48 protein-coding genes, 1 pseudogene and 2 riboswitches are annotated in these 57,671 nt (G+C 38.5%); of the genes and pseudogenes, 16 read left to right on the plus strand and 33 right to left on the minus strand.

What is annotated here, in order from left to right; translation table 11 throughout:
• Nucleotides 1-161: 161 nt before the first annotated feature.
• From FCJ93_RS02985 to FCJ93_RS03025, 9 genes are all read right to left on the minus strand, one after another.
• The gene (locus FCJ93_RS02985) at nucleotides 162-941 is read right to left on the minus strand and encodes a Cof-type HAD-IIB family hydrolase (protein ID WP_095309572.1); all 780 of its coding nucleotides are present in this window, start codon (nucleotides 939-941) and stop codon (nucleotides 162-164) included.
• A 124-nt stretch (nucleotides 942-1,065) separates the two neighbouring features.
• The gene (locus FCJ93_RS02990; RefSeq protein ID WP_095309540.1) at nucleotides 1,066-2,733 is read right to left on the minus strand and encodes a ribonuclease J; all 1,668 of its coding nucleotides are present in this window, start codon (nucleotides 2,731-2,733) and stop codon (nucleotides 1,066-1,068) included.
• A 370-nt stretch (nucleotides 2,734-3,103) separates the two neighbouring features.
• On the minus strand, nucleotides 3,104-4,021 hold the full coding sequence (locus FCJ93_RS02995) for a sugar phosphate isomerase/epimerase family protein (protein ID WP_095309542.1): 918 nt from the start codon (nucleotides 4,019-4,021) through the stop codon (nucleotides 3,104-3,106).
• Nucleotides 3,999-5,129, minus strand: a complete 1,131-nt coding sequence (locus FCJ93_RS03000) for a Gfo/Idh/MocA family protein (RefSeq protein WP_137742885.1) — start codon at nucleotides 5,127-5,129, stop codon at nucleotides 3,999-4,001. Before FCJ93_RS03000 ends, FCJ93_RS02995 begins: the two co-directional genes overlap by 23 nt.
• Nucleotides 5,130-5,144: 15 nt before the next feature.
• Nucleotides 5,145-5,639 (minus strand): RbsD/FucU domain-containing protein, encoded by a 495-nt coding sequence (locus tag FCJ93_RS03005; protein WP_137742886.1) that lies wholly within the window; start codon nucleotides 5,637-5,639, stop codon nucleotides 5,145-5,147.
• Nucleotides 5,629-6,561 (minus strand): ribokinase, encoded by a 933-nt coding sequence (locus FCJ93_RS03010; RefSeq protein ID WP_137742887.1) that lies wholly within the window; start codon nucleotides 6,559-6,561, stop codon nucleotides 5,629-5,631. Before FCJ93_RS03010 ends, FCJ93_RS03005 begins: the two co-directional genes overlap by 11 nt.
• 54 nt (nucleotides 6,562-6,615) lie before the next feature.
• Nucleotides 6,616-7,314, minus strand: coding sequence for a deoxyribose-phosphate aldolase (gene deoC / locus FCJ93_RS03015; RefSeq protein ID WP_095309550.1), 699 nt, complete (start codon nucleotides 7,312-7,314; stop codon nucleotides 6,616-6,618).
• A gap of 132 nt (nucleotides 7,315-7,446) precedes the next feature.
• Entirely contained in the window at nucleotides 7,447-9,645 is a 2,199-nt protein-coding gene (locus tag FCJ93_RS03020; protein WP_137742888.1) for an extracellular solute-binding protein, read from the minus strand.
• A 110-nt stretch (nucleotides 9,646-9,755) separates the two neighbouring features.
• Nucleotides 9,756-10,949: a class I SAM-dependent rRNA methyltransferase gene (locus FCJ93_RS03025; protein WP_137742889.1), complete on the minus strand. Its 1,194-nt coding sequence runs from the start codon at nucleotides 10,947-10,949 to the stop codon at nucleotides 9,756-9,758.
• A 581-nt stretch (nucleotides 10,950-11,530) separates the two neighbouring features.
• On the opposite strand from FCJ93_RS03025, the gene murQ reads away from it, so the two are divergent.
• The 4 genes from murQ to FCJ93_RS03045 all read left to right on the plus strand — a co-directional run bounded on the left by murQ (nucleotide 11,531) and on the right by FCJ93_RS03045 (nucleotide 15,780).
• Nucleotides 11,531-12,433 carry an N-acetylmuramic acid 6-phosphate etherase gene (gene murQ / locus FCJ93_RS03030; RefSeq protein WP_095309556.1) on the plus strand — a complete coding sequence of 301 codons (903 nt, stop codon included), beginning with the start codon at nucleotides 11,531-11,533 and terminating at the stop codon, nucleotides 12,431-12,433.
• Between the two features lie 27 nt (nucleotides 12,434-12,460).
• Nucleotides 12,461-13,324, plus strand: coding sequence for a MurR/RpiR family transcriptional regulator (locus FCJ93_RS03035; RefSeq protein ID WP_095309558.1), 864 nt, complete (start codon nucleotides 12,461-12,463; stop codon nucleotides 13,322-13,324).
• A gap of 93 nt (nucleotides 13,325-13,417) precedes the next feature.
• On the plus strand, nucleotides 13,418-14,776 hold the full coding sequence (locus FCJ93_RS03040; protein WP_095309560.1) for a PTS transporter subunit EIIC: 1,359 nt from the start codon (nucleotides 13,418-13,420) through the stop codon (nucleotides 14,774-14,776).
• The gene (locus FCJ93_RS03045) at nucleotides 14,773-15,780 is read left to right on the plus strand and encodes a MupG family TIM beta-alpha barrel fold protein (protein ID WP_137742890.1); all 1,008 of its coding nucleotides are present in this window, start codon (nucleotides 14,773-14,775) and stop codon (nucleotides 15,778-15,780) included. The genes FCJ93_RS03040 and FCJ93_RS03045 overlap by 4 nt, the downstream gene beginning before the upstream one ends.
• Nucleotides 15,781-15,896: 116 nt before the next feature.
• Here FCJ93_RS03045 and rlmD read toward each other — a convergent pair whose 3' ends face one another.
• The 11 genes from rlmD to FCJ93_RS03100 all read right to left on the minus strand — a co-directional run bounded on the left by rlmD (nucleotide 15,897) and on the right by FCJ93_RS03100 (nucleotide 31,658).
• Nucleotides 15,897-17,288, minus strand: coding sequence for a 23S rRNA (uracil(1939)-C(5))-methyltransferase RlmD (gene rlmD, locus FCJ93_RS03050; RefSeq protein WP_095309564.1), 1,392 nt, complete (start codon nucleotides 17,286-17,288; stop codon nucleotides 15,897-15,899).
• A gap of 410 nt (nucleotides 17,289-17,698) precedes the next feature.
• A complete protein-coding gene (locus tag FCJ93_RS03055) occupies nucleotides 17,699-18,706 on the minus strand; it encodes a trypsin-like serine peptidase (RefSeq protein WP_170211195.1) in 1,008 nt (335 codons plus the stop codon).
• Between the two features lie 85 nt (nucleotides 18,707-18,791).
• Complete coding sequence (locus tag FCJ93_RS03060) at nucleotides 18,792-19,187, minus strand: DUF3221 domain-containing protein (RefSeq protein WP_170211196.1); 396 nt, start codon at nucleotides 19,185-19,187, stop codon at nucleotides 18,792-18,794.
• A 1,136-nt stretch (nucleotides 19,188-20,323) separates the two neighbouring features.
• Nucleotides 20,324-22,255 carry a TIGR03986 family type III CRISPR-associated RAMP protein gene (locus tag FCJ93_RS03065; protein WP_170211197.1) on the minus strand — a complete coding sequence of 644 codons (1,932 nt, stop codon included), beginning with the start codon at nucleotides 22,253-22,255 and terminating at the stop codon, nucleotides 20,324-20,326.
• Entirely contained in the window at nucleotides 22,239-22,808 is a 570-nt protein-coding gene (gene csx19 / locus FCJ93_RS03070; protein ID WP_095316561.1) for a type III-D CRISPR-associated protein Csx19, read from the minus strand. Before csx19 ends, FCJ93_RS03065 begins: the two co-directional genes overlap by 17 nt.
• Nucleotides 22,805-24,199 (minus strand): RAMP superfamily CRISPR-associated protein, encoded by a 1,395-nt coding sequence (locus FCJ93_RS03075; RefSeq protein WP_137742894.1) that lies wholly within the window; start codon nucleotides 24,197-24,199, stop codon nucleotides 22,805-22,807. The genes csx19 and FCJ93_RS03075 overlap by 4 nt, the downstream gene beginning before the upstream one ends.
• A complete protein-coding gene (locus tag FCJ93_RS03080; protein WP_137742895.1) occupies nucleotides 24,183-26,264 on the minus strand; it encodes an RAMP superfamily CRISPR-associated protein in 2,082 nt (693 codons plus the stop codon). The genes FCJ93_RS03075 and FCJ93_RS03080 overlap by 17 nt, the downstream gene beginning before the upstream one ends.
• A complete protein-coding gene (locus FCJ93_RS03085; protein ID WP_137742896.1) occupies nucleotides 26,261-27,751 on the minus strand; it encodes a Cas10/Cmr2 second palm domain-containing protein in 1,491 nt (496 codons plus the stop codon). Before FCJ93_RS03085 ends, FCJ93_RS03080 begins: the two co-directional genes overlap by 4 nt.
• Nucleotides 27,738-28,616, minus strand: coding sequence for a DUF6602 domain-containing protein (locus tag FCJ93_RS03090; protein ID WP_137742897.1), 879 nt, complete (start codon nucleotides 28,614-28,616; stop codon nucleotides 27,738-27,740). Before FCJ93_RS03090 ends, FCJ93_RS03085 begins: the two co-directional genes overlap by 14 nt.
• Nucleotides 28,609-29,535 (minus strand): CRISPR system precrRNA processing endoribonuclease RAMP protein Cas6, encoded by a 927-nt coding sequence (gene cas6, locus FCJ93_RS03095; protein ID WP_137742898.1) that lies wholly within the window; start codon nucleotides 29,533-29,535, stop codon nucleotides 28,609-28,611. Before cas6 ends, FCJ93_RS03090 begins: the two co-directional genes overlap by 8 nt.
• 1,178 nt (nucleotides 29,536-30,713) lie before the next feature.
• A complete protein-coding gene (locus tag FCJ93_RS03100; RefSeq protein ID WP_095309601.1) occupies nucleotides 30,714-31,658 on the minus strand; it encodes a Gfo/Idh/MocA family protein in 945 nt (314 codons plus the stop codon).
• A gap of 241 nt (nucleotides 31,659-31,899) precedes the next feature.
• On the opposite strand from FCJ93_RS03100, the gene FCJ93_RS03105 reads away from it, so the two are divergent.
• Both FCJ93_RS03105 and FCJ93_RS03110 read left to right on the plus strand, forming a co-directional pair.
• A complete protein-coding gene (locus FCJ93_RS03105; RefSeq protein WP_137742899.1) occupies nucleotides 31,900-32,676 on the plus strand; it encodes an alpha/beta fold hydrolase in 777 nt (258 codons plus the stop codon).
• A gap of 358 nt (nucleotides 32,677-33,034) precedes the next feature.
• Entirely contained in the window at nucleotides 33,035-33,658 is a 624-nt protein-coding gene (locus tag FCJ93_RS03110) for a hypothetical protein (RefSeq protein WP_137742900.1), read from the plus strand.
• Nucleotides 33,659-33,802: 144 nt separating this feature from the next.
• On the opposite strand, the gene FCJ93_RS03115 is transcribed toward FCJ93_RS03110, so the two are convergent.
• The 4 genes from FCJ93_RS03115 to FCJ93_RS03130 form a co-directional block, all read right to left on the minus strand.
• A complete protein-coding gene (locus tag FCJ93_RS03115) occupies nucleotides 33,803-34,498 on the minus strand; it encodes a Type 1 glutamine amidotransferase-like domain-containing protein (RefSeq protein ID WP_095309605.1) in 696 nt (231 codons plus the stop codon).
• A 17-nt stretch (nucleotides 34,499-34,515) separates the two neighbouring features.
• On the minus strand, nucleotides 34,516-34,935 hold the full coding sequence (gene fosM / locus FCJ93_RS03120; protein WP_137742901.1) for a FosM family fosfomycin resistance protein: 420 nt from the start codon (nucleotides 34,933-34,935) through the stop codon (nucleotides 34,516-34,518).
• A 23-nt stretch (nucleotides 34,936-34,958) separates the two neighbouring features.
• Nucleotides 34,959-36,134 (minus strand): glycerate kinase family protein, encoded by a 1,176-nt coding sequence (locus FCJ93_RS03125; RefSeq protein WP_137742902.1) that lies wholly within the window; start codon nucleotides 36,132-36,134, stop codon nucleotides 34,959-34,961.
• Nucleotides 36,135-36,213: 79 nt separating this feature from the next.
• Nucleotides 36,214-36,837: an NUDIX hydrolase gene (locus FCJ93_RS03130; RefSeq protein ID WP_095309610.1), complete on the minus strand. Its 624-nt coding sequence runs from the start codon at nucleotides 36,835-36,837 to the stop codon at nucleotides 36,214-36,216.
• 135 nt (nucleotides 36,838-36,972) lie between these two features.
• On the opposite strand from FCJ93_RS03130, the gene FCJ93_RS03135 reads away from it, so the two are divergent.
• Complete coding sequence (locus FCJ93_RS03135) at nucleotides 36,973-37,803, plus strand: arylamine N-acetyltransferase (protein ID WP_137742903.1); 831 nt, start codon at nucleotides 36,973-36,975, stop codon at nucleotides 37,801-37,803.
• 38 nt (nucleotides 37,804-37,841) lie between these two features.
• On the opposite strand, the gene FCJ93_RS03140 is transcribed toward FCJ93_RS03135, so the two are convergent.
• From FCJ93_RS03140 to FCJ93_RS03180, 9 genes and pseudogenes are all read right to left on the minus strand, one after another.
• A complete protein-coding gene (locus FCJ93_RS03140) occupies nucleotides 37,842-38,273 on the minus strand; it encodes a hypothetical protein (RefSeq protein ID WP_137742904.1) in 432 nt (143 codons plus the stop codon).
• Between the two features lie 39 nt (nucleotides 38,274-38,312).
• Nucleotides 38,313-38,933: pseudogene (locus FCJ93_RS03145) on the minus strand (TerD family protein); the annotation flags it as partial.
• Nucleotides 38,934-39,309: 376 nt separating this feature from the next.
• On the minus strand, nucleotides 39,310-39,573 hold the full coding sequence (locus tag FCJ93_RS03150; RefSeq protein ID WP_137742906.1) for a phosphocarrier protein HPr: 264 nt from the start codon (nucleotides 39,571-39,573) through the stop codon (nucleotides 39,310-39,312).
• 60 nt (nucleotides 39,574-39,633) lie between these two features.
• Entirely contained in the window at nucleotides 39,634-41,073 is a 1,440-nt protein-coding gene (locus FCJ93_RS03155; RefSeq protein ID WP_137742907.1) for a glycoside hydrolase family 1 protein, read from the minus strand.
• Nucleotides 41,074-41,174: 101 nt separating this feature from the next.
• Nucleotides 41,175-42,617 (minus strand): glycoside hydrolase family 1 protein, encoded by a 1,443-nt coding sequence (locus FCJ93_RS03160; protein WP_211344081.1) that lies wholly within the window; start codon nucleotides 42,615-42,617, stop codon nucleotides 41,175-41,177.
• The gene (locus tag FCJ93_RS03165) at nucleotides 42,614-42,973 is read right to left on the minus strand and encodes a PTS lactose/cellobiose transporter subunit IIA (protein WP_095309621.1); all 360 of its coding nucleotides are present in this window, start codon (nucleotides 42,971-42,973) and stop codon (nucleotides 42,614-42,616) included. The genes FCJ93_RS03160 and FCJ93_RS03165 overlap by 4 nt, the downstream gene beginning before the upstream one ends.
• A 31-nt stretch (nucleotides 42,974-43,004) precedes the next feature.
• Nucleotides 43,005-44,246, minus strand: coding sequence for a PTS sugar transporter subunit IIC (locus tag FCJ93_RS03170; RefSeq protein WP_095309622.1), 1,242 nt, complete (start codon nucleotides 44,244-44,246; stop codon nucleotides 43,005-43,007).
• Between the two features lie 11 nt (nucleotides 44,247-44,257).
• The gene (locus tag FCJ93_RS03175) at nucleotides 44,258-44,563 is read right to left on the minus strand and encodes a PTS sugar transporter subunit IIB (protein WP_095309624.1); all 306 of its coding nucleotides are present in this window, start codon (nucleotides 44,561-44,563) and stop codon (nucleotides 44,258-44,260) included.
• A gap of 139 nt (nucleotides 44,564-44,702) precedes the next feature.
• Nucleotides 44,703-45,308: a YczE/YyaS/YitT family protein gene (locus FCJ93_RS03180; RefSeq protein ID WP_137742908.1), complete on the minus strand. Its 606-nt coding sequence runs from the start codon at nucleotides 45,306-45,308 to the stop codon at nucleotides 44,703-44,705.
• Between the two features lie 170 nt (nucleotides 45,309-45,478).
• Here FCJ93_RS03180 and FCJ93_RS03185 point away from each other — a divergent pair, with 170 nt between their 5' ends.
• The 9 genes from FCJ93_RS03185 (at nucleotide 45,479) to FCJ93_RS03225 (ending at nucleotide 57,304) form a co-directional block, all read left to right on the plus strand.
• A complete protein-coding gene (locus FCJ93_RS03185) occupies nucleotides 45,479-47,374 on the plus strand; it encodes a BglG family transcription antiterminator (protein ID WP_137742909.1) in 1,896 nt (631 codons plus the stop codon).
• Nucleotides 47,375-47,568: 194 nt separating this feature from the next.
• Nucleotides 47,569-47,673: riboswitch (SAM riboswitch) on the plus strand.
• A gap of 173 nt (nucleotides 47,674-47,846) precedes the next feature.
• Nucleotides 47,847-47,948: riboswitch (SAM riboswitch) on the plus strand.
• 154 nt (nucleotides 47,949-48,102) lie between these two features.
• Complete coding sequence (locus FCJ93_RS03190) at nucleotides 48,103-49,134, plus strand: methionine ABC transporter ATP-binding protein (protein WP_095309629.1); 1,032 nt, start codon at nucleotides 48,103-48,105, stop codon at nucleotides 49,132-49,134.
• Nucleotides 49,124-49,774 (plus strand): methionine ABC transporter permease, encoded by a 651-nt coding sequence (locus FCJ93_RS03195; RefSeq protein ID WP_095309631.1) that lies wholly within the window; start codon nucleotides 49,124-49,126, stop codon nucleotides 49,772-49,774. Before FCJ93_RS03190 ends, FCJ93_RS03195 begins: the two co-directional genes overlap by 11 nt.
• A 17-nt stretch (nucleotides 49,775-49,791) precedes the next feature.
• The gene (locus tag FCJ93_RS03200; protein WP_137742910.1) at nucleotides 49,792-50,622 is read left to right on the plus strand and encodes a MetQ/NlpA family ABC transporter substrate-binding protein; all 831 of its coding nucleotides are present in this window, start codon (nucleotides 49,792-49,794) and stop codon (nucleotides 50,620-50,622) included.
• Nucleotides 50,623-50,649: 27 nt separating this feature from the next.
• Nucleotides 50,650-51,864 (plus strand): M20 family metallopeptidase, encoded by a 1,215-nt coding sequence (locus FCJ93_RS03205; RefSeq protein WP_137742911.1) that lies wholly within the window; start codon nucleotides 50,650-50,652, stop codon nucleotides 51,862-51,864.
• Nucleotides 51,865-52,918: 1,054 nt separating this feature from the next.
• The gene (locus FCJ93_RS03210) at nucleotides 52,919-54,022 is read left to right on the plus strand and encodes an amino acid ABC transporter substrate-binding protein (protein WP_137742912.1); all 1,104 of its coding nucleotides are present in this window, start codon (nucleotides 52,919-52,921) and stop codon (nucleotides 54,020-54,022) included.
• Between the two features lie 109 nt (nucleotides 54,023-54,131).
• Nucleotides 54,132-55,298 (plus strand): amino acid ABC transporter permease, encoded by a 1,167-nt coding sequence (locus FCJ93_RS03215; RefSeq protein ID WP_137742913.1) that lies wholly within the window; start codon nucleotides 54,132-54,134, stop codon nucleotides 55,296-55,298.
• A gap of 19 nt (nucleotides 55,299-55,317) precedes the next feature.
• Nucleotides 55,318-56,511, plus strand: a complete 1,194-nt coding sequence (locus tag FCJ93_RS03220; RefSeq protein WP_235879416.1) for an amino acid ABC transporter permease — start codon at nucleotides 55,318-55,320, stop codon at nucleotides 56,509-56,511.
• A gap of 13 nt (nucleotides 56,512-56,524) precedes the next feature.
• The gene (locus FCJ93_RS03225) at nucleotides 56,525-57,304 is read left to right on the plus strand and encodes an amino acid ABC transporter ATP-binding protein (RefSeq protein WP_137742914.1); all 780 of its coding nucleotides are present in this window, start codon (nucleotides 56,525-56,527) and stop codon (nucleotides 57,302-57,304) included.
• Nucleotides 57,305-57,671: the final 367 nt, after the last annotated feature.

Here is a 57,671-nt window from a genome sequence, read left to right on the forward strand (position 1 = left end):
ATTTTATCAGAAGAGGTCCTTATTTTTATACAAAAATGAATCAAAGCCAGTGAAATTTTACGTGTCGTAAAATTTCACTGGCTTTTTCATTTTAGAGATGGGTTTTGTCCCACCCTCTTTTTAACATTGGGCACATATTAAAAATTCACGAAAAAGGACGTTTATAATAATCCAACCATTTTGAGACCGTGGAGAATTCCGTCTTCCTCCACTGATTTTGTAACATACTTAGCAACCGCCTTGACTTCTTCTTCACCATTCCCCATCGCCACACCATGATGGATCATCGAAAGCATTTCGATATCGTTTAAGCCATCGCCAAAGGCATATTGTCGCTCCTTCGGAATGCCGAGCTTCTCCACGATTTTCTCGATCCCTCTCCATTTGGAACCACCTTTTGGAACAACATCGCAAGAAACGGGGTGCCAGCGAATAAAATCAAAATCTTGAAATACCTCTTCATATTGTTTTTCTTCGCCTTCTGGACAGAATAAAAGGGTTTGGAAAATATCCCGCTCCTCGTAATAGTGAGGATCATGGGCAGGGAAATGGTCAATCTTTAACGATTTTATGCTTTCCTTAATATAAGAATGTTCTGGTACATTGGCCCTCATATCTTCATGATCCATATAGACAACCGGATGGTCATTTACAAGTGCTGTTTCTGTTAATTTTAACAGTGCAGGTATAGAAAGTGGGTTCGTATCCAATACTTCCCCATTCAACACCACATATTGTCCGTTATAGCTTACATACGTATTGATGTCCAATTCCTTTCGCAATTCTTCGTACATGAACGGCGCTCGTCCTGTCGCAATTGCCACTTCGTGTCCTTGCTCCTTCAGGGTAAACACCGCCTCTTTTGTCGATGCCGGCAGTTTCTTATCGTGGTTTAAAAGTGTTCCATCAATATCAAAAAAAATAACGCTTCTTTCCATCATTTTCAATACCAACTTTCTTTGCTGTACTTTCTGTTTATACCCCATTTCCATTATGTTATCCCATTACGTTACAGCTTTGCAATGATAAAAGGTTCGCTCTAGGCGAAAAAGACAAGCAAAACAGTTAAATTTCAATAATGATCGGCAGTACCATCGGTCTTCTTTTTGTTCTGGCGTATAGGAAATCGCTTATTGTTTTTTTAATCGTTTGCTTCACAGTACTCCATTGATTTTTTCCCGATTTCTTTAAATCCTTTAACGTTTTTTCTATCAGTCGCTTCATTTCATTTAATAATTCCTCAGAATCCCTTACATAGACGAAGCCCCTCGTAATCGTATCTGGTCCAGAAAGAAGCTTCTTATCCCCTTTGCTCATCGTTAAAACAATAACGAGCATGCCATCTTCGGATAATTGCTTCCGATCTCTTAAAACAATATCTCCTACATCTCCAACCCCCACTCCGTCTACGTATGTATCTCCAGCATGTATTCTTCTTGTTTGACGAGCGAGTGAATGCTCGATATCGACTACTTCTCCATTTTTTAAAATAAAGGTAGCGCCTTGAGCAACGCCAACTGATTCCGCTAATAATCGGTGTTGATGAAGCATACGATATTCTCCATGAATTGGAATAAAATATTTCGGTTTCATTAACGTAAGCATTAGTTTCAAATCCTCTTGATATCCATGGCCGGATACGTGCATTCCCTTGCCAGAGCCATAAATAACATGTGCCCCTAAAGCAAACAAATTATCCACGATTTTTGATACAGCTTTCTCGTTCCCGGGGATCGGCCCTGCTGCTAAAATAACCGTATCTCCAGCTAATACCTCGACTCCTCTGAAGTTTCCCGTTGATAAGCGCGACAACGCTGCTAATGGCTCCCCTTGGCTGCCTGTGCATAATATAGCTACCTGTTCTGGCGGAAATTCATTTATTTCATTTGGCTCGATGAGCATTCCTTCCGGCACATGCAAGTACCCTCTTTCAATCGCTACCTCAACAACATTGATCATACTCCTCCCAAGTAAAACAAGCTTTCGATTCGTTCGCCTTGCAGCATCAACCACTTGCTGAACACGATTAATATTAGAGGCAAAAGTTGAAAGAATCACCTTTTGCTCCGCCTTAATAAACGCCTCCATCACCTGCTCCCCGACCATTTTCTCTGACGGCGTACCGCCTGATCGTTCAGCATTTGTACTCTCTGAAAGCAACAGCAAGACTCCTTCCGCACCGATCCTTGCCATCTTGTGAATATCTGAATATTGCTCATTAACCGGAGTTAAATCAAATTTAAAATCACCGGTATGAACAATATTACCTTGAGAGGTACGGAATAGAACACCTAAGCAATCGGGAATACTGTGGTTTACTTTAAAAAATTCAACAATGAACTCACCAATGGTTAACTTTGCATCAGAGTCGATCTCGATTAGCTTTGTTTCCCTTAAAAGTTTGTGTTCCTCCAATTTTAATTCAATTAATCCAAGTGTAAAACGGGTTGCGAATACAGGAATATTAATCTTTTTTAAAAGATAGGGAATTCCGCCAATATGATCCTCATGACCGTGCGTCACAATCAGCGCCTTGACGTTATCTTTATTTTCCTCTAAAAAAGCAACATCTGGAATAATCAAATCAATGCCCAATAAACTTTCATCAGGAAATTTATTTCCACAGTCGATCACAATAATGTCATCTGAATATTGTATACAGTACATATTTTTCCCTACTTCATTTAATCCGCCTAAGGCAAAAATTGATAATGTTTCATCCCTGCTGCTCATAAAAAATCCCACCTTTTTAAACGTATAGGGATAGTATTTGAGAATTGTATAGCTTTATATTCTCTGAATTGATCCATTCAGTCATTTTAAAAGATCGATTTTTCCTAAAAAGTGTGGGGAAACAACCGGAAAGAAAATTGTTCTTGCGATGAACATTCTAGAAAGCCTGTCTTTAAACTCATCGCCGTACAAACGTTAAAGAGCCTGTACTTTCGATAAAGACAACCTCTAAATTGAAAAAATCCAACTCCCAATGTTAGTTAAGCTTGCGCAAGGCTAGATTCACTTATGAAATCCAAAACAAAAAGGAACCTGCTTTTAGTGAGGTTCCTCCACTACATTCATTTAGCGATCTATTTCATCCTTCTTCTTATACGCCTACCTTTAAAAGCTTATTGTCCAAAAATTCTTTTGCGCGTGGAATGTCATCCTCATCTAAATGCTCAATAATAATAGGAATATTTGGATGCTTTTTTGCCAACAATTTCAAGTATAAATCGTAGTTTAAAACGCCTAGCCCCACAGCCGGAAGCTCAACATCCCCTGCTCCACGGAAAGTATGGGATTCAACCGCATCGATGGCCGCATGCTTCTCGCTCTTGTCTTCGGCCAATTTAATATCCTTGGCATGTGCGATTTTAATTTTGTCTTCTAACGCATTAAAGATCCGATATAATTCATGATCCACATCATTTATATTTTCTCCGTTAAAGAAATTGGTTGGATCCATTAATAGTCCTAATCCTGGATGATCGACATCTCTGAACAGCCTGAGTACTTGATCGACGCTGCCGATTATATTATTAACGTAGTTTTCAACTAAAAACACCGCGTTATGTTCATGAGCAAACTCTGCTAGATCTCTTATAACGGCAGTGATCTCACGCACGGCCTCTTCCGTACTATTTTTCTCATGATAGACCCAGTCGCTTTCCGTATTGTAAGTGCCTGTTTCACTTATAACGTAAGGTGTACCCAAATCACGGGCAAATTTTAATAACGTTTTAACATAAGCAATATTTTTTTCTCTCTTTTCTAAATCCGGACTGACGAGATTCGTGTAAGCGGAAATAGCAACTATTTGGATATTCGCCTTGCGAAATGCGTCACGAATTTTATGTGCTTTTTCAACTGTAAGCTTTTCAGGTAATGTATAAGGGTCTTCTAAGTCCATATCTTTAAAACTCAAATCCAATTGCACAGAAGTAAAGCCTGCTTCCTTAATCCTCTTTATACTTTCCTCCAATGTATAAGGATAGTATCCATTAAAAATTCCGACTGAAATCATTTTCGTAGACCTCCTTTAAAGTTTCAGAAAATAACACGGTCCTCTCCTCTTCGATGGAAAGATAACAAGCTTCGATCGCTGCCATCGTATGCAAGTTGTCACGGCCGCTTATTTCAGGTTCAGTATCATTCTCCACCGCCCGCAGCAGCTGCGTCATCGTTCCTAAAAAAGCATCCGGAAACCATACTTCATCCCATGTAGGTTCAATCCATTGGTTAGGATGTTTACGAGTCGTAAATTTAATCGTGCTCGGCTCTCTTGCCGGTGAAGCCGGCCATCCAATCGTCCCCCAAGCCATTCCATCCATTCCTTCGACGCGCCATTTTATATACATGTCTTTTTCCGTACCTTCTCCTTGCCAAGCCCAGACATCATCCAAGCTGGTTGCCATCATTTCATTGGCATATTGGAAGGTATACTGGCTTATTCCATCAATATGGGCAAATGTTGTTCTCGGATCGCGTCTTGTGACAGCGGTTACTTTTTCAGGGTCTCCAAAAAGATAGCGAAACACATCAACATGGTGGATTCCCATATTCAAAATCTCAATTCGGTCATACTTTTTCAAAAATTCCTGCCAATGTGGAATCGCTCTCATTTCTATTGTTGCTAATACAATATCACCAAAGTATTGATGATCGAGTAATGTTTTCAACGCTCTCATCGATTGGTCGTAACGCATATTGCTGTTAACACCCAATTTAACCCCTGCCTCTTCACAAAGTCTCACAATTTCAACTGCTTCTTGTAAATTCATAGCAAGCGGTTTTTGACAGAGAATCCCTTCAATATGCTTTTGCTTTACAGCTTCACGAATAATTTCTAACTGAACGTCTGGAGGAACCGCAATATCTAAAATCTCAATATTGTCGTCTGCGATTAACTCTCTCCAAGAATCAAAGACGTGGGGAATGTCGAAATCTTTTGCAGCCATTCTTGCTCCAACCCCATTAAGGGAAGTGATCCCATATGGTTTAAAACCGGCATTTTTGTAAGCAACTAAATGACAATCTCTGACGATCGCTCCTGCTCCAATTGAACCAATGCGGAAATCCTTTCTTTTCGGCAAAACGGCGTGTATATTCAAATCTAAATCAAAGGTTGACATCATAAATCTCCCTTCTTATAAATTCGGAACCTCATTTTCCTTTATTCTCCGTCTTCTCTCCACATATGCTGGCAAAATCTTAATATCTTCCTCTGTAAACCATGCAAAAGGATCTGTGCTTGCAACCAACGCAAAATTTGCCCACGCATTTAATGAGCCTGAACGTATCACCACCTTTGCTTTAGGAGCGATATTTTCGACCAACTCCTCATGCGTTGTTCCCTTAAAAATTGCTCCTGAGCCCGTATAAATATCTTGAATGCTCTTATAAAGCTGCGGATGATGCGTTTTTACCTCACCCGCAAATGCCACCTCATCGACGAAAATTTCCTTTCTAAGCATTTTTAGAATATCTAAAACATCCACTTGCCCAGCGTAATAGCCAAGATCAATACGGTTCGCATCTTTCGGAATCGGAAAGCCTGCATCTGTCACCAAGATGATATCTGTATGCCCACATTCTGCAAGCGCTTTCAAAAGTTTTGGATGTAGAATACGGCTAGGTCTCATCATGAATCCTCCTTTTGCTAATAAACTCTTCAACTTCTGGTCTAGTGTGATAGGATGGTACTGTTTCCCATTTTGTACAACACAAGGCAGCGACAGCATTGGCAAACTGAACAGCATCTCTTAATTCCTGTCCTTCCCCAAGTGCCACTGCAAGAGAAGCGTTAAAACTATCACCTGCCCCATTGCTATCGACAACTTCAATTGGGCAAGCATTTATGGCGGTGCATTTTGTTGACGTATGAATTTCAACACCCGCTCCACCAAGGGTCATAATGACTGTTCCACAGCCTGTTTGTAACAGTTGGAGTGCGACTTCCCGGTGTGACAGTTCCACTTCTGGCAGCTCTCCAATTGTGACCCGGGCCTCAGTTTCATTTGGTGTAATGAAGTCAACAAAACTTAAGTCATAGGATAGTAAATTAATAGCTGGTGCCGGATTAAGGATCGTTGTTTTCCCTAGCTCTTTTGCCTTTTTCAATGCATAAAGAGCCGTTTCAGTCGGAATTTCTAATTGAGCGAGGACAACATCAGCCTCTTCAATCAACTTTAAATGTCGCTCAATATCCCTTTTAGAGAATAATTGATTGGCTCCCATATCCACGACGATGACATTTCTAGCGTTCGTATCTTTAATGATAAATCCTACACCGGTCGGCTTCTCAGTCGTTTTCCTTATCCCCTCAAGCGTTACACCCTCTGATTCCATTAGATCCAGAAACTCAAGACCAAACGAGTCGTTGCCTACCACTCCGATATAAGACACTTCAGCACCTAATCTTGCAGCTTGTACAGCCATATCAGAGCCTTTCCCGCCAAAGGTTTCTCGATAATGATCACCTAGAAGAGTTTCACCGACGAGAGGGATGCGATCCGTCGTCATAACAAGGGCTTTTGCATAGCTTCCAATAATACATATCTTCATTCTATCACCTTCTTTCCGTTAAAGCTGAGTTTGCCATGTTAAGAGACTAGTAACTTAATAGGCATTCAGATCGCCTGCCAGCCCCTCACAAATCTCAGGTCCAGAGCTTGTTCCCACGAGTTCTGCTCCAGCGTCAAACATTGCTTTCATTTTCTCAAGTGTGTTTACTTTTCCAGAAACTTTAACTCGGCATGGTTCCTGAATATTTTCCTTTAAAATTTTGACATCCTCTACTGTTGCTGCGCATCCGCCAATTCCCCAGCCGCTTGATTGTTTAACCCAGTCAATCCCAGCTTCATAAGCAAGCTTTGTAGCTTTTATTTTCTGTTCCTCATTTAAAAAACCAAATTCGAGCATGGCTTTAACTACAACGCCTGAAGCATGAGACACTTCAACAATTTGCCGCATTTCTTCAAAATACTCCTGTTCTAGTCCACCGATTAATAATCCCGGATTTGGAGGAAAATCAAATTCATCTGGTCCAATTTTAATAAGCTCTCGTAATGCTGCAAGCTTCATTTCTAATGTATCGTTCGCCTGTGGAAAATTTAATGTCGTTGCCACCTTGATTCCTGTCCCTTGCAGAAAATCCTTTGCTAAGGATACATAGCAAGGAGCAACCATCGCTGCATTAAAACCATACTGTACACATGTCTCTAAATGCTTAATCATTCCTTCTCGCGTTAAGTTCGGATTTACATTCGTGTATTGTATTGCTTTTGCAACCTGCCTTTTGTCACTAAAGTCAATCATGCAATCCCTCCTCTGTATAATGTTACATGAAACGTTTCATATAATCATCTTATCATGATGATTTTCCTATTTCAATCCTATTTATAAAAAATAACTGCAGTCAAATATATTATTTGACTGCAGCTATTGCGATTACTTATTCTCTTCCATTAAACGATTAATGGTTTGTTCAATGTTTATTAACGCTTGCTCCTCTGATATTTGCCCACGAACTGAAGCGTTAATTTCTTTAGAGATGACATGACTGTATATATAGTTTCGACCCTTATTGTTTATTTTTACATTTGGCAGTATCCTTTTTCTGCTTTTCCGATAACTATCCAAAACCTTATTCTTCCACGGATAAGAATCCTCTAAATCATTGCTCTCATAATAGCTTTTTCTCAAGGTCGATCCACCTAAAAGTGCCAGTGGAATAACAGCGTGATCACTGCTCACCCATGTAAGAAACTTAATGACCTCTTCTATATTGGTACTGTTTTTATTGATTCCCAAGCTCCAGCCTCCCAATACTGGAGTCCCTCCCGGAATATAGCCAACTCCAAGGTTGCCGGCCACCTTCGATTTCGTGTAATCATTTAGTTCATTAGCATAAGAATCATATAAAATCGTCATGGCACTATGACCCTTCTTAAAGTCTTCCACTGCCTCATCCCATGAATACAATTGTTGCGGTGAAGAATATTTGCTGCTATTGACGAAATTCATCAATGCTGTAAGTGATGTACGATTATTGATGAGCACTTTACCATTATCGTCGAATACATCACTTCCGTATGACCATAGTCGATTAAGATAAGAGATGGTCGTATATATATTTTCACCGGATACGCTTGTAATACCATATGTCGTTGGTGATTTGCTATTGTATGCCCTTGTGAAGAACTCTGCAATAATATTGAATTGTGACCATGTCTGTGGAACGGTTAACTCATTTCCATATGTTCTAGCAAACTGCCTTTTTAATGACTCATTTTCAAACAAGTCCTTTTGATAAAATAAAAGCTGTGTTCCAGACATGATCGGAACTGCGTGATATTTCCCATCAACCACACCACACTGCTGTTCAAGTCCAGGAATAAAACCTTGGAAATCAATATTAGACTGATCGAGTGGAGCCAACACATTATGACGCACAAGCTCATCGATCCATGTAATATCCAGCATCACCCCGTCATATAAACTGCTGGAGCTGTCAGAGATACTATGTACACAATGCTCCAACTCGTCGTACTTATATAAATCAAATTCTATATTCGTTCCTGTTTGCTGTGCATATACTTCTGCAAGCATTGTTAAACTAATAGAAGTGGGACTTTCGTATAAAGCAAACTTAAGGTTTGCCGTTGAGCAATTCCGTTCCACACCGTGCAAGACCGTTCGCGTTTCTTTATATTCAGCATGAATTCTTTCTACAACAGCTTCATGTGTTTTAGGATTTTCAATCGCATCGAGCGTTTTTTCAATCACACGTTCAGCAATTTTTTTTTGAGAGAAAGAGATTTGGACCGGAAATGCCGCCTCATCCTCTATCCAGTTGCCTTCCTTCAATACCGCAACCTCAATATCTTCTATTTTCAAAAGCTTAATCGCTTTTTCTACTCCTTCAGCAATGAGATAATTACCTGAAATGACTGCATCAATTTCAGGATGTAGGAAGAAAAGCTCATAGGCAGCTTTAAATCCGCGTTCTTTACTGTAATCCGAGATTTTTAGCAGCCCTTTTACACCGTAGCGCTTATTGTATATTTCGATCACTTCTTCATTTTGATAAAAAGATTCATCAATGATCAGTGCGACATTTGTCCTCCCCTTCCGCTCATAATAATCTAAAATCTGTTCAAAAGCGCGGGAATAGTCCAAAATAATCGCATCACCCGTTATGGTACTTGCTTCGCTGTATGACACCATCACGATGGGTGTACCTTCTTTTTCCGTTATTACTTCCTTCTTCCTTTTTAATGAAGAAAATAAAATGATACCATCGACCCTTTTTTCAAGGCATTTTTCAATTGCCTTTTTCTCAAGCAGCTTGTTATTTTGTGAAAAAAACAAAAGAATGCTATATCCTTTTTCACTTAACTTAGATTGGATATGAGAGAGCAGTGAGGCATTTTCTGGATTCGTAGAATTCGGCAATACGAAGCCAATCAAACCACTCTTTTCACTTTTAAGACTCCTAGCATTTGCATCAGGACGATAACCCAATTCTTTCATGGCATGTTCAACTCGATCTATAAGCTCAATATTATTTGTTTTACCGTTCAAAACATTCGAAACGGTCCCAATTGAAACTCCTGCCATTTTTGCCACTTCTTTAATTGTAGTCAACGTAATTCCACCTCGTTAAACGTTTCATCTATGATAAATAGTAGCATATCATAAAAATGCAAATTCTGTAATTAACAGTCTTATTTGGAAAACTTCTCTCCCTTTCCCTGTTAAAGCTTCTGCAAAAATACAACCTTCAAATAATCGCCTTCTTTAAATTCTTTTATTGTCTTAAAATCGGCAGGTAGTCTGAACTCTTCAAGAACTTGATACTTGGAATCAGCTTGCTTGAATGCCTTTTCGATGAAACCTTTAAATTTGTCCATGCCAAATGTACTGCAATTAGTAGAAGCTACTATCACGCCTCCCTGTTCAGTGACATCAATTGCTTTTGCTAATAGATCTGGATAATCTTTTCCTGCACTGAATGTATTTTTTTTCGAACGAGCATAGCTTGGCGGATCGAGGATTACTAAATCAAATGAAAGGTTTTTTCGACCAGCATATTTGAAATAATTGAACACATCCTCGACAATGATATCCTCTGCTTCAAAGTCGATGCCGTTCACACTAAATTGCTCAATCGTTTTGCTTTTGCTGCGATTCGCAACATCAACGCTCGTTGTTTTCATGGCGCCGCCTAATGAAGCCGCAACTGAAAAGGCACCCGTATACGAAAACGTATTTAATACCGTCTTCCCTTTCGCATAATTATCGCGTATCGTTTTCCTTACCTCGCGCTGATCTAAGAAGATTCCTACCATTGCACTCTCATTTAAATAAATGGCAAAGTTGATGCCATTTTCTTTTACAAGAAGCGGTACGGGCGCACTTTCTCCGATAAGAAAATCATCATCTTCCATATAAGTCCCTTGCAGATCGAATCGTTTCTTTTCATATATTCCTTTATAATCAACAATGCTGTTCAGGGCCTCAATGAACAAATCCTTAAAATGATAAATCCCTTCGCTGTACCACTGAATAAGAAGATAACCATCGAAGTATTCAATCGCAACACCTCCAATTCCATCCCCTTCACCGTTAAACAAACGGAATGCCGTTGTTCCAGGATCACTAAAGAAAGACTGTCGCAGTTCAAATGCTCTTTTTAATTTCTTCTCAAAAAAGCGCACATCAATTTGTTCTTCCTGCCTCCGACTTAAAATCCAACCGATGCCCTTATTTTGCTTCCCATAATAACCTTTTGCTAGAAATAGATCGCTATCATCGGTTAGTTCAAGAATCGTCCCTTCCGCACCTAATTGTTGTAAATTTTCAACAGCTTCCTTTTTGAGAAGCGGAAACCCTGCTTTTATACTTTTCACATACGCTGATTTTACTTTTACTTTTACTGTTTGCTTCATAAAAACCGCCCTGTTCATTTGATTTTGCCTCTATAAGCAATGGTTTTTTTAAACAATTTTTGGCCCATCTCTTGTGAAACCAAGGTTTCACAAGCCTTTCAGTATGCTGAAAGAGAGAAAATGAGAATCAACACCGACATATAAATAAAGCCTAAAAAAAGAAGCCTCATCCATTTATAGAATGGGCTTCTTCCAGCTTTTCTAATACCTCTTATTATACCTTTGTTTTCAAGCTCATACCATTTTTCAATGACCAATTGTCCATTTGAGCTTTTCGTTGCTGAAGAAACTTTTTTTATCGTTATACTTCGGTCACCCATAGCTCTAACCTCGGCTTATGCCAAAGGCTTTGTTTTCAGTTCAGGTTTTAATATCCCTGCATTCATTGTTATACTGTAGCATAAAATTTTGTCACACGCATTCTTCTCGTAATTATATTTCAAGTAGCCAATGCAAAAGTAATTTCTATTCTGAAATAAAATTTCAGTATTATATATTAAGTATTGAAATTTTATTTCTAAGGAGTTATACTGAATCTGGATAACCTATCATACAACAAGTCATAAGCATGGAGGCATAGTATGCAGCACAATTTGAAAACGCTAACAACAGAATCTCGCAATGAACGTTCAATGGCGATTGACACTGCACAACCACTTGATATTCTCAAACTTATGAATGAGGAAGATCAAAAAATTGCCGAGGCAGTTGCACAAGAGCTTCCTCATATTGAAATGGCAGTGAAATACACATTGGAATCATTCAAACAAGGAGGGAGACTCATTTATATCGGTGCTGGAACAAGCGGGAGATTAGGGGTTCTTGATGCGGTGGAGTGTCCTCCGACTTTCAGCACCGATCCCAATATGGTTCAAGGGATTATTGCAGGCGGTGAACAAGCATTTATTAAAGCTGTTGAAGGCGCCGAGGACAAACCGGAAGCGGGTGAAGCCGACTTAAAGAAAATCAATCTTTCACCTCAGGATACGGTTATTGGGATTGCTGCAAGCGGACGTACCCCTTACGTTATTGGTGCTCTTCAATATGCGAAGAGTATTCAAGCAAAAACAGTCGCTCTCTCTTGCAACCGCAATGCTCTCATTAGCAAAGAGGCCGACCAAGCGATCGAAGTCGTAGTTGGACCTGAAGTATTAACCGGTTCGACAAGATTAAAGGCAGCAACTGCACATAAAATGGTTCTGAATATGATTTCGACAAGCTCGATGATATTGCTTGGGAAAGCCTATGAAAATTTAATGGTTGATGTTCATGTAAGCAATGAAAAATTAAAGGAACGCGCCCTGAACATTATCATCAAAATTACTGGTGTTACCTATGAAAAGGCAGTGAAAGCACTCGAGGCAGCAGATCTTCAAGTGAAAACAGCGATTGTCATGATACAGAACGATGTCACAAAGGACAAAGCGCTCCAAATGTTGGATGAAGCCGATGGATATGTTCGCAGAGCGATCAAAAAGGAATAAATGAATTTTAAAAGGTGGTAATCAACGGTGATTTCAGGTGGATTAAAAATTATAGAAAATATGCTTATGCAGCTTCCAGAATCGGAAAGAAAAATTGCCCAGTATATCTTGGATGCTCCACATGAAGTTGTAAACTGCACAGTGAGTGAGTTAGCAGCCGTTACATCGTCGAGCGGCGCCGCTGTTATTCGCCTTTGCAAGTCATTAGGTTTCAAAGGTTTTCAGGATTTAAAGGTTCGAGTCATTAGCGATTTAGGAAAGCCGGTTGAACAGGGATATACAGATATAAAAAAGGATGAGACGAAAGAGAATATCGTTCAAAAAACATTAAGTAACAGCATTCAAAGCTTACGTGATTCTGCTGAGGTTATCCAGTATGAGGAACTTGAAATGGCAGTTCAAACTCTATTAGCAGCCAAAAATATTCATTTATTCGGAATTGGTGCTTCACAAATAATCGCAACGGATGTTCAGCAAAAGCTCTTGCGCATTAATAAGCATGCCACCGCCTTCTCAGATACACATCTGGTTGCTACTTTAATTGCAAATGCTGAAAAGGATGATGTCTTATTTGGAATCTCTTTCTCTGGAGAAACACCTGAAGTCATTAATGTGATGGCGTTAGCAAAGGAAAAAGGCATGAAAACGATCAGTTTAACAAAATATGGACATTCTTCTGTAGCAGAATTAGCCGATATGAAGCTGTTTACTTCCCATTCTACAGAAGCTCCATTTCGAAGTGCTGCCACTTCCTCCCGATTGGCACAACTATTTATGATCGATGTCTTGTTTTTATGCATGGCAACAGAAACATATGAGGAAACCGTTGATTATATTGAAAAAACAAGAAGCGCCATCAAATTTTTAAAAGAGCAATCAACTGGAAAGTGAGCACCAAGTTATTTTTAGAGAAAAAGCTCGTCAAGTGATTTCACTATTACCACTTGAGAAAAGAGCTTTATTACAATGATAGGGGGAGCAAAAATGGCTGAAAATAAAATTTTAGCTGAAAAAATATTAAAGCAATTAGGCGGCGCCAAGAATATTGAGTCTTATACACACTGCATGACTCGGCTTCGGGTGACCCCAGTAGACGAATCTCTCGTCAATAAAGAAGAGATCAAGAAAATTGATGGTGTCATCGGATTTGTCGAAGAAGAAACGTTGCAAATCATTCTTGGACCGGGAAAAGTCAATAAAGTAACGGAGGAGTTTGGTAAATTAATAGAGCAATCAGGAGAAATCAATTTAAAAGAACGGGCAGCTTCAGTGAAATCAGAATTAAAAACGAAAAACGCTACTCCTTTTAAATTATTTTTAAGAAAAATTGCCAGCATCTTTATTCCATTAATTCCTGCTTTAGTAGCCTCAGGGTTAATTACAGGGATTTCAAAAGCGGTTATTCAAGCTGGATGGCTCTCAGCGGAATCACAGCTTGCCATGATTTTAACTGTTATTGGCGGCGGGCTATTTACGTATCTCGGTATTTTAGTGGGGATTAACGCAGCGAAGGAATTTGGAGGTTCACCAGCTCTCGGTGGTCTGGCAGGGATCCTTATTATCAATCCTGCCTCCGCTTCGATCGTTCTATTTGGAGAAGAGCTCGTTCCAGGACGGGGTGGACTTATCGGTGTCTTACTTGCTGCCATCTTTATCGCCATTGTAGAAAAAAGAGTTCGCAAATTTGTCCCACAGTCACTGGATATTATAGTTACACCTACTATCGCATTATTGGTTACTGGAATTGTCACATATTTAGTTTTTATGCCAGTAGGTGGCTTCATATCAGACGTGATTACAAAAGGATTATTAGCTGTGTTAGATATGGGTGGAATTATAGCCGGGTTTGTTCTTGGGTCGACCTTCCTTCCGCTCGTTGTAACAGGACTGCATCAAGGCTTAACGCCAGTGCACTTAGAATTAATTAATACGATTGGCGACGATCCATTGCTACCAATTTTGGCAATGGGCGGTGCAGGTCAAGTTGGGGCGGCTTTTGCCATTTACTTTAAAACAAAGAAACCACGCTTAAAAAGAGCGATTGGCGGGGGACTTCCATCTGGTATTTTAGGAATTGGTGAACCACTTATCTTTGGGGTAACGTTACCTCTTGGAAGACCATTTATCACTGCTTGTTTAGGTGCTGGTATTGGTGGAGCGTTCCAGGCATACTTTAATATCGCTACAATTGCAGTCGGAGTGTCTGGTTTACCGCTCTCATTCCTTGTTCACACCCATCAAATTGTTCTTTATTTAGTAGGTGTACTCATCGCTTATGCTGCTGGTTTCATCTTTACTTACCTATTTGGGTTTAAGGATGAAATGGCAGGTGAATACGATTGATTGGAATCTCCTTTTATTTAAATGATCGAGCTGCCGAAGAACGAATTATATTAGCTGGAAAGACAGGTGTGAAGCGGGCATTTACCTCGCTTCACCTCCCCGAGGAGAAGGGTGAATTAGCTGAGCGCGCCAAAAAGCTGTTACATTTAGCGAGTGAGAACGGAATTGAGGTTTTTGCTGATGTATCCTATAACACCCCGTCTCATCTGGGCATTAATGACCTTTTTCAGCTTAAGGATTTAGGTGTAACAGGACTTCGCTTAGATGATTTTTTTGACAATGAGCTGATTTTAGCCCTTTCTGCTGAATTTAAAATTGCCATTAATGCGAGTATTTTATTTGAAGATGATATTCTCACTCTCACCTCTAAAGGGTTAAAAACAGATAGTCTTATTGGCTGGCACAATTTTTATCCTCGGAAAGAGACCGGGTTAAGCATGGAGTTCTTTCGCCAGCAAAATGCATTGTTTAAACGTTACAATATACCAATAAGTGCCTATATCCCAGGATCTGGCGAGAAAAGAGGGCCGTTGTTCGATGGCTTGCCAACTTTAGAAGAGCATCGCACGCAAGAGCCTCTCCTATCTGCACTCCAGCTTTTTCACGAAGGAGTGGAAGATGTCTATATCGGTGACCCCGACCCAGGTGAACAATTGCTAGCAAAATTACTGTTATTTTCTGAGGAAAAAACAATCATCGTTCGTACAGAAGCCGATTTTCTGCATCAAGGCACCTATAAATTACGCCCTGATCTTTCCAGAGACGTGCTGCGCTTTATGGACACACGCTCAAAAACAGCAATCGCCCCTGCCAGGACGGAGATTCGCCCCGTAGGAACGATTACAATGGACAATCATCTCTACGGCCGCTATCAAGGTGAAATTCAAATTGCATTACGCGATTTGCCTGCTGATCAAAGGGTGAATGTCCTCGGTAAGGTGTTGAACGATGATCTTCCATTGCTAGCCTACCTTCCTCCGGGAGCATCTGTCCAACTTGTTTAATCTAGTTGGGGACGCTTTGCTTTTGGGCTGAAGACCGATATCCTTTCATCATCAATATTTTTACACACAAATATTTGAGGGTATCACCTTATTATGCGGTGATACCCTCTTTAAAATTATTCTCCAGTATATACCAACAATGCAACACATTCTACATGAACCGTGTGCGGGAATAAATCGACTGGCTGTACTTTCTCCAATCTATATCCGAACGGCTCGAGCTCTTTAATATCTGTAGCAAATGTATCAGGGTTACAGGATACATAAACAATGCGCTCGGGTTTAGAACGTCCGATTCTTCTCATCACTTTTCCACCGGCTCCTGAACGGGGCGGGTCTAATAATAATAATTCAGGCTTACCGAAATTCGCTAATACCTCGTCAATGCCTTTACGAGCATCTTTTGCTAGAAAATACGTGTTCGTTAATCCATTATCCAAGGCATTTCGTTGCGCCGATTCAATCGAGCTTTCAACAATCTCAATACCGGCAAGCTTTTCCACTCTACTTGCAAACGGAAGTGAAAATGTTCCAACCCCACAGAATAAATCAATCATTTTTTCGGTTTGCTTCGGTTCACCCATCGCAACTGCCAGTTCAACCAACTTTTGTGCTTGTGTCGGGTTCGTTTGGAAAAATGTATCGAACCATAGACGGAAGCGGTATCCGTCCATTTCATCATAAATAAAGTCTCTCCCTGCAAGGATATGGCTTTTTTCAGATTGGGTACGGTCCGCCCAATCGGTATTCTCAAGCCACATTAAACTTTTCACTTGGGGAAACTTTGCTGTAATTCGTTTAACCAAATCGCTCGTTGCTCCATCAAGTTGTCCAGTTGGAGCCTCAGTTGCAAATAAAGCAAGCATCATTTCACCTGTTACGAATGACTGTCTCACCATAAGATGGCGTAATAAGCCTTCGTGCAGGTCTTTATTATATCCTCTTAACTTCTGATCTTTTGCCCATTTGGCAACCTCCATCGCAGCCTCAACCATTTCTTTCCCTGCGATAAGACATGTTTCCAAAGAAATAATTTTTCGGAAATTTCCTTGTTCATGCAACCCTAACTCACCTTCAGGCGAAAACGTAAACTCCATTTTATTGCGATAATGCCAAGGCTCATCCATTCCAATCGTATCTGCGACAAGCTCTGGATTAAAACCTTGCGCTTCGATCGCCTCTTTCACATGGGAAGTCTTTTGCTGCAATTGTCCACGATATTGCCAATGCTGCCAAACACATCCTCCACATCGTTCAAAATGAGGACAAGGTGGAGCAATGCGCTCTGAGTGCGTCTCTAAAATTTCTTCAGCAATCGCCCTTCTTCTTCGACGTTCTGGCTTGTCAACAATAACACGAACTTTTTCTCCAGGGAGTACTTGCGGAATCGTTAGCCTTAACTTTTTCTGATTTCCGTGCTCATTCTCACGCCAAACACTAGCTCGTCCCGCGCCTTTATCGTCCAAACTTTTTATCTCAACAATCATTTCTTCATTCGTAACGGTCATAATTAATTCCTCTCCATTAAATCTTTTACTCCAATTAGTATAAAGGACTAATGGACTTTTGGGAATGATACATCCTTAGTAGATATTACAAGCCTTGACATAAAACACCTAATCTTTCGTTTCCGCTAAGAAAAATTGTTTAAAGTTCGTTTTCATCTCGGGATTTTTGCCTCAGTATCTGTATCCTATATCTTAAACAAAAAATTAACTTTGTTATACCGATTTGTTGATAAAAAAGATTTTCGGCACATTTCGTGTAAAAGTTTGGTTTTGCACAATATAACTGATTACTTATGAACAGTTCATTTCTCAGACTCCCACTCATTTTATTGAGTATTTTGCGAACGCAAAACTGCACCTCCAGATGTTGGTGCTCCCTAACATTTAAAGGTGCAGTATTTTATCCATTATTAATTCAACGCATTTGAAACGAACTCAAACATAAAGCTGCTCATCTTTGGACCGCCATTTCTCACCGGATTACCATTTCGATCAGAAAAACCGCTGCTATGTACACCAATGACTTGATTGCTTGTATTTAACATAGCAGAGCCCGACTGTCCTGGTGCTGTATCAATTGTATAATAAGCAACTTGACTATCCTCACTTGCAACATTTCCACGCATCCCATATTGATTTATGGCTCCATCTCTTCTGATCAAATCACCTGGATAACCATAGATCCCGATGTTCTGATTGAGGATATTGGTTACCTGTCTAATTCCTGCAAATCCAGCACGCTCTCCTGCATGGCGGCCATTAGATGGACTCAGTACAAGAACTGCATAATCTTGAGATATTGCTCCAGTATTAATCCAATGGGAAGTAACATAATAATCGATCGCATTATATGCTCCAAATAAAGCTGTGCTACCACTTACACCCGGATAAACTGTAGCACTCACTATTCCTCTTTGCGTAGTAGGATTCACAACACAATGCCCATTTGTTAAAACTCTATCGATACCAATTAATGTCCCTGTACAAGATCCGCGGCTACCATCTGCCCACTCCAAGGAAATATAAGTAATGGCACTATATGGGAATACTGTTGTATTTTCTACTCTAGTTCTTCCATCTGGACCGATGACAACAAATGGTGCGACTTCATTTGTGGTCACATCTTTTACTAAAGATTGTGTAGTCTCTAAAAAGCCTTTATTTAGCAAATCACCAACAAAAATAGGATTAAGCTCTCCTGTGCCTTGAAAACTTTTTGTTTCATTGATAAACGTTAAGTTCTTATTGCTGTAATCCTCATATTTTGTTACCTCTCCCTTTGAATTAACTCTATCCAAGGGATGTGAAGATTCCTTTGCATCAAAATGAAAGTCTCCTAGTGTATTGTCCGCCAAAGCATTGATTGGAACGAATAAAAAAGTAAACAAAAAAATTGTTAGAAAAATACTCTTTTTCAAAATATTACCTCCTCTCAAAATATGATTATATTATAACGAATTTTCAGAAAACAAACAATTACAAAATTAGTAAAGAAGTGCAAATTTATTTGTTTTTATCAATTTTCCTTATTTGCATTAATTTAATTTGTGCCGGGTACGATTCAAGGACTTCTTCATACCAAATAGCGACCTGATCACCACTTTTAATTCCTGTCCCTAAAAGTTTCATTCCATCATCTAGTAATATCGCTATTTCCTCAAACTTTTTTGAAAACATAGTAACATCTTCATCAGAAAAATTTTCCAAGTCAGAAGCTGTAATATTTTCTCCTTTAACGAAATATTTCGTACCATTGTGAAAAACAACATAGCCTACATCAGTTGGCTCTTGCCCTTTTATGGAAAAACGACTGCTAATTTCGCTAAAAACCCATATGCCAAAAAGCAAGAACAACAAGCCCCCAAATACAACCTTCTTTGATGTCAAAATTTTTTTCACAATCCACACCACCTGGAAAGTCATATTTTATTATATTACTATCTTCGCTACAATCATTGTGATCTCCTGTGTTATTTTATAGTTCCTTTGGTGTGAAGTTTATGTAGGGTTCGACAGTCATTTCCATTTCGTCTTTAGGTAGACCGTCACGATTTCAATCCATATCTCTATGATTAGTACCCAACTGTACAGTATTTCAATCCACGCACCTATATAAGGTGCGACAGCGATTTTTAAACAAAAAAAGTAAAATTACACTTTTTTATGTTGTAAAAATGCTATTTTTGTTGTTTTCCAACAAATATTTGTAAAAAAATACTTGAAAAAGAAGATTACGGCCTTATTTTTAGGTGCGAATCCCCTAGGGAAATCATGTGCGCTTCACATTCGTACTAAAGGAATTATTGTGAATTACAAGTCGCATAGCATTCAAACACCTCTGCATTATTATACTCATTAATTGTTTATGTACTAACTTCATAATTTCATCCAAATATTAATTATAGCAAAGTTTTAAACCGTTCAGATAAATACAAATATAAAGAGTACAATTATAAAAAAGTAATTAATAGTACCACCACAGCAACCACCTCAATCGAAATACACTTCAAACGCTCATAGCAAAAAATATACGCGGTTCAGGACTTTTCAAGTTTTGTTAAACCTAATTGAAGACATTTTCATCCGAATCAATAATAAAAGCAGTATCCTCAATTAAATTTTTCGGAATAATTAAGTCAATAAATTGCTTCAAAAACCCTCACGGCGTTACGGTGATGCTATGGGGATACTTGTTTGATTGTTTTCAGACATATAAATCAATTAATTGTAGTCCTTCCAAAGGATCTATGACTCTGTTTAACGGGGTTCATTATTGACACACTCGAACAAAATCAAAGGACTAGTATTACAATTTAATGGAAGAAAAAATCTCAATGCATGTACTCATATTGATGATGGGATTCTATAACTAATCAACAATATTGAGCCGCTCACTTGAATAGATTGCATTAAAATTCTTCTTGACAATAAAATAAATCTCGAACTAATAAAATTTAAATCGATTTTACTCTAATAATTTTGTTATTTTTGTGCGAAACCTCAGAGATTTTATGTGTACTTGGACTTCGCACCAACTATGTTTGGCTTCTTTTAGCACTTATTTTGTATAATTCTTTCAAATGAAAATCATCATTTTTAGATAGTTCTTCTTGAATCGTTGGCAAGATTTGTTTTTCTTGTTGTTTATTTAAAGTGAACCATTGATGAGATGCCTCCGAATTTTTCCCAGCCCCCTCCACTTTACCTTTTGGATATGAAATTATGTCTTTTATTTCCTGACAAAAAGTAGCAATTTGCAAAATTTCATCCCTTTGATCTGTTGTTTCCACAACTCTATTATCTCGCTGTTCCTCTGTATCTTGATGTTTCCATTTACCTATACAGTTTGGATCTGGCTCATACTGGTTTAATAACCATTCACCATTCTCACTTACTGAACGAGTTACTAACCTTTTCAACTGTATTTTTACACTTCCGTAGCCAAGGGGTTTACCTCTTCCAATCTTATGAGCACAATTGCCGTCATTAAAATCAAGCGCCCACTGAAGCGTTTTTAGCTCTTGGTCTGTTATATTTTCAAAGTAAACTCGAAAAGAGAAAACTTGGTTTTCCTTCAATGGGCGAATACGTTGTCTCATGTTTGTAAGTGCGTATTTTGTTGTTGTATTTTTAGGTTTATGATGCCAATAAAACTTTCTTCCTCTAATTGTTAAATCTGTTGGCTTCAGTTTCATTCGTACTTTCCCGTTCGTCTTATAGTCATACGTCCAAAATCTTGTTTCGCCAGATGTTTCAGTATTTCGCTTTGTATAAAATTCTACGGTTCCTGGTTTTGGTTCCCCAAGTTCAGGTAATACAACTGGCTCCTTAAAATATTGACCATTCTTTTCCTCTATCTTCGCATCACTAAACCGAACCCTTGATGCTAAGGATTGACTAGCTTTCTTTGAAACAAATCCAAACAATGCACAGCTTGGGCATACGTTTTGCCTGCATGTACAAGGTTGATAGCCGCCATTTTCTTTTAAAAGATTTTCTACTTTTTGGTGGAAGATCTCGTTTGAAAGATTGGCTGGTGATAGGTATGCTGGATAGGTTTGTTGGTTTTCTTTGATTTCGTTATAATATACAGGAATTTTATTGATTGATCCCTCACCTAACTCTTCTCGATACCTTTTATATCCCTCATGTGGAGGTTCATTCTCTTTATACATCTGTAGTAATTCTAAAAAGGCTTTAATCTGTTCAGGAGCTACCGTACAAGAGGTTGCGCCCGTAGGAACAAATACCGATTCGTGGTGTTTCCTTGGAAAGAATTCTCCAATATGAATATAACCTTCTAACCAATCTTCCTCTTTTCGGAATTTTTCTATGTTATCTACAACAAAAGGCATGTTTTGTTTTCCTTTATAGGGCTCAGGTGATTTTTTGATATAAACTTTTTCTCCCTCTCTATAATTACGTTTATCGACATACTTTCCCTCAGGGTGACCTTTTTTCACATTTAACATCACTCGTTCACATGGTTGAATCTTAAATTTTTTCTCCTTCTCATCGAAAGATAAAATCCCCGCTAGCTTTGCATCCATCGTCCGTCGATGGAGGGATTTATCGGGGGTAACCTGCGATAGACATCCATTAAAAGCCGCCTCATGTACGCTGCGTACAGCTCCTCTTATTTCGGACCCAGGAATTATAGGCTCATAATTGGGTTGATTTTGCACAGGTTGGCCCTTTAAATTGGTATACGAAAAAAATTCAAAGCTGGATGAATCCGATAGGTTATCGTTGTTTCGTTCCTCTGCTTTATGAAGAGCTTTATTATTTGAGGTATTTGGAATAAACAATGGTGTTTTTGTTATCAACTCACACATGAAATAGCCAGTATATGTTTTTTCTTGTTGTTCAAAAGGTGAAATAAATGGACTTTTGTCGCACGCCTCACCTAATGAGACAAAATTATATGGATTGACAAAGCGATCTCCCTTTTTAATCTTGGATCCCATGTGCATCTCCTCCTTCATACCAATCGACAAAACCAATTAAGCGCTCATCTGAAAAGCAATAGCTATTTTGACCAAAGGCGAGGTATTGGCGAATGACAATTCCTTTCTCGCCATCTTTCTTAATATTTTCCGGAAACCAAAGCTTAGTGCCCCGCTCTTCTTTAAGTAACGTCCAATCGTCTTCTTGAACATTAACCGCTTTTCCCCATAATTTATGGGTTTCATCTAAATAATAGGTTGGTTCTCCCTCATCATTATCCATCCGTAAACGCCATCTAAATTGGCCATCAACACGAACAGCACGAAATTCTCTTTCTTCATTAAAAATCCGTATCTCCTGTAAAAAATCAAGATTTTCTTCGATTGTCTTCCCTGTATATTGTTTGAAAGAAAGGGTGCCAGCTTCGCTCTTCCCAATACAGATTGCATGGTCAAATACGGCATAGACAAAACCATCGTGGAGCTTTTCAGGAATCGATTTGAACAAGGCGTCTTGCGTCGTAGTTCCATGTTCTATTTTAGATCGGCGACAGTTCACCTTTAATGGTTTCAAGCATTCCACTCCTTTACTGTTTGTGCAGCTTTTCTCAAACAGGTACTTTCATCTGTAAACTTCTGTCCATTAATCATAAGGCTGTAATTGGAATCCTTCATAAAAATACCACGTCCTACACTCGTCTCTCCTCCTACAGCGAGTAATCCTTCTTGTAAATCTTTAATTGCCCAAAGTAACATTCCACCAATGGCTTCATTAGAAATACTACCTTGATTAGTGCTTTGATTAGACCAACGCAAAATAAGTTCTGATTTTCCGTTTACCCAAGGTTCTCCTGTATATAAAGCACCGTCAACCGTCCCTCCAGTAAAACGATCAATGGCATTTCGTGTAATCGGGAAAGGCTCTCCGCCTTCAACTACCGACTCCTCAATACGCACTCTTGAAGCTTTAAGTGGTTCCGTAGAGCTTGTTCCATTCGTCCATGTCCCAAATAATTCTTCTAAAAGATTGTCTGCTTTTCCTTTCTCCATAAAAAACTGTGTGACGAGCACATTTTTAATTCGGGAGCGAATCGCCCCTGCCCAGGTAGTACCAGGAATAACCGCCTTATGATCGACATTGAGTTGTTCGTAATCAGGCTGCTCTGCTTGTAATTGTTCTTCTTCCGATACACGCTTAAGTTTACTATACGTACGAATCATAAGCGTCTGATCAAGAAGAAGAGGTACACGCAGACTTGATTCCTCCTGGGGTACCAAATGGGTACGAGGTCCATTTTTTAGAGATGTTTCATTTCGTAGCCACTGCTTATCGTCAATATCATTCCAATTCCAATCGAGCCAACTCTTTGAGGCTTGTTTGCTGTTTTTATGGTCAAATGTCTTAACAGCTACCCGCCGAACCGCTAATTTGCCGAATCCTCTATTCGTTTTAGCGCCAATTGTTATCGTTCCATCCATTAACCCTTCAATTAACTGGCAAAGCAATTCTTCTTTTATCGCATTGTTTTGATCCTTTTCTCGCTCAATCCATTCAAAACGAAGTTTCCATGTTGCCCCCCTTTCAACAACACGCATATTGTATTTTCCTTGATCAGTTGCCGTTTTATATTGATTTAGCTTGACGCCATCACGAGTGGAAAACCCTCCTTCTGCTTTTGGTGTAATCGTCATTGCATACACATATAAACGGCTCTGACTCTCGTCTTTTCCAAACAATTCTTTAATGCTCGGTAATTCATCAGGAAAACGCACTTTCAGCTGGTGGCGAAATACTCCTGCCAATGCACTTCCTGGGACAAAAGGACACCCATATTGGTCAACAACCGTGTCATTGTCGCTGTACTCCTCTTCACCGGATCCAGCTAATAAGGGAGAAGCAAGCTCCCCCTCTAACAATACACAGGTACGGAACGAAATCGGGTTACTATTATTCTTTTCGGCCATGAGAACCACCCCTGACTTGATACTTAAGTGTTTGAAAGTATCCTTCTCTAAATTCCCTTGATTGATTTTTACAATCTTCGAACATTTGTTCCATTACTACTTGTTTTGTTTTTATCTTTACTTCCTTAATTAGCTTGATAACAAGAGCATCGTTTTTCATGTTCATCAATTCAGCCATTTGATGGATGGATGTTTGGCCAATGTTTCTAGAAAAATCTTTGTCATTCATCGCTCGTATAGCTACATTACTACCATTTGCTATATCGAGCTTTTGTTGCTCCTGGTGTTTTAGCTGTTGTAGAACCCATTTAGTAAATTCCCCTTTGTCACGCGTATTCTTAGAAGAAAAGGACACTTCTTTTTTTAAAAAAGGAGACGACGCTTGACTATTTTTTATACTAAGTACTTTCACACGACCATACCCAGCACCTGTTTGCTGGCCCCATAATCGTTGTTCGACTTTTTCCCAGTCGACCTCTTGGTTTTTCACAATTAAAACTGTACCTGCATCCAAGGCAGGAATTTGCGGTTTAGGCATCCTCCACTTACTGTTATAGCCTGAAAGTGTCGTTTGTTTGATAAACTTACGAGTAGGCTTTAAAGTTAAATGCGACATCAATTCTTGCTCTACCTCTTTTAAAAATTGGTCGGGATCAGGATTTGCTCTTCCATAATCATCGATTAATAACATCGGTGTCAGTAAACAAATCGCAATATACTCTTCGTTCCGCAATAACTGATCAGTGAGAACCTGCTTTGGCTCGTCCAAGAATTCCATCGTCACTGTGCCATATTCAGCTGTTCTTGAGCGCCCTAAACGCAATTGACCATTCCTTTTCTCAACACACGCGATCAACGCCTGCAAATCGTCCGTCGTTCCTTGCCAAATACCGTAAAACGTTTGCTTTGCGCCTAAGGACGTATATTGAAAAAATTGGCCAGATTGAGGATCGTCTTCTTTTCCTAATGCCCTTCCAATTCCCCGATCTGTAGGTCTCGAATGATGCATACGAATTTCTTTTTTCGGTTCATAAACATAAACCGTTGAATCTTCGAGATAAATAAGCGACTGAACAGAGCGTAGAATTACATCTTCTGAATCGAGTTGATCTCTCTTGGCAAAAACATCATAGATTTCGGTAGGGTTCTTTTTATTTTGCTGAAAATGTCCAGGACACGGGACAAATACCTTGCCATCGTGTTCAGGATAGGCATAATGAAATTTGACACCGTTTTGCAAGAATATACGGGAAAATGCCTCGTCCTTATGAGCCTCTTCTCCCAACCCATGGTCAGTAATATACATCCCCGCTAAAGCACCAAGGATAGCGCTTCCTGGAATCCAGTCTTCACTGCTATGATACAAGCCTCTTTGCCCAGCTATAAGGAGGGGCTGCTCTAGTGTCAAACGAAAAGCGACTTCATTCTTTGGCATGACTCGCTTATACGACAAAGGTACTTCAGTAGTCTGTGCTTTGTCTAAGACACACTCCACTTCGCCTAGCCCTCTCGTGCGCCCTATGCCGAGGTTTCGTAGTCCTTTTACGCATTGTTTTAGCAACTCCAGCTGCGTTTTATCCGCTAAAACAATCCTACTTCGAAAGACAATCCCTTTGTGCACGGTCCGGACAGTTCGCAATGAGTGGCTTTTTGCCACTTGTCCTTCTAATGCTGTATGCGTTCGTAACGATGTAAACAACTCCAAGATAGATTCTGAACTGAATTGTGAGAAAGCACCAACATCGATTTCGCCTACGTTTTTCTTTTTTATATCAGGATCACTAGGATCAGGAACTTGATACAAAACGCCATCATAGACATGCAACGGACTGGACTCAGCAGCACCTGCTCGACCAAATAATTGTTCCGTTGCGAGCTTATCTGCTAATCCCCAATCAACCAATTCCCGCGCTACACCATGAAGAGCACCCTTTATCCGCTTAGATGGAATATACGGGAAGCCTTTCTGATGGGCAATCTCTGTATCAACCAACCCGGTAATACTACTCCCGGTTGCCACACAAAGTTCGCTATTTAATGTAATATCAAGATCATAAACCGTCATTGCTGCACCACCCTGCTTTTAAACAAGTTTTGCTCATAGTAATCCGCTAGCTCAAATGCATCCAGCCACGGTTTCGTTTCGTTAAAATCACCAATACCCCTGGACTCTAGCAATTCGTTTGCAGCTTTAATAGCGTCCTCCGTTCCTTTTAAATACGCTTGATACATTAACTTTTGTTTAGTACGTGGAATACGCATTTCTGATTCGGTTCCCTTTTCATTTAGTTGTTTAATACATTCTATTAGGGTGTTCACTCCATTTTTCTCATGTTCAGATACTCGATATGGACGATATCTCCCTAGTACAGCATTATTTGGATTAGTCGGTCTGCCCGTGACATCCCGAGCCGAGACGTCACTGCCACGCACCAATTGGAAATCGATGTATGACCCTTGCCCTCCGTTTTGGCTTCGTTTCTTTTTTGCTTCTTTGCAACATACTTCTGCAATTTCATAAGCAATATCAAATGGAAAATGCCCATGAACATACGCGATTCCCGCACATGCCGATAAAGACAAGTCCCCTGAATAAGACTCCATTCTCTTTAGAATCTCGACGACTAAAGGCAGAGCCCAGTCGGCTTGACAAAGAAATGTCAAATCATCGCCATCCATAATTAACGGTCTAATTGGAAGTATGTCCTTTTCAAATGAAATGGTTTTCATCACATTCTGAACCAGGTCCTTATAGCCTTGTGAAATCTGCAAAGAGAGCTCTCGGTGCCCTTTAACTTGTTCGGCAAATGACAAGCCATTCTTGTCTAAGTTTTGGAGTTTTCGTTTCATTTGCTCGCCCATGCCGTTGCCATCAATATGGATGACTGCGATGTAGCTATCATCCCCAGGACTCTTTTTTAAATCATTAATCTGCACAGCCCACCGCTTCTTTGGAGGCGGGTCAATGATGTCTTCCAACTCTATTGACTCTGTAGCTTGCTCTTTTAATGCTTGAATCGTAGAACGATTGTCTTTATAGGTAATTGGAAAGCCGCCAAAATGTTCTTGTGCGGAAATCGGCAATGCCCCAAACGGCTTAGGCCGTACCATCTCTTCCTTTTTACGTGCAAGTGTATCCTGCAATTCTTGATATAGTGGATAATAAGACGTGGTTTTGTCATATGAAAATTCAAGAGTTTCTGCTATTAATGTTAACGTATAACTTTTTTCAATTAATTTAATCGAAATTTCCTTGAATACTTTTTGACAAAGATTATGATCGCGATAAATAACTAAGGCATTTCCGCCCCCAATAAAAACGACTTCCGCCTGAAATTCACTGTTTGAAAATAACTCAATTTCCATGTCTTTTTGCCAATCTACTTTGATAGATTCGTGCTCTTTTAATACCTTAATCAGCTGTGATCTCATTAAATCACCGACGATTCGTGAGGCACCGACATTTTCTTTCATACGGTTCGTAGCAAATATGTATTCTTGAATCCCACTAATGTCGTAGAGGGCAAGGAGGTAGGAATCAGTTTGAGTCATCGCTGCCATCTCCTTGGTTTAAGATTTTATTAAACATACATACATAAGATTGATGAGGGAAAAAGATCGGATTGTTAATAAGCATCAGCAGTTGGTTTAATTGGAACGTAAGAGAGAGTGTGATGTTTTCATCGTTACCATCCTTAACTTTCAACTCTGACAAAGTACCTTTGTCTCCCTTAATTCTCGATACTTCTGTTCTATAAAAATTTAATTCTTTATACCATTCGGAGTATGTCCAGTTCTCATTTTCAATTATTTTTTCTAATTTATTCTCCTCTTTTAAATTTAGAATGATATCAAAATCAGCCTTAAATGACTCTACGGCACTTTTTGTTGAGAGTGCACAAAGGATGCGAATAGGGCGTGTTGATCGACTTGATTCAAAGCCGTTCGACTTTTCACTGTCAATAACCCCTTGGTTATAAACACGTACCTTGGATTGATTGGACGTCTTTAGTTTTTTTATTGATTTAATCCATGTATTAATTTGGTCTTCCTTAATTGATTTGCTTTTGCATTCTATGACAATAGCAACCGCCTCTATTGGAATGAATTTCATCTTTCCGTAATTAAAGATATAAGGGGTATACTGTTCATCAAATACAGCAATATCTACTTCATTAGAGATGTTTTGATTTGAATCAATGATAAAAACATTTTGTTCAACTTTATATTTCAATGGAATAATTCTTCTAAATAAATCAAACCACAGATCTTCACGATATCCTCCAAGAGTGGTTCCATGGTTAGAAATCTCCATTCTTAATTGTTCACTCATTGAACTTTCCATTTTCAAATGATTATCCGCAAGCTTTCTTATTGTTTTTTTAATAATTAATTCTTTCTTAGTTGCTTCACACATTCCCAAGTCCCTCCTCTTCATTGTAAAAAACAGAAAAACTGCCAAATCCATGGGTAGTATTTTTGCCAAAATGTATCCTTTCCCCTGCTTCTAGCAATGGTGTAAAGGGGGTAATATTACCTGAAAACCGGGCCCAACCTTCTATCCCCGGAATATGAAGCTTATCTTTATGGTTCATTGAATAACGCTTAAAGTCATTTAATCGCCAACTTTGAGCCTCAGTCTGAATGTCAGATGCAGCGGAGAGCATCACCTCTTCATTCCAATTAAGCTGTTTATCTGTATACGCTTGTGTTAAAAGGGCCAACCTTCTGCTGATCGATCGAATGATGTCTGCAAATGTTAGCGAGTAAAGTACTTTTTTGCTCACTTGTACTCTGACCGGACTATGAAATTTAATTCTTACCGAGTGGGCCTCTCTTTCTTTACAAACTAGGGGAGATGGCTGAATATGGCGAAGGGACATTCTCCCTAACTTCCATATCTGTTTTTTTCTTATTGCATCGCTCACCTCTTTTAATTCAAAGGGAATCCGTTCTGCCCCAAATCCTCGCTTTTCCATTTCTTGAAAAGCATCTAAAAAAAGTCCGGCATGGTCGCTCGTTTCACCAATTAAAGTAATCTCGAAGATGAGTTTGTCTCCAACTTTCCAACTTGTCTTATTGTATGTCACCATTCGTATAACAAAAGGGTTGACAGCTCCACCTTCATTTCCAACGGAGTTAAAACGATTGGCATAGTCACAGCGACTTGCAATCGGACAGACAAAACATTTCATTCTTGGCGTAGGACAATCAAATCCACGAATACAATGGCCCAGCGCACCACGAATAGTTGTCCCCAAAAATCGAGGAAGAGTCCCCGACCTCTTTGCCTCATATGTAACTCTCAAGGTAAGCAATTTTATATGATCAAACATAGAGCACTCCTTTAACAGGTTGAATTATGTATCTAGTGGTACGGTTTAATATTGATTTTGATTGCTTCATCGTATTTCTACGCGTCGATATAAAGAGGAAGGATCGATGTTGTTAAATTCCGAGTTAAAAAAACATAGTCTTACAAACTAGATGGAGAAAAATAATCACATTCCAATTTTTTTCTTAATACGCATTTTCTTTTTTGAAAGCATTAAGCCTCTTTTAAATGCGGTATAAGCAAGAAATTCATCATTAAAGTTTTGACTGGAATCAAGCAATTAATCTTTTAACGTTAGTTTATTTATTCATTTCTCGAACACGGCCAAATATACTGAATTTTCATTCTCATATGTATATTTTACCATTCCCTAATTCTAAAATCAGCAAGAATTAGACATTTTTTCCTTTTTTCAACTCTATAATCCTGATAAGAGTTTTTTAAATAGTTCAAAAGACCAATTAGGCATCTGAAGCTAATGTCAGTTAAAAAATTTCTAGTATCTGCTGTTTAAACTAAAAAAATTTCTTCCGATTTAATCATCAGAAATCGTTTTTATTCAATCACTCTCTATACACTCATGTAGAGTTCGACTGTTCATCCCGCATTTATATTTCATAGCGATTCTAATTTCAATCTACACACTCATATAGAGTGTGACGGTGTCAGCGGAAGAAATTGAAACGGCACGCTGGGCATTTCAATCCACACACTCATATAGAGTGTGACTGCGATTTTTAAACAAAAAAAGTAAATTTACACTTTTTCTCATTTTAAAAATGCAACATTTCTTGTTTTTCAAGAAATATTTGTAAATATAATGCCAAATAAGACGATTAAACCCTAATTTTAAGGTGCGAATCCCCTAGGGAAATCATGTGCGCTTCACATTCGCACCTAAAATAATATGGTGAGAGAACTTCCCAACTTTTTTAGTGGATCTATCGATTCCAGCCTTCTATGAAAATCTCTTTTTTTAACAAGCGTGGAAACACTATTCCGTGAACTTTACTTTTCCATGCAGTACTGACTGAGCCTTTGAATTGCAGCAATGAGATTATGCAATCTTCCTCTTAATTATAGCAAAAATCTTACATTTCAACTTAAATATTCCAAACTCAAGAATACGATTAGCAAACTTGCACCAATACCTTTTTGTCGCCAAGATTCTCTCTTTTACTAGATTTTCCTTAACTGTTCAAGTATCACTTGTGCTTTGTATCCTACTTCAAAATCATATAGCTCTGCCTTTTGTCCATCAACAGCCTTAATGATTTCATCGATTAACTGATTGGGTGCTGCATCTTCTATTAAAATAGTTTCCAGCTCTTCTCCTAGTTTACCAGCCTTAAGCTGGCCCCAGTTTTCGAGTGATAGTGTTCCTTCTGAACCGAATGCTGTAAAACCAATATATTCCTTTCCAGCAATTTCACTTATGCCTTCAATTAAAACTGGAGTTCCATCTTCAAGCTTTGCGGTTGCGATAATCCCCGTTTCACATTTGAGTGGATCAGTGGGTAATTCTAATTGGGTATGGATATTTTTCAAATCACCAAAAACCTTCAATGTTTGCTGGATGAAATGAACTCCAACCTCAAGTACGAAGCCGCCCTGTTCACGATTTCCAACCCAGTTATTTTTTTGCCACGGACGCGGCCATTCCGGGAAATGCATGGCAAGCTGTAATCGTCTCAGCTTGCCAATGTAATTTTCACGAATTAACTCGGCAAATTTTGTTGCAGCCGCTCCATAATTAAGCGGGAAATTCATTGCATGAATAATATTTGCTTCTGTTGCCACTTTCAACATTTCCCCGGCCTCTTCCACTGAGTTTGCTAAAGGCTTCTCACATAAAATATGTTTTTGGGCCCGCAATGCTTCCATCACAATTGGAAAATGAAATTTCGGTGGGACTGCGACATAAACAAGTTCAACCTTCGGATCCGCGATTAATTGCTGATACATTGTATAAGCCTGTGCTCCCCTAATAGATCCAGCTGTCTCTCTTGCTAACGGTTCGAGCTGATCACAGACCGCCACAACTTCTATATGAGGATGCTGCAAAAATTGTTTCATTAAACGCTGCCCAATTGCTCCTAGACCAATAATACCAATATGTAACAAATAAAAAATCCCCTTTCCCTGTGTTATATCTATCGTACATGAGGAAAAGACAACTGTCATTTAATTTATAACATGATATACTACAGCATGATTTGGCCGTTTTAACATCCTTTTTACATCAATAACATACTTTATCAATGACCAACGCTACTAATCGTGTTTTCATGATAAAATAGTTTTATATCATTGTTCGTATTAAATGCAGCAATTCAGTTGTGTTAAATCTATAGGGAGTGAATTTATGAGTTTATACTATCAAGAGCATGGTGATAAGAATGCACCATTAATCGTGTTTTTGCACGGTGGCGGTGTTAGTAGTTGGATGTGGGACAAGCAAGTTCAATATTTCAAACACAAACACTGTGTTACTATCGACTTGCCTGAACAGGGGAAGAGCAGGCAATCTGAACTTTTCTCGATTAAATCTAGTGCACTAAAAATAATTGAACTGATCGAAAATATTGGAAAAGGGAAGGAAATTACCGTAATTGGCTTCTCTTTAGGGGCACAGGTCGCCCTGCAAATTTTGAGCTTAAAACCGCAGTTAGTTGATTATGCAATGATCAATAGCGCCTTAGTCATTCCTAGTCCACTTTTAAAAAAATGGATTAAACCTACCATTAAATTAACATCGCCATTAATCAAAAATCAATCCTTTTCCAAACTGCAAGCTAAAACACTTTATATTGATCAAGAATACTTTGACACATACTATAAAGAAAGCTCAGCCATGCCCACAGAAACATTAATTAGAATACTGGAAGAAAATATGTCCTTTGATCTCCCGAAAAATTTCCATGAAGCAAAGGCAAATATATTAGTAACAGTTGGTTGCAGAGAAAAAGCCGTCATGATAAAATCTGCTAAAAAAATCGTCACCCATAACCCAAATTGTAAAGGCGTAATCCTCCCGAATATAGGTCATGGAGTATCGTTTGTAAAACCAGATTACTTTAATCAACTCATTGAATCGTGGCTCACAAAGGACTCTTTACCACAAGACGTGCAAACTCTTTAAGCGACTACATATCAAACTTCCAATCAAGCGATTTATTAATAGAAGAAAATATTGGAAATTCTTAGGGACAGGGGGGCATGAACTCGCTTCCTTGTCTATCCTGTTTACTTTCCCACATTGATTTCTCCTACTTTATTCTCCTTTTTCCCTACATGCTCGTAACGAAACAAGGCTAATACGAATTTCCAGCTTCTTATCTCTCCATTTTTATCAGTCACGGATAGGATATATTCACAGCTAACTAATAGGTACAAACCATTCACCCTTGTCTACTCTCAATGCTCATTTCCTTTTGCCCTCAGGAAAGCTTCTCTTCCTGTCATCTGATATACTAGACTTGAAAGGAATGATTTAACAAATGAAATACATACTGAGAAGCCTCTTCTTTATTGCATTATTAATATTAGCTGGCTGCACTGATAAAGAAGAAAACAGAGGAGAGCCTGTAGTATCAACAGAAGAAGAAGTAACAGAAAGTCTAGCAGAAGCGCCAGAAGCTGAGGATGAAGAGGAAAGCCTTTATTCAGAGGAAGAGCACGGTGAGCCGTTAAAAAATAGCAATCTCAACGACAAAGAAACATTATTGCCATACTCTAGTGAACAAATTGAATACGCTCGAGTATGGCGGCAATTCGGACCAAATCAAGAGATCGATGAATTAATTGTTCACTTGATCCCAGCCGGTACGCCGCTTGATCCAAATGATGACGCCAGTGTTAAATACCCTGAAGACGTCATCCAATTAACAGGTACACGTTTAGTGGACGGGAGTGTTACTTACAGCAGCAATGGAAATGGAACGATAAATATTTACAACGTTCCATTGCGTTGGTATGGTGGTATGGCTCCTTCCGACGAGCTGGAAAAGGAAAAAGTTTACGAGGAAATGAAAAATATCATTACAAACCCTAAACTGGAATCAATTGAAGCAGATAGCGGAGAAGAAATTATTAAACTAATTGAGCTCCAAAAAGGTCATTAATTGATTAAAATTGACGTTACCTACACTTTTTAAAGTGCAGGCAACGTCAAAAGTAACATAGTAGGAATTGGGTTTTGTTTCACTAAGGGTCGACAGCGTTTGGCAGGAAGAGGGAAAAGTGCAGGCAGTTCCACCTGTACTTTTTTATCCTCCCAAATACGTTGTATCAAGGACCGATTCCACAACTGGTTCATGGTCGGACAAGCGGTAAGCCTTCGCATTTCGTCTTGAACTTACAATAGCTTCTAGCTTGTGATCAATGAAATGAAGGGCGACCCCATCGTCAGCAGCTATTCCAGCTTGGATTTGTTTCGAGGCTACAAGTTTCTGATATGCAGGTCTCCGATCGGCTTCTCCGTCATAATGTGGACAGTTGCTTCCTTCTAAAAATCGTAAACACTTAATTGGCTCGAGCCCATCTCCGTAAGAATCGGTAACTCCTTCTTCAAACCAGCAGATTGAACCGGCACTGACACCCGCCAGTATAACTCCTTCTTCCCAAGCTTTTTTAAAAATGCGATCAAGTCCCCACTCCTTCCACAATGCTAAAAGATTTTTCGTATTCCCTCCACCTACATAAATAATGTCTTTATCAAGCACATAACTTTCCAGATCTCGTGTAGGCGGTCTAAATAAAGATAGATGGGAAGGCTGGCAAGATTGCTTTTTAAAGAAATCATAATATCTCTCAATATAGTTTTCAGAATCACCGCTCGCAGTAGGAACAAAACAAATTTTTGGATTCGTTTTTCCCGATTGTTTTAAAATATATAAATCTAGCAAAGGATTATCAGGCTCCATCGAAAAGCCTCCGCCACCAAGAGCAATAATTTGTCCCATCAAAGCTTCTCCTTTCTTTAATCAAAGAATTCCATATGTAACTTTTCTTGCTTATAATAATCAAGACGATCGTGGAGTGTTCCTGTATGAAACTCGAATTTATGGCCATCTGGATCGGTAAAGTAAATCGATTTTTTATCCTTTACATCTCTCGGTCTTCCTGGCAATATATGAACCTTTAATGCTTGCAGCTTCTCGCAAATCTGTTCAAATTCTTCCTCTTCAATGGAAAAAGCAATATGTGTATAAGAATGATGAATTTCATTTCGAGGAATATCCTTTTCCATATTTAACGCCAGCCAGATGCCATTTAAATCAAAATATGCCGTATTTCTTCCCTTTACTAACAATTTTGCCTCAAATACTTGTTGATAGAATTCAATTGATTTTTCCAAATCTGAGACGGAAAATAATAAATGGTTTAAACCTTTGATCATCTCTTTCACCACCATTTTTTTCACTATTCGTGCTTCGTTCCGTAATCCTTGAGTCTATTTAAGCTCGCCTGGCCCCATACTCGCCCAATTTGTTCAGCCGTTCTCGTTAAATTCTCCCGTGCAACTTCTCGTTCGAGAGCCTTTTCTAAAGTAACAGGACCACCGACAATCGTAAAATATGCCGTAATTCCAGAATCATATAGGGAACGCTGCCCATCTGTTATATCTCCTGCAAGAGCAATTACAGGAATACCCCGTTCTTTGGCAAGAGTGGCGATTCCGGCTGGCGCTTTCCCCATCGAGGTTTGTCCATCGAGTTTCCCCTCTCCTGTAATCACCAAATCTACATTCGTCAACTTGCGCTCTAACTTGTTTATATCAAGAATTAGTTGAACCCCCGATTGTAAGCGACTATTTAAAAACCCCGCGAAAGCTGCACCTAATCCTCCTGCCGCTCCTGCCCCTGCAATATTTTGAAGATCCAGTCCCATTTGTTCAAAGACAACATTGGCAAAATGGCGTAGCCCACTATCAAGTTCCTGAATCATTTCAGGAGTGGCACCTTTTTGCGGTCCATAAATATAGGCGGCCCCATTTGCACCATATAAAGGGTTATTCACATCACATGCCACACGAAAAACCGCCTTCTTCACTTGATCAGAAACAAGCCTTGAATTGATCTTGGCAATCTCCTCCAACTGACCTCCGCCAAAACCAACCTCCTCTCCTTCCCGATTTAAAAATTGATACCCCAAAGCCTGAAGCATACCTATTCCCGCATCATTGGTCGAACTCCCGCCCAGGCCGATAATAAAATGGTGACAGCCTTTATCCAACGCATCTAAAATTAACTCGCCAACACCATAGGTCGTCGTTATATGCGGATTCAGTTGTTCCTTTAGAAGTAAAGGCAGCCCGCAGGCCTCTGCCACCTCAATGACCGCTGTTTCTTGTTCACCTAAAATCCCATACTTAGCTGCTATCCGATCTCCTAACGGTCCTGTCACAATGGTTTCGACAATGCGTCCATTAGTTGCATAGACAAGCGCTTCTACCGTTCCTTCTCCACCATCAGCTACAGGTACTGACTGAATCTTAAATTTTGGATCTGCTTGCGACAACCCTGTTTTGACCGCTTCGTTTGCCTCTAGTGAAGAAAGACTTCCCTTTAAAGAATCCATCGCAATTAATATGTTCATTTAACTCCCTCCAGTCATCTCAATGTCCTCATCCTGAATGTCATCACTATCGGAACGCACCTCTTTTACAGCAAAAACATTAGTCAAGCTGCCCTTTTATCCGCTCTACCACTTCTTGATAAAACGAAGCCTGATGTGGGACGAATTGTTCTTTACCGACTCGTTGTTCAATCATGACTCGATTTCCTTCATGGTCGAATTTAAACCCTGTTATGGTAGTTGAACTAGTTTTATCGAACCATAATTCGCTAAATTCAGTAAATTCCACCAGCACTACTCCAGCTACTTCTTCCTCTTGAAGATGAAAATCATCGAAACCATGATTGCTTTTATATAAAAACACATGGGCAAATTCTTGATCGGTTAAATCAGCAGTGGTAACAGAATACTCCATTATTCCTAATGAAATTAACTTTTCAAATTGAACTTCAATTCCTATTTCCTCTTTGATTTCCCTTACCCCATCTTGAACATTCTCATTCGCTAATAAATGCCCTGCAGCCGTTATATCCAAAAGATCGGGATAGTCTTTTTTGCGCTCGCTGCGAAACTGTAAATATAAATAATTCTTCCCTTCGATCTTTTTCACAAACCAACAATGGAAAGTTTCATGCCAATAGCCATATTTATGTACGTCATCACGAGAAGCGACACCGATTTCATTTCGATTCTTATCAAAAATTTTAAAGTATTCCTGGTCCATCTTTATGCCTCCGATTTCATTAGGGCTGCTTTCATACTGTTAAAAATAGCTTTTTACAGCATACATAACATTATAATTGCTTTTTCTAAAAAAATAGTTCAGAATTTTCTATTATAATTTGTTAGGAGGAATGAAATGACTCATTTAACTGCATATACAAGTGAATACTTAGCCTGTCTCAATCTGCAGCTTGAAAAGCCCAGCTATGATTATTTATCACGAATTTGTCATGCCCATCTAAACACTTTTCCATTCGAAAACATTAGTAAACTACTCTATTATCATAATAAAAACATTGAAATCCCTTCACTCGATTCATTTGTTCAAAATTATAGAACGAACCATTTTGGCGGAACTTGCTACACCTTAAATGCCAATTTAAGGAAGTTTCTGAGTAATCTTGGCTTTGACTGTTATCCTATCATGCTGGGAAAGGAGCATATGGGAATTATCGTCATGATTGATCACGAACGTTTTTATGTGGACTGCGGTGCAGCTGCACCTTTTTTTAAACCCGTTCCCTTTGAAAGAGATTTCAAAAATATTTCTTCCTTTGGCGATGATGAAGTTCATTTGCGCCCAGTTGATATTGAAAAGCACGAATATACCTATACACGCTTCACTAATGGCACGCAAAGCGGAAAGGTTTGGCATTTCCATTCAAGAATTAAGGCAGAGTTAAATGATTTTACACCAGCATTACAAAAATCCTTTGAAGAAAATGCACCTTTTATGACTATTTTACGATGTCAGCGATATCAAACTGACAAACAAAGAAGCGTCTCTTTAGTAAATAATAAATTTGGAATTCGTGATGCTGATGGAAATACGACTACTACAACGTTAGCATCCGTGGAAGAAATTCAAGATGTGATTGCAAATGAATTTCTCCTTCATAACATGCCTGTAGGAGAAGCCATTGATGTTTTAAACACTTTAAATGTCAATATTTTTGCTAAGGAGTAAGTAAAAAAGGGATCAAGCCATGCATGATTGATCCCTCTTTATTCTTCTGAAAGAATGAATTCCCTTAATTTATTCGTCATTTTGGGAGTTGTTTCGTAAACTTCTGTTTCATCAGTTATATATTTCATGAAGCTAGATTCATTTCTCTCTCCCAGCCACAAATGAATGGCATGGGTAGGATATCCATCTTCGTATTCAACCATAAGATCATAATCCGGTAATGAACTTCCAGCTCCTTCTGATTTTTTGATTGCGGTTGTGATCGCTGTTTCAAATAAGTCTACTGTCTTTTTGTCTTGAAAAGACAAGATGATCTCTTGATTCATATCGCCAAAGCCTTCTGAATGTGCAATATGAACCGCCGAAATTTTTTCATCTAAAAGAACCATCGTTTCTTCCAATTCAGACTGACAAGCAACAAGACTCAGCATGGCACACAAAACGACCCCTGTTAACACTAGTTTTTTCATGCTACCTCCCTTTCTTAGATGCGAAACCTTGCTTATGTACTATTTTCTGCCCGCTACCCAGTTCAATCCCCAAGCATAAGCGATGTCCATTTGCTGATGACTTTTAAAATATTCAACTAAACGTTCCACTTTAAAAGTTGTATCATTGACATTCTCAATCATCGCAATTGCACACATAATCTTCCCGTTACGGTGCTCATCAAGCTTTACTTCAATATCGGGACCAGCAGGATATTTTAATGTGATAACTCCATCAGCTTGAGACCAATTCGCTACACCTTCGTAAATAAACGAATACACTAAAATCCGCTTAATTTCAGCGACTTTATCGCCATTGATTCGAAGGTTTTCGCCACCTGTTACGGCTCCTGTTCGATCGTCACCATCCAGTTGTATATACGGCATTTGATTGAGATTGCCAAAAGCATTGCCAAGCGCCTGAATACAGCCCTTTTCCCCATTTGACAACTCATATAAACAGCCTAGATCAAGATCAATCTTTTTCGATGCTGCAAAGAGATTTTGAAAAAAACCCGTTGATTTACGTTGGCCTTGATGGCCCCAATTTAAATTTACTAATATTTCTCCCAGCTGCCGATTCGATTTTGTTAAATTAATAGCTTCTCCCTTTTTCTTTAACTCAATCTTGTTTAAATTTACCATATGCCCTCTTCTTTCCTCTTATTGTTAATTAGTATCTTATCATATTCAGTTTTTTTCTGAAATTTATTTCTCACAAATAACAGCACTGTTGTTATAAAAGCTTCCATCCACTCATCAGTATTTCAGTAAATGGCATTGCCGTGTGCCGGTGTTGATCTTTTGCTCATTTTCTCTCTGACCTTTGGAGATAACTTTGGTTTTACACGAAATGTGCCAAAATCATTTTACCAACCATTCTGTTTATCAAAACCTAAAAAAATACTTTATGAAACACAGTTTTTTATCTATTACTGTGTCTCATAAAGTATATATACACTGCTCTTCCATTTAATTTTTAGTTTTTATATCCGATGTTAGTATTTGCAGGAAAATTCTATTTTGCTATACCCTCTGATGTTAATACTTGTTCCAAAGACGCTAAGGCATCCGATGCGTCCGATCCTTTTGCACTAATTTTGATGACAGCATCCCTTGGAATCCCTAAAGACATCACGCCCATTATTGATTTTAAGTTAACCGTTTTGCCATTGTACTCCAGATTAATATCAGCTTGAAAATTGCTTACCGTCTGGACAATCATAGTCGCAGGACGAGCATGAATTCCTACCGATTCTATCACAGTGAACGTTTTTTCCATATCACAATCTCCTAAGTTTTTTAATAGAAAGTTCCGCAGGTGAAAGCATAGCTTCTAATATCAACCTAAATCTTCACCATTGCTTGCAACCACTCTTTGATACCAATAAAAACTGTCCTTCTTCTTTCTTTCGAGCGTTCCATTTCCATAGTCATCTTTATCAACATAGATGAAACCATAACGCTTAGACATTTCAGATGAGGAGCAGCTGACAATATCGATCGGTCCCCATGGATAATAACCAATTACTTCTACACCATCTTTAATCGCTTCTTTCATTTGTTCGATATGACGTCTAAGAAAGTCAATTCGATACGGATCATGAATTTCGCCATTTTCATCGATTTTATCATAGGCACCAATACCGTTTTCTGTAATCATAATCGGTTTCTGGTACCGATCATAATATAGATTTAATGCTGTTCTTAACCCGATTGGGTCAATCGACCAGCCCCAATCGCTTGCTTGTAATTCCGGGTTTAAGTATGCGGAGTTAAGCTTTTTGGCACTTTCAGCATCTGAGATCCTTGTGTAATAATAGGAGAAACTAAAGAAATCTGCCGTATTTTTAAAATCTTCTTCGTCATTTTCTCCAAATTGAATATTAATATTGTTCTCTTCAAAGAAGCGGAATGCATAGTTTGGATATTTTCCACGCATAAGAATATCAGAGAAATAATACTCCATTTGGTTGCGTTTCACCGTTGCCAGTACATCTTCCGGCTTACATGTTGCCGGGTGAGAAATAGCATCAAAAAGCATCATTCCAATTTGCATGTCAGAGTTAATCTCTTTGGCAATTTTTGTTGCTCTTGCACAAGCGACAAGCTCATTGTGTGCACCTTGGTACTTTGCTTCTAGCAAATTTTCTACACGATCTGCTGGGATACCAAGATGATTAAAAGATTCAAATGTAATTAAATTAATTTGATTTACTAAAATCCAATACTTCACTTTATCTTTATAACGGTTAAATAGAACTTCACAGTAGCGGACAAAAAAATCAATTGTTTTCCGGTTGTACCATCCGTTGTATTCGGTTGCTAAATGTAACGGCATTTCGTAGTGGGAAACGGTAATGAGCGGCTCCATTCCATTTTTTCTAATCTCATCAATGAGATCATCATAGAATTTCAATCCTTCCTCATTCGGCTCTAATTCATCTCCTTTCGGAAAGATGCGGGCCCAATTAATTGATGTACGGAACGTGTTCATTCCCGTTTCTGCCAGCAGTTTCAAATCCTCCTTATAACGGTGATAGAAATCAATCGATGTCCGTTTTGGATAATGCCCTTCTTTATCATGGATCGCAAAATGAATGTCTTCCATTGTTAATTCTGTATTTGCTTTTTTCTTAATGTCTACTCTATCATTAAATTTATTTATATCTGCTACACAAAGTCCTTTTCCGCCTTCCAAATAGGCACCTTCTGCTTGATTGGCTGCAATCGCTCCTCCCCACAAAAAATCATCTGGGAATTTATCAGGATTTTTTCTCAATTTCAATTCCTCCTTAGTTTGTATGGACGTTGCTACAATAAATTCGTGATCATTTCCTGCCAAAAATGATCACGAATTATCCGTACATAACTTGGAAGTAATCAAAGAATTTCTCCATTTGATTCAATCACTTTTTTATACCAATAAAAGCTGTCTTTTTTTATGCGTTGTCTTGAGCCATTCCCGTCATTGTCGATATCTACGTAGATAAAACCATAACGTTTTTCCATTTCTGCAGAAGAACAACTAACGATATCAATTGGTCCCCACGCACAATAAGCAAATATTTCGACACCGTCTTTTATGGCTTCTTTCATTTGTTCAATATGTGCTGATAAATATGAAATACGGTAATCATCATGAACAGTTCCATCCTCCAGCTTGTCATACATGCCAAAGCCATTTTCCGCAATCATGATCGGAACTTGATATCGATCATAGTATTGACATAAAGCATTGTATAAACCTTTCGGATCGACAGCCCATCCCCATGGATTTGCTTGAAGATGAGGATTCTTGCTAAGATCCAATGGATTCATTCCATTTCTTTTTGCGGAAACCATAGAAGAATAATAATAAGAGATAGCGAGAAAATCCATTGTATTCTCTTTTAAAATACGAGCATCATCGTCCTGCTCTCCTAAATTAATATGATTCTCGTTAAAGAATCGTCTCATATATCTAGGATATTCACCTCTAAATTGTACATCAGTAAAGTAATACTGGAGACGATTTCTCTTCATGGCCAAAACAACATCATCTGGGTGGCAACTTTCCGGGTATGCCGTACAGTCGGCTAGCATGGTCCCCATATGGAACTCTGAACTCAATTTTCGTGCCTTTTCAACGATAAGTGCAGAAGCTACCATTTGATTATGGATGGCTTGATATCTTGCTTCCTCAAGATTTTCTACCTGATCTTGACATATTGCAACGGAATTAAAAGATTCATGGTAAACCAAGTTTATTTGATTAATCACAATCCAATACTTTACTTTGCCTTTGAAGCGATTAAGCAATACTTCACCATAGCGAACAAAGAAATCAATAACTTTTCGGTTATGCCATCCTCCATACTCCAGTGTAATATTTAAAGGTGTTTCATAATGAAGCATTGTAATAATTGGTTCCATACCCAAACTTCTAATCTCGTCAATTAATCTATCATAGAACGCAAGTCCTTCCTCATTTGGCTCGAGATCATCTCCATTAGGAAAAATACGGGACCAATCAATAGATGTGCGAAATGTTTTAAAACCCATCTCAGCAAGAAGCTTTAAATCCTCTTTATAGGTGTGGTAAAAATCAATCCCATGTCTTTTCGGATAATAACCAATCTTATCATCTATTGCTTCTTTTACTTGAGCAAGAGTCATATCAGAATCATGGCTTACTTTTGTAATATCCTGATTAGAACGATATAAATGAACATCTGCAAGACTTAACCCTTTACCGCCAACACGGAAAGCTCCCTCGCATTGATTAGCCGCAACTGCCCCTCCCCAAAGAAAATCTTTTGGGAAGGTATTTATATTCTGTTTCATAACTTTGCCTTCTTTCCATCAATTTTTTCATCTAATCTCCTAAAAATCCGCACTAACCGTTTTGCCAATTCATATTCGCTCTTTACTGTCATCAATGTATCCTGTGCATGAGCAAACAATAACGAAAAAATAGGTTCTTCTCCTTGTGCTTCTTTTTGCACCGTTTCTGTTTGCAATTTGTGAGATTGAACAATATTTTTATTCGCATTTTCTAACAGCTTCTCAGCATGGTCGTATTCATCTTCTTCACAACATGCCAATGCTTTCATAACATCATTTCGGGCATCACCTGCATGTAAAATCATTTGCATTGAAATCAAATTTAGTTCCTCTAATTCTGTTTCTTTGTCTTTCATAAAAAAGCTCCTTTTATTCACAAATATAGTTTTATTCTGCAGATGCATTCAATTCCTTTTTCTTCTCTTGATTGTCATATGCTTTAAAAAATGGGAAATATATTATAAACGCCACAACAAAAATCAATAAAGCCAATATGACAGCTCTCCAATCTTGAGTAGCTAAGTAGGACGCAATTGGATATGGTATATACCAAAGCATAAATGTTTTAGTGGGAATAGCGACCAAACCTATTTTCATTACAAAATATACTATAGAAGGAATTACAATTGATGCTATCCACATTGGAATCATCAAAAATGGGTTGAAAACAACGGGTCCACCAAACATAAGCGGCTCATTAATATTGAAAATTGATGGTACTATCGTTGCTTTACCTATGGCTTTTAATCTGTAGGATTTACTTGCAAAGAGCATCATTACAGCTAGGGCAAGTGTGGTTCCAACACCACCCATACTTGTAAAAGCATAGGCCGTTTCTTGCAAAGCAATATTGGTCGGTTCAAGACCAGCTGCAACTCGTTCAGCATTTTCTGCAAGGCCCGACAGATAAACAGGATAGATGACTGGCATCATTACCCAACCACTTATTCCAAATGTATAAAGGAATACAGGGATAAACACGGATAAAACATAACCTGGATAACTTTGAACAATTTGTGCCAGAGGACTAAATATCTTTAATACAACCTCAAAGAAATCTAAGTTTAGCGGAACTGCAATCGTCCAACCTGCTAGCATCAATAAAGTAATAGGAATTAACGAATCAAACCAGACAATAACAAATTCAGGAATTACACTATCTTCAGAAAAAAAGGATTTCTTTGAAGCTAAGTTCATAACGGCCGCAACTGATAGGCCTATAACAAGTGATAGGAACATTCCTGTAGCCCCAAATCGGCTAAAAATAAACGTAATATTGCCATCTTCTGTTACAATTGGGGACAAAAGCATTAGGTATAATGCAAGTCCAGTTGCTCCAGCTATAATTTTTTTATTGTTATGTCCCTTCTTCTCCATCACGAAGTAAGGAATTAAAAAAGAGACCAATAGACCAAGCAAACCAAATGAAAAGCTATTTATCAATGAAAAGTCCGGCATATTTGGAATGATATTATTCAATAAAGAAACAACCGTTACCAATGAACCCACTAAAATTAGTGGTAAAATGATCATTACTGAGTCCTGAATCGATGAAACCCATGGATTTTTGGTAATCTTATTGACAACTGGTGTAAAAGAGTTGGTCATGAAATCCATTATTTTTTTCATTTTCCATCACCCTATTCTAATAAACTAGCAATAAGGTCGCATGCTTTATTGCCGTCTAACGTACCATAGATATTTTGTGGAATGACAGATATCTTAATAGAGTAGTCACTCGTTTTTTCTTTTAACTCATCTTCCATATATTTCAGATGAGGGCCAATTAATAAAACGTCTATTTCATTTAGATACTCTGATAATTGCGACTCACTTCTGGCCTGTACAGACATTTCCATCCCTCTTTTCTTTCCTGCTTTACGAATGGCGTTTGCCATAAATCCACTAGAAGCTCCTGCCCCACAGATTAGTAATACTCTAGTCATTTTAATTCCCCCTGTTATATGTTTTCGCTTTCATCCTTAGTATGTCATGTGTCTTTTTTTAAAACCAACAATAAAAAGTCCTATAGATAGGAACTTTAATTAAGATGTTTTCGCGCTATTCTGATAAAAGGACATTCATTTATTTGCTGTTTCTCATTAAAGTAAAGACTTTTAATGAGATCTCAATAATAGGACCTGTTAAAAGAATACAAAGAATCGTTCCTAAGCCTACTAACCCACCCAAGGCAATCCCTGTAGCGACCAAAATCCCATCTATCACCATTCTTGTGAACTTTATCGTGACGTTATATCTCTTAGAAAAAAAGAACATAAGCCCTTCCAACGGACCCACTCCTGTTTTAGTAAACAAAAAAAGACCCGTTCCCATTCCAAACATTACGATTCCTATGATAGCCATACAAAAGTCGGGCATATTTTGAAGGAATAGGACCGCCTTTAAATCTGCAGAGAGGAACAGATTAATAAAGAAGCCACAACCAATACTAAAAATCAAACTTCCAAAGCCAAAAAAATCACGGCTAATGAAATAATTAATCACTAAAAATGTTAAACTAAAGATCTGACTGCCTGTTCTAAATTGAATCGGGATAAAATTTAACACTCCCAATAAAAATGTACTAATTGGATCTGCCCCCATTTCAGCTAGCAAAACCATAGTAATTCCAAATGCTGTTACGGCCGTACTTATGACTACAAGTGTGTAGTCGATCAGAAAATGTTTCATTTAATAACTCTCCCGTCTAAATCTAACTATAAGAAGTATTCCATCTATTGAATAATGGAGCAAACTAAAAAAAGTTCCTACAAATAGGAACTTTTTTTACTCGAATATGCTTTATCCTTTTTCTATAATGATAATGAGAATTTCTATTATTTTATATAAGGAGCCCTATTATGAAAAATGATCGTAGAGAGGCTTTCATTCAATATTTAGCATCCAAAAATGATTGGTGTACTGCTACAAGTTTGGCCAATTATTTTAAAGTATCTACAAGAATCATTAGAAAATATGTCAATGAAATTAACCAGGATCAGCTTGTGATCACCTCCTCCCCACAAGGTTATCAATTAGTCACTAAAGGCGAGGTTAGTAACAACAATGATTACATTTCTCCTGTAAACCGTGTCAAAGTAATATTAAAGGAATTAATTCTACATTCGGAAGGATTAAACATTTTTGACTTAAGTGATAAACTCTTTCTCAGTGTTTCATCAATTGAAAATGACATTGTTCAGGCTAATAAAATGATCAAATCATACCATTTAAAAATTCGCCGCAAGAAAGATACACTTATTTTAGTAGGTGGAGAAAGAGAAAAGCGAAGATTAATGAGTTTCATTATTTTACAAGAAACATCCAAAGAATTTTTAAGTTTAAAGGCTGTTCATGATTCTTTTCCACATTATGATGTTTTTACATTAAAAGATGAAATCGTTTCCATTCTTGAAAAATTTAACCTGTACGTAAACGACTATATTATGAATAATATCCTTCTTCACCTCGTCATTACGGTCGATCGAATTAAAAATAACAACTCCGTCCTTCAATCGACTGATATCAATAAATTGAAAAGCAATCTTGAAACGGAAGCTGCGAATAAAATTGCAGATATGTTAGAAGTGAAATACGACATTCAGTTTAATGAATCGGAGCGGTACAATTTTATCTTGCTTCTATCTAGTAAAACAACATTACTGAATTACCAATCCCTAACTTCTGACTCCTTAATTCACTATGTTGATGAACAGTATGTGAACTTATCAAAAAAACTACTTCAACAAGTGCATGAACGTTATTTTATTGAAATTAATGATGATGAATTCTTTGTAAAATTCACACTTCATATCCGCAACTTACTATTTCGAGCCAAGTATGAACAAATGGTTAAAAATCCATTAACATATGAACTAAAAGATTCATATCCACTCATTTATGAATTAGCAGTCTTTATATCAAATCAAATTCAATTTATGGAGAATATTCATATAAAAGAAGACGAGATTTCTTATATTGCTTTCCATATTGGCTCGTATTTTGAGAGAAGAAAAAAACTGGAGAAGAAAATTTTATGCGCAGTAATCAGTCCAAATTATTATGATATGCGCCTTCAACTCGTTCAAAAGCTTGAAAAAAGATTTCATGATTCTATAGAGATTATAAAAGTTTTATCTGATGCAAGTGAAATATCTTCACTTAAAGATATAGATTTAATTATCAGCACATTGCCATTAAAGGGCGAACAAACTCCATCTGTGTTTGTTCATCCCTACTTGATTGAGAAGGACTATGAATACATTCAACTCCAGGTTAATAAATTAAATGAGCAAAAAAAGAATCAAAAGGTTAAACAATATCTTGATTTATACTTTGATGAAGATTTGTTTATGAAAAATGTTTATCTTGAAAGCGATGAAGCTTATATTTCATTTATGTCAAAGCTTCTATATGAGAAAGGCTACGTAACAAAAGATTATGGACAATCTGTTCTGGAAAGAGAGCGCATGTCATCAACGGCGTTTAACAATAATGTTGCGGTCCCCCATTCCATGCATATGGATGCAATAAAAACTGGGATTTGCATGATTATTCTGGATCGACCGGTAAATTGGGGAAAAGAAAAAGTGCAAATCATAGTCATGATTTCGATTAATAAACAACAACGAGAATTATTCAGCCCTTTTTTCGAGGGAGTAATCAACATTTTGTCCGAATGGAAAAACGTCCACGAATTGATTAAAGCAAAAGATTATGATGATTTTATGGAAAGTATGATGAGACTTTTAAATTAATGTTTATGGCTTTGTTAAACAAAATGGTTGATTAAATAATTTTGGGCATATTCCGTGTGAAGCCAAAGTTTCACCACGAAATGTACTAAAATCAACACCGACATTTAACAGAGCCCAGCTTTTAAAAAAACATTTGACTTTCAAAGAAATATACGATAGATTAATAACCAAGTTAAAAAACCGAATAGAAACACTTCTTATCAAGAGAGGTTGAGGGACTGGCCCGATGACACCTCGGCAGCGGAATCTTATTGATTCTATGCCAAATCCAGCAAGCACCAGTGCTTGAAAGATGAGAAGAGGACGGACTTGTTTCGTAAACCTACCTCTTCTGTACTTTCAGAAGAGGTTTTTTCTTTGTATCTCATTTATTTTTCATTAAACAAAGCAACCTAAAAACGAGCATAATTATACACACTTACCATAGCATTCGTTTTTTAATTGCCTCATTATGAAAAACTAAATATCAAATTTCTTATCAAGAGAGGTTGAGGGACTGGCCCGATGACGCCTCGGCAGCGGAATCTTATCGATTCTATGCCAAATCCAGCAAGCAATGCTTGAAAGATAAGAAGAGCATCCAAGTTAATTTCCACATGGATATCTCCTCTTCTTTCTTCAAGAAGAGGGCTTTTTATTTTTACAAAAAGCGTGTGAATCCAAAGTTGCACATGCAATGAGCCAAAATCGATTTTTTAACAAAGTCATACGAAAAGGAGAGGGACATCATGATAGAATTTCAGAATTTGAGAAAAGTTTATAAAAGTAGTGGTCAACAGGTCACAGCATTAGACGGAATTAATTTAACCATCAGTAAAGGAGAGATATTTGGCGTCATCGGATTCAGTGGCGCAGGTAAAAGTTCGTTAATTCGCTGTGTGAACTTATTGGAACGCCCGACTTCAGGCAAGGTTATTATCGATGGACATGAACTCACCTCGCTGCCGGTAAAAAAAATCCGCGAGGTTAAGAAAAATATCGGAATGGTATTCCAGCACTTTAATCTCCTTAATTCAAAAACAGTCTTTGCCAATGTGGCGATGCCATTAACGCTTGCAAAAGTTGACAAAGCTCAAATCAAAAAACGAGTTCATGAATTACTTGAGTTTGTCGGATTGGCGGATAAAGCGGATTATCATCCAGATCAACTTTCAGGGGGACAAAAACAGCGGGTCGGAATTGCCCGTGCTCTAGCAACACAGCCCTCCATTCTTTTATGTGATGAGGCCACTTCTGCATTAGATCCGCAGACGACAAGCTCAATCCTACAACTTTTGAAAAAAATTAATCAAGAGTACAAGATTACCATTTTAATCATTACACACGAAATGTCAGTGATTCGTGAGATTTGTGACAAAGTCGCCGTTATCGAAGGTGGAAAAATTATTGAAGAAGGAAGTGTATTCGATGTCTTTTCTGCACCTAAAACGGCAACAGCACGTAATTTTGTCAGCACGGTGATGAATGACCAGCTTCCAGAGTCCATCAACAACTTAATTCAAAAACAAGCTGGTTCACAAAGGATTTTCCGCATTAACTTTGTCGGAACATCGGCCGGACAGCCTCTTCTTTCTGAAATTGCCAAGAAGTTCGATGTTCATCTCAACGTCCTTTTTGGAAATATTACCGAACTGCAAGGAGTCCCGTTCGGGAACCTCATAGTTGAATTCCAGGGAGAGGATAAAGAGGTTTTACGAGCATTGACATATATCAACGAGAAGAAAATCAGCATTAAGGAAGTGAGTGCATATGCTAGTTAATTCAGAACAGATTATCGAAGCATTAATTGAAACGATTCAAATGGTCGCCTTCTCCCTCTTGTTTTCAGTACTCCTCGGACTACCGCTTGGAATATTATTGGTTGTTACAAGAAAGGGGCACTTAATTGAAAATCTCGCCGTTTTTAATGTATTAAACGGAGTAATTAATATTTTCCGCTCTGTTCCCTTCATTATTTTATTAGTAGCGATGATTCCTGTAACGAGGTTCATCGTCGGGACATCGATTGGAACAACAGCAGCTATCGTCCCCCTCGTATTTTATGCAGGGCCTTATATTGCCAGATTAGTAGAAAATTCATTATTGGAAGTTGAACCGGGTGTAATTGAAGCAGCTGAAGCAATGGGTGCAACACCTTGGCAGATCATTACCAAATTTCTTTTACCGGAAGCATTAAGCTCCCTTGTTCTTGCTCTTACAATTGCCACAATCGGGCTCGTTGGTGCATCAGCGATGGCAGGTGCCGTCGGAGGTGGAGGGATCGGAGATTTAGCCATTACATATGGTTATCAACGTTTTGACACTATTACCATGTTCATTACAGTTGCAATATTAGTTGTCATCGTTCAAGGTCTACAATCATTCGGCAATTTTGCCGCAAAAAAAATTAGAAGAAGATAACTCAGGAGGAAAACAACATGAAAAAATTTTTATTATCGATCATATTGCTTACATTGGCAGTATTTGCAGTGGGATGTTCATCTGACAGCACGCAGGGAAAAGAAACTACTAAAGTTAAATTAGGAATTAGCGGGACAGATACGAGAATTTGGGACTTCATTTCTAAAAAAGCGGAGAAAGAAGGAATTGAAATCGAGCTTGTAAAATTCTCTGATTATGTCGCCCCAAATACCGCTCTTGCTGAAGGGGAATTAGATGTTAACGCGTTTCAAACCGTTGCCTATTTTGACGTTTTCATTGAAGAGCATGATCTTGACTTAGTCCCGATTGCAACAACTGTTTTAGCTCCAATGGGTATTTATTCTGAAAAGTACAAAGATGTTAACGACATTCCAGATGGTGCAAAAATCGCCATTCCCAATGATGCTTCCAACCAAGGACGCGCCTTACTTTTACTACAAGAAGCCGGGTTAATTGGGTTACCTGAAGATTTTGATCCAAACGGAAATCTCAATCAAGTGACAGACAATCCAAAAAATCTTGAACTCATTGAAGTCGTTCCAGCTCAGACTCCGAGAGCATTGCCTGATGTTGCAGCTTCATTAATCAACAACGGCATTGCGAAAGATGCAGGATTAGCTCCGCTTAAGGATGCCATATATTATGAAAGTGAAACGGCCACTCCTTATATTAATATCATTGCGGTAAAAGCTGAGGATAAGGATGATAAGACACTCAACCGAATTGCCGAGCTTTACCAAGAGGAGGACACAGCAAAATTTATTGAAAAAGAATATGATGGTAATTTAATTCCAACTTTTGTTCCATTAAGTAATATCGGCTGGTAAACATTTAATTTAGGGAGGAAATGTAAAATGACTACATTTATTGAAACGATTGATATTTTAAAAAAGGGAATTACTGAAAACATTGAGAACAATCGTGATTTATATATTGAGACTAGTCATAAAATTCATGAGAAACCGGAAATCGGGAATGAGGAGTTTTACGCCTCATCCCTTTTAACAGAAATTCTCGAGAAAGAAGGTTTTGAAATTGAGAAGGCAGTTGCCGGTCACGAAACTTCTTTTGTTGCTCGAAAAAAGTCGCTAAAGCCTGGTCCAGCTATCGCCTTCCTTGCAGAGTATGACGCCCTTCCTGGTATCGGTCATGCTTGCGGACATAATATTATTGGAACAACAAGTGTTGCAGCCGCCATCGCTTTAAGCAAAGTACTGGATGCAACTGGTGGTGAAGCAGTTGTTTTCGGAACTCCGGCAGAAGAGGGCGGTCCAAATGGCAGTGCGAAAGGTAGTTTCGTTAAGCACGGATTAGTTGAAGGAATTGATGCCGCCCTAATGGTACACCCAAACAGCGAGACGCGGTTAACCAGTTCGTCGTTAGCAGTCGATCCCCTTGATTTTGAGTTTATCGGTAAGCCCGCCCATGCCGCTGCTACACCACATGAAGGAATCAATGCACTTGATGCTGTCATCCAGCTCTTTAATGGTATCAACGCCTTAAGGCAACAATTGACTGATGATGTACGGATCCATGGTATTATCACTCATGGAGGAGATGCACCAAACATTATTCCTGAATATGCAAAGGCAAGATTTTTCATTCGCGCCGCAACGAGAGCCGGATTAAATGAAGTGACCCGGAAAGTAAAAGCAATTGCAGAAGGAGCCGCCCTTGCTACAGGAGCAAAACTAAATATTATCGCCTTTCAAAATGAAGTTGATAATCTCCTTCTCAATCGAAAATACGATGCCGTTTTTAAAGAAATTGTAGAAGATCTGGGAGAAACAGTATTCGAAGAGAGAGAAGGAATCGGCTCAACCGATGCTGGAAATATTAGCCAGGTCATCCCAACGATCCATCCATATATCAAAATCGGCGCTAGCGATCTCATCCCTCACACTGTTCCATTTAAGGAAGCAGCCGCTTCCCCAAGGGGCGACGAAGCATTGATTATTGGTGCGAAAGCATTAGCTTTAACGGCATTAAAGCTGATAACAGAACCAGAAACACTGGCTGAAATAAAGAAAGAATTTGAGGAGAGAAAAGCTAGCGAAGCACAAGCATAATTAGTCTTTTTCGAAGCTGTCCGAAATGGTCATAGGAATTCGGACAGCCTCGTGTTAAGTTCTGTTGGTTTTGTCCGAATCGACAGGGGATTCGGACTTCTTTGTGCTCGTTTCTCATGTTCCTGTCCGAATAGACACGGTAATCGGACTTCCCGCTTTCATTACTCGGGATTTTTGTCCGATTCGTTTCCTTTTTCGGACGCCCTTGTATTAATTTCCCATGGCTTTGTCCGAATTCAGAGACAAGTTTAATAACAGCTTGAATGATTATTGTTGTATGCGGACAGTCCATGCCATTAAACTTGCCCCAGCGTCCATAAATGTGCAAAAAATAGTTACAGCTTCAATTGAAAAGAATCCGCTCTAGATGTTCATGAAATAAAATGGTTTGCTTCTTCAGACGTTCCATATTGTTCAACTAATTTATATAACTACTGAAGAATCTGTTCATTTATATATCGCCTTTCTCATATCCCATACATCACTTTCTTTTAATTCTACTTGTAGTTAATTCTTTTAATTCATGATAATATTCAAAGTTACCATCAAGTAGAAGTTCCTTCCCTAAAGCTTGTTGTATTTCTTTTAATTGCAGGGACTTATATGCTTCATATCTGTATGTCTCCCACTTTGTTACTACCTGGATATTGAAAATCTTTTTCTTCGCCTTTTTTGCTAAGTTTATTTCTGCGTAATATCTTTCTTCTTAAAGGCACTTAACAGTGATAACCTCTATCTATTATGGTTATGTCTTCACTCGTTTCGAAATTTTTACTATTATTTACTATTTATAGAGGGTTGAGGCCAGATAGTACAAAACTTCTTAGTAACCCCCTGAATTTCCCCATCTCTAATTAGATAAAAGGATAGTTTTGTCAGAATATCTAACAATAATTTTCAGAATTTTTTAAATTTAGTATTGAATCACATAAGGAAATAGGTATAATAATTACATAATATGTTATATAACATAACAATTACTAGTTTCAAAAACATCATATGTTACTTTATATAACATAAGAAAATTTAAAACCAAAAATAAAGGGGGAAGAACATGAAAAAAAAGTCATCATTATTACTTTTTAGCTTTTTATTGGTGCTTGTATTAGCCTTGGTTGGCTGTACGAAAGATGAGGAAGCCGGAACTGGGACAGAAGAAGAAGGTGGTACCACAACTAATTCAACAGGTGGTTCAGCAAGCACTTCCAGTTCAATCTTAGAAACGGTTGCAAGCAGAGGGAAAATCATTGCGGGCATTAACGATGCATTACCCGGATTTGGCTATGTAGATTCTGACGGAAAAAACACTGGATTTGATATTGAATTTGCGAAGGCCATTGCGGCAGGTGTTCTTGGTGATGCCGAAGCAGTTGAATATCGCCCTTTGTCTGCACAAGAGCGTTTTACTGCTGTACAAACAGGGGAAGTCGATGTTCTTATACGAAACACTACATGGACAACAAACCGTGATTCAGAAGTAGGTTTGAATTTTGCACCAGTTACTTTCTATGATGGTCAAGGAATTATGGTACCTGCCGATAGCGGTATTGATAGCTTAGAAGATTTAGAAGGAGCTCGGATTGGGGTTGAAACCGGTACGACAACTGAATTGAATTTAGCTGACCAAATGCGTGCAAAAGGGATCAACTTCGAAGCAGTTGTATTTGATAGTGCCGATGCTGTAGTTGCTGCCTATGAATCGGGAAGCATTGATGCATGGACAACGGATAAATCAGGATTAGTTTCTCGCCAATCAATTATGCAAGATCCTTCGGCACACAAAATTCTTACAGAAACTATTTCCAAAGAACCTTTAGCACCTGCTGTCAAAGGTGGCGATGATAAATGGTTTGATGCAGTTACGTGGATCGTCTTCGCTACTATACAAGCAGAGGAGTTCGGGATTACATCGGCAAATGTTGATGATTTCCTAGATGATGAAAATCCGGACATCAAGCGTTTGCTTGGAACGGAGGGAAATCTTGGTGAACAATTAGGGTTACCAGCCGATTTTGGCTATCAAGTGATTAAGCAAGTTGGAAACTATGGGGAAATTTATGACCGTCATCTTGGTCCAGATACAGTATTCAAGCTGGAGCGCGGTTTAAATGACCTTTATACAAATGGCGGATTATTGTACTCCGCTCCATTCCGTTAAGATCAGAAAAGTTTGAAAAGGTCTGCTTTTGGGAGACTTCTCTAAGGGCAGACCCTTTTTTATAAGTAAAGATATCTCTAGAAATTTTTAATAAAAGAGGTGACTGTCCATGAAGAAAACTATTACAACACCTTTTTGGCGCGATAAAAGAATTGTCCCTATCCTCTTGCAAGTGCTGTTTGCCGCACTTGTACTGGCCGGTGGATATTACTTTATTGCAAATGCCATTAATGGTTTGCAACAAATAGGAATAAACTTAGGCTTTAATTTCTTAAAAAACACATCAGGATTCACCATTTCTGAATCGATGATTGATTTTCAACCGACGGATACATACGGCAGAGCGATTATTGTGGGGATTTTAAATACATTACGAATTGCCTTTATTGGAATCATTCTTACGAGCATTATTGGGTTATTTGTTGGGATTGCTAAACTCTCTAATAATTGGCTTGTCAGTAAGCTAGCAACTGTATATATTGAGATTTTTCGAAACACTCCTCTCCTCGTGCAGATTTTCATTTGGTTTTTTGCAGTCCTTCTCCCACTTCCCAGAATTGAAGAAGCATTAAAGCTCGGACCTGTTTTTTTCTCCAATCGAGGCATTGCTATACCTTGGTTTGAAGCCCATTCAAACACCATTCTTTGGGGAATTGGTATGATCGTAGGTCTCATGGTTGCTGTTATCTTCTTCAAAGCGTTAATGAAAAAGCAATTAGAAAGCGGCAAAAGAAAATACCCGTTTATTTCAGCAATCGTTTCCTTTATCGTGATTATTTTGATCACATTGATTTTCACAAAGACTGGCCCTGTTACAATTCATACTCCATCTGTATCTGGAAGAGGCTTTGTTGGGGGACAGACGCTATCACCCGGTTATTCGGCGATTTTAATCAGTCTTGTCATTTACACATCCACCTTTATTGCCGAAGTGATCCGTGCAGGAATTCAAGGGGTTCCTAAAGGTCAGATAGAAGCGGCAAAGGCATTGGGATTGAAAAGCTCTACTACTATGCGCTTAGTTATCTTCCCACAGGGCATTCGTATCATTATTCCGCCTTTAACGAGCCAATATTTGAATTTAGTAAAGAACTCAAGTTTGGCGGTGGCAGTAGGATTTCAGGATATCGTTAGCGTCGGTGGGACGGTTATGAACCAAACTGGTAGAGCAGTAGAAGTGATTTCGATCATGATTGCCGTGTATTTAACCTTTAGTTTAATCACCTCAATTCTGATGAATATCTTTAACCAAAAAGTTCAATTGGTGGAAAGGTAGGTGAAGAAATGTGGAAGAAATGAAGCTAGAAGCAAATAAAGAACTGAATATATTAAAGCGTTCGAGCAGCCAAATAGGATCTTTGCAATGGCTCAAAAAAAATCTATTTAGCAGTTGGTCTAACGTACTGTTAACGATTATCTCAGCAGTCGTTACCGGATATATCCTCTTCAATACTTTTCAGTTTATCTTCACTGCAGACTGGTCCGTTATTGCTGTTAATTTCCGCCTACTTATGATTGGGCAATTTCCTGTTGCTGAAATATGGAGAGTTTGGACGATACTAGGAGTTCTAACCGTATTGCTCGGCTTATCATGGGGGTTGTGGAAGGGTTCAATGGCCCATGTTGCTGTTTCGATCGGTGCGATCATGCTTATTATGGTAGCAATGCCCTTTATCCAAATGAGTACAAGGTTAATACTAGGAGGAAATATAGTTCTCCTACTTCTCACCTTCTTTATCGGCACAAAGCTTCCTAAGCTGAAAATACCAGTCATTGCCGTTTGGCTCCTTTATATTCCACTAACCATTTTCATTTTAAATGGATTTGGAGTATTAGCCCCTGTCTCCTCAAATATTTGGGGCGGGTTTCTATTAACCCTTTTAATCGCAAGCGTGGCCATTGTCATCTCCTTTCCGATCGGTCTCTTGTTGGCTCTTGGAAGAAGAAGCTCATTGCCAGTTATCAAGTATTTTTGTGTGATTTACATCGAATTTATCCGTGGAATTCCACTTATTACTGTTTTATTTATTGGACAGTTGATGATCCCGTTGTTTTTAGGAAGTGGCGTAGAAATAAGCAATGTATTACGGGCAATGATCGGGATGACTCTCTTCAGCGCAGCTTATTTAGCTGAAAATATTCGCGGGGGGCTTCAGTCTCTTCCACGAGGACAATACGAAGCAGCACAGGCTCTAGGATTAAATAAAACATATATGATGACCTTTGTCATTTTGCCTCAAGCAATAAGAGCCGTTATTCCAGCTTGTGTCGGTCAATTCATTTCCATCTTTAAGGATACTTCCTTAGTAGCGATTGTAAGTTTAACCGATTTATTAGGAATGGGCCAAAAGCTTGTTGCCAATCCTGAATTTCTCGGCAAGCAAATGGAAGTTTTCGTCTTTGTAGGATTTGTATATTTTATTTTTTGTTATTTGATGTCACATGTGAGCCGCCGTTTAGAAGTATCTCTAGGGGCAGGACACCGATAAAGGGAGTGAAAAAATGGAGAGTGTTTTTGCAGTTGAAAAGTTAACCACTCCTCTTGAGGAGCGGGAAGATATCGTTACCGTAAAAGGCCTGAATAAATGGTTTGGAGATTTACATGTTTTGAAAAATGTTAATCTTTCTGTGAAACAAGGTGAAGTTGTTGTTGTATTAGGACCTTCAGGTTCAGGAAAATCGACCTTTATAAGAACTCTTAATGCACTTGAAGAATTCCAAGATGGCAAAATCATTGTTGATGGTATCAACTTAACGAATGATTTACGAAATATCGAAGAGATTCGTAAGGAAACCGGGATGGTCTTTCAATCATTTAATCTATTTCCACATATGACCATTTTGAAAAACATCTCATTAGCCCCTATTTGGGTACGCAAATGGAAAAAGCAAAAAGCGGAGCAAATTGCTTTAGAATTATTAGAGCGGGTTGGTATTCCGGAACAAGCCAATAAATATCCTGGGCAATTATCCGGAGGTCAGCAACAACGGGTAGCAATCGCCAGAGCTTTAGCCATGCGACCAAAAATTATGTTATTTGACGAACCGACTTCCGCTCTCGATCCTGAAATGGTCAAAGAGGTGCTCGATGTTATGAAAAGACTGGCTGAATCAGGAATGACAATGCTAGTCGTAACACATGAAATGGGATTTGCTCGCCAAGTTGCCGATCGGATTGTCCTATTTGATCATGGCGAAATTATCGAATCTGGATCACCTGAACAAATCTTCGATAATCCTCAGCACGAACGAACAAAATTATTTTTGGCGCAGATTTTATAACTTAGATTATTAGTTGCAAAACACCTTCATCATTGCGGTAAAATAAGACATATGCAAATAATGAGGTGTTAAATGATATGAATATTTTCATCATCAGCCGTTTTCGCAGCGACAGCAGCATGGATAAATACTCAAACGATAATAAGGAATTTAACTGAAATAAAAGCAAAGTTAGGAATCAAAAAAATATTCATTTTTTCTCAAGGTTGAAAACGATTTTCCCTTATACCAGTCAATGAATGGACAAGAAACAAATGCTAATTTATCGTACCTTCATCATTCGAAAGGCTTGAAGATTTCTTAAAGGTGTGTATAATAAAAGACAATTGAACATTAAACACCAAACAAAAAGCAGATAAGCATTTTA

It is taken from the genome of Robertmurraya siralis (genome assembly GCF_005502275.1).
GTDB lineage: Bacteria > Bacillota > Bacilli > Bacillales > Cytobacillaceae > Robertmurraya > Robertmurraya siralis.

Excerpts from the sequence above, each read along its gene's own strand:
- FCJ93_RS02985 (WP_095309572.1), bottom strand. The coding sequence starts at position 941 with ATGATGGAAAGAAGCGTTATTTTTTTTGATATTGATGGAACACTTTTA.
- FCJ93_RS02990 (WP_095309540.1), bottom strand. The coding sequence starts at position 2,733 with ATGAGCAGCAGGGATGAAACATTATCAATTTTTGCCTTAGGCGGATTA.
- FCJ93_RS02995 (WP_095309542.1), bottom strand. The coding sequence starts at position 4,021 with ATGATTTCAGTCGGAATTTTTAATGGATACTATCCTTATACATTGGAG.
- FCJ93_RS03000 (WP_137742885.1), bottom strand. The coding sequence starts at position 5,129 with ATGTCAACCTTTGATTTAGATTTGAATATACACGCCGTTTTGCCGAAA.
- FCJ93_RS03005 (WP_137742886.1), bottom strand. The coding sequence starts at position 5,639 with ATGAGACCTAGCCGTATTCTACATCCAAAACTTTTGAAAGCGCTTGCA.
- FCJ93_RS03010 (WP_137742887.1), bottom strand. The coding sequence starts at position 6,561 with ATGAAGATATGTATTATTGGAAGCTATGCAAAAGCCCTTGTTATGACG.
- deoC (WP_095309550.1), bottom strand. The coding sequence starts at position 7,314 with ATGATTGACTTTAGTGACAAAAGGCAGGTTGCAAAAGCAATACAATAC.
- FCJ93_RS03025 (WP_137742889.1), bottom strand. The coding sequence starts at position 10,949 with ATGAAGCAAACAGTAAAAGTAAAAGTAAAATCAGCGTATGTGAAAAGT.
- murQ (WP_095309556.1), top strand. The coding sequence starts at position 11,531 with ATGCAGCACAATTTGAAAACGCTAACAACAGAATCTCGCAATGAACGT.
- FCJ93_RS03040 (WP_095309560.1), top strand. The coding sequence starts at position 13,418 with ATGGCTGAAAATAAAATTTTAGCTGAAAAAATATTAAAGCAATTAGGC.
- rlmD (WP_095309564.1), bottom strand. The coding sequence starts at position 17,288 with ATGACCGTTACGAATGAAGAAATGATTGTTGAGATAAAAAGTTTGGAC.
- FCJ93_RS03065 (WP_170211197.1), bottom strand. The coding sequence starts at position 22,255 with ATGGGATCCAAGATTAAAAAGGGAGATCGCTTTGTCAATCCATATAAT.
- FCJ93_RS03075 (WP_137742894.1), bottom strand. The coding sequence starts at position 24,199 with ATGGCCGAAAAGAATAATAGTAACCCGATTTCGTTCCGTACCTGTGTA.
- FCJ93_RS03080 (WP_137742895.1), bottom strand. The coding sequence starts at position 26,264 with ATGACGGTTTATGATCTTGATATTACATTAAATAGCGAACTTTGTGTG.
- FCJ93_RS03085 (WP_137742896.1), bottom strand. The coding sequence starts at position 27,751 with ATGACTCAAACTGATTCCTACCTCCTTGCCCTCTACGACATTAGTGGG.
- FCJ93_RS03090 (WP_137742897.1), bottom strand. The coding sequence starts at position 28,616 with ATGTGTGAAGCAACTAAGAAAGAATTAATTATTAAAAAAACAATAAGA.
- cas6 (WP_137742898.1), bottom strand. The coding sequence starts at position 29,535 with ATGTTTGATCATATAAAATTGCTTACCTTGAGAGTTACATATGAGGCA.
- FCJ93_RS03105 (WP_137742899.1), top strand. The coding sequence starts at position 31,900 with ATGAGTTTATACTATCAAGAGCATGGTGATAAGAATGCACCATTAATC.
- FCJ93_RS03110 (WP_137742900.1), top strand. The coding sequence starts at position 33,035 with ATGAAATACATACTGAGAAGCCTCTTCTTTATTGCATTATTAATATTA.
- FCJ93_RS03115 (WP_095309605.1), bottom strand. The coding sequence starts at position 34,498 with ATGGGACAAATTATTGCTCTTGGTGGCGGAGGCTTTTCGATGGAGCCT.
- fosM (WP_137742901.1), bottom strand. The coding sequence starts at position 34,935 with ATGATCAAAGGTTTAAACCATTTATTATTTTCCGTCTCAGATTTGGAA.
- FCJ93_RS03125 (WP_137742902.1), bottom strand. The coding sequence starts at position 36,134 with ATGAACATATTAATTGCGATGGATTCTTTAAAGGGAAGTCTTTCTTCA.
- FCJ93_RS03130 (WP_095309610.1), bottom strand. The coding sequence starts at position 36,837 with ATGGACCAGGAATACTTTAAAATTTTTGATAAGAATCGAAATGAAATC.
- FCJ93_RS03135 (WP_137742903.1), top strand. The coding sequence starts at position 36,973 with ATGACTCATTTAACTGCATATACAAGTGAATACTTAGCCTGTCTCAAT.
- FCJ93_RS03140 (WP_137742904.1), bottom strand. The coding sequence starts at position 38,273 with ATGAAAAAACTAGTGTTAACAGGGGTCGTTTTGTGTGCCATGCTGAGT.
- FCJ93_RS03150 (WP_137742906.1), bottom strand. The coding sequence starts at position 39,573 with ATGGAAAAAACGTTCACTGTGATAGAATCGGTAGGAATTCATGCTCGT.
- FCJ93_RS03160 (WP_211344081.1), bottom strand. The coding sequence starts at position 42,617 with ATGAAACAGAATATAAATACCTTCCCAAAAGATTTTCTTTGGGGAGGG.
- FCJ93_RS03165 (WP_095309621.1), bottom strand. The coding sequence starts at position 42,973 with ATGAAAGACAAAGAAACAGAATTAGAGGAACTAAATTTGATTTCAATG.
- FCJ93_RS03170 (WP_095309622.1), bottom strand. The coding sequence starts at position 44,246 with ATGAAAAAAATAATGGATTTCATGACCAACTCTTTTACACCAGTTGTC.
- FCJ93_RS03175 (WP_095309624.1), bottom strand. The coding sequence starts at position 44,563 with ATGACTAGAGTATTACTAATCTGTGGGGCAGGAGCTTCTAGTGGATTT.
- FCJ93_RS03180 (WP_137742908.1), bottom strand. The coding sequence starts at position 45,308 with ATGAAACATTTTCTGATCGACTACACACTTGTAGTCATAAGTACGGCC.
- FCJ93_RS03185 (WP_137742909.1), top strand. The coding sequence starts at position 45,479 with ATGAAAAATGATCGTAGAGAGGCTTTCATTCAATATTTAGCATCCAAA.
- FCJ93_RS03190 (WP_095309629.1), top strand. The coding sequence starts at position 48,103 with ATGATAGAATTTCAGAATTTGAGAAAAGTTTATAAAAGTAGTGGTCAA.
- FCJ93_RS03195 (WP_095309631.1), top strand. The coding sequence starts at position 49,124 with ATGCTAGTTAATTCAGAACAGATTATCGAAGCATTAATTGAAACGATT.
- FCJ93_RS03200 (WP_137742910.1), top strand. The coding sequence starts at position 49,792 with ATGAAAAAATTTTTATTATCGATCATATTGCTTACATTGGCAGTATTT.
- FCJ93_RS03205 (WP_137742911.1), top strand. The coding sequence starts at position 50,650 with ATGACTACATTTATTGAAACGATTGATATTTTAAAAAAGGGAATTACT.
- FCJ93_RS03210 (WP_137742912.1), top strand. The coding sequence starts at position 52,919 with ATGAAAAAAAAGTCATCATTATTACTTTTTAGCTTTTTATTGGTGCTT.
- FCJ93_RS03215 (WP_137742913.1), top strand. The coding sequence starts at position 54,132 with ATGAAGAAAACTATTACAACACCTTTTTGGCGCGATAAAAGAATTGTC.
- FCJ93_RS03220 (WP_235879416.1), top strand. The coding sequence starts at position 55,318 with ATGAAGCTAGAAGCAAATAAAGAACTGAATATATTAAAGCGTTCGAGC.
- FCJ93_RS03225 (WP_137742914.1), top strand. The coding sequence starts at position 56,525 with ATGGAGAGTGTTTTTGCAGTTGAAAAGTTAACCACTCCTCTTGAGGAG.